Source organism: Polynucleobacter sp. 15G-AUS-farblos, from assembly GCF_018882445.1.
Taxonomy (GTDB): domain Bacteria; phylum Pseudomonadota; class Gammaproteobacteria; order Burkholderiales; family Burkholderiaceae; genus Polynucleobacter.
Map to the genome: position 1 here is coordinate 1 of NZ_JACVOM010000003.1, position 57671 is coordinate 57671.

The window sequence follows — 57671 nt, forward strand, 5'->3', positions numbered from 1 at the left end:
ATGGAGTCTTCGCGGGTACAAGCCCTAGAAAATCCATTTGGTCCCAAAGTATTGGGGATGTGATTGGTAAAGGTGAAAACCATGTGGTCGGTACCGGACGTAAAGCATGTGTCCGGTACGTACCTTGCTTTTCTGGTGGGCCCACCAGGACTTGAACCTGGGACCAAAGGATTATGAGTCCTCTGCTCTAACCAACTGAGCTATAGGCCCGTTAGTCTTTGGTTTAATCTTCCTCGAGGAAGGTCTTAAGCTTGTCACTACGGCTTGGATGACGCATTTTGCGAAGCGCCTTAGCTTCAATCTGACGAATACGCTCACGCGTTACATCAAACTGCTTACCAACTTCTTCAAGCGTATGGTCAGTACTCATCTCAACACCAAAACGCATACGCAATACTTTTGCTTCACGCGGTGTTAATGAATCCAGAACATCTTTAACCACGTCACGCATAGAGTCATGCAACGCCGCTTCGGCTGGAGCCAATGTATTTCCATCTTCAATGAAGTCGCCCAAATGAGAGTCTTCATCGTCACCAATTGGTGTTTCCATGGAGATAGGCTCTTTAGCAATCTTCATAATCTTGCGAATCTTGTCCTCAGGAATTTCCATCTTGAGTGCCAAGGTTGCAGCATCTGGCTCATGACCAGTTTCTTGCAAGATCTGACGGCTGATACGGTTCATCTTATTGATCGTCTCAATCATATGAACAGGGATACGGATCGTACGGGCCTGGTCAGCGATAGAACGCGTAATAGCCTGACGAATCCACCATGTTGCATAAGTAGAGAACTTATAACCACGACGGTATTCAAACTTATCTACCGCCTTCATCAAACCGATATTGCCTTCTTGAATCAGATCCAAGAACTGCAAGCCACGGTTGGTGTATTTCTTAGCAATAGAGATCACCAAACGTAAGTTGGCTACTGTCATCTCACGCTTCGCTTCACGAGCACGCTTCTCGCCCGCAATCATTTGCTTATTGACTTCTTTTAACTCCGGCAATGGAATAACGACATTCTTCTGAATATCAATTAACTTTTGTTGAAGCTCTTGAATTGCTGGAACGTTGCGTTGCAAAAGTGCACCGTAAGGCTTGTTCTCTTTAAGCAACTTTTCAGTCCAAGTTAAATTCATAGACATCTTAGGGAAATCTTTTAATACTTCACCACGATTGACGCCGACTTTATCTACCAACAAACTCACAATACCGCGCTCGAGCTTCCATACTTGGTCTACTTGTGAGCGCATGGTGTCGCATAACTTCTCAACACTCTTGGCTGTAAGACGGAATCCAAGCAATTCTGCACGAATAGCATCTTGTGCCTTGATCCAAGCTGGGCAGTTATAACCATCCTTATCAAATGCACGACGCATTTTGTCAGCTTGAGTACGAACAATTGCAAACTTCTCCAAGGAAATTTGTTTTAGTTCTTCTAATTGCTTAGCATTTGCTGTTGCAGCACCACCGCCGCCACCGCCTTCGTCATCACCCTCTTCATCACTCTCTTCAGCATCAGGATCGATCTCTGGCTCTTCTGGTCCAAGCTTAATGTCTTCAGCATTTGGATCAACCAAACCATCCACAAACTGATCGATTTCCATTTCACCAGAAGCAATCTTGTCTACGTTACTCAAGATTTCACCAATGGTGACAGGGCAAGCAGCCAAAGCCATCACCATATCTTTAAGGCCGGCTTCGATTTTCTTCGCAATGACGATCTCGCCTTCGCGCGTCAACAAATCAACCGTACCCATTTCACGCATATACATACGGACTGGATCAGTGGTACGACCAAACTCTGAATCTACGGTAGACAAAGCAGCTTCCGCTTCTTCTTCCGCCTCTTCTTCTGATGCAGCTGCTGCTGTATTGTCAGAAAGAATTAATGTTTCAGCATCAGGCGCCTGCTCGTAAACAGTAATACCAATGTCATTTAACAAGCTAATCAAAGTTTCTAATGCATCCGCATCAGACAACTCATCAGACATCACGTCATTCATCTCGCCATGAGTTAAGTAACCCTTGGACATACCCATCTTGATCAAGGTCTTCAAGCGAGCACGACGTAACTCTTGCTGTTCTTCTGTACCTAATTGCTGGGCAGCAAATTCTTTCAAGAGCGCCTTTTCTTTTGCCTTACGCTCACGTGCTTTTTGACGATCTGTTAATACTGGCTCTGCATTATCTGCAGGTGCATCTGCTTTTGCTTTGCGACCGCGTTTCTTTTCTTCCTCAACTACTGGTGCCTCAACTTCAGGTGCCTTTACTTTTTTGGCAGGCACGACTTTAACCTCTGCCTTAACCGCTTTAGCTGGAACTTTTACAGCCGCCTTCACTGGCTTAGCTGGAGTCTTGGCTGCTACTTTAGTTTTGAGTGCTGGTTTAGCAACTACTTTAGATTTAGGTACCGGCTTAGTAGGAGTCTTGGCTGCTACTTTAGTTTTGAGTGCAGGTTTAGCTGGAGCCTTTGCTTTTAGAGCTGGCTTTGCTACTACCTTGGCTTTTGGAGCTGGTTTAGCTGGAGCCTTTGCTTTTAGAGCTGGCTTTGCTACTACCTTGGCTTTTGGAGCTGGTTTAGCTGGGGCCTTTGCTTTTAGAGCTGGCTTTGCTACTACCTTGGCTTTTGGAGCTGGTTTAGCTGGGGCCTTTGCTTTTGGGGCTGGTTTAGCAGGCGCCTTAGCTTTAGGTGCTACTTTTACTGGTTTGGCTGGTTTTTTGGTCTTGGTATTAGGCATTTATTAGCACTTACTCACATTACTGTTATTGATATCGACTGATTAAGTACAGCCCCGTGGTCCACTTACCCCAAATTTCTTGAAAATAAAGCGCAAGTGGCTGAATTAATTCGTTTTTTTCTTGGGAACAGAGGATTATAGTCGATTGCGACTTTTTTGCCCTCTGTTCTCCTATAAATATGGGGGAATTTAGGAGGATTTCTAGGGGTATTTCAGAAAATTCTTAGGAGAATTTCAGTTTTTCGCCCAACTCACGATAGCGAGCTCGATCTTGGTCATCAGCCGTATTACCGGCGATTTTTTGGGCAATTTCGGTCATTTCTTGTTTGAGGTGGCTTAATTCTAGCTTTTTGAAGGCGCCGCCCAAATCAGCAACCGCCCCATCGAGCTCCAAATCTGAATCCATCACCCGTTTTCTCAGCACTTCATAAAGTGGCGCCATTGGACTGCGAGAAAGTTGATCCTGGAACATGGCGAAAGCACCCGCCCCCACAACTGCAGGTTTGCCATCATCACCAGCAATGAATTCCACTTGATCACATTGAGCCAATAAATCACTCATTAATTCGAGCGCCTTAGCCGATCTTTGCTCTGCCGCTTTTAATGCCAATGCACGTTGATTGCTATCGAGTGCTTTACCCAAATGGGGAAACTGAATCAAAACACGTAACATTTGCTCAGCTAAATCCATGGGCGCTTTAGGTGGTTCAATATTTTGAGTAGCCACTCTTTTTGCTGACCCCTTGGAGGCCTGCCAAGGAGCGCCCTGCCTATTACCCGCATTAGTGAATGTACTTTGGGTTCGTGCTTGTGCAGGCTGATAGCTATTTTGTTGCATCGGCACCGGCACCACAGTCAAACCACAAAATGCTTCAAGCTCAGCAGGAGTGGTGTTGGTGCGAATAGCTAACTCACGCAGAATTTGCGTACGCAGTGCAATCGGTGGCATCGAGAGTAGCAAAGGCTTAGCGGCGTGATGTGTATGTGCTCTACCCTCTGGCGTTGTTAGCTCGTGGCCTTCACTCACTATCTTGAAAAAGAAGCTGGAGATCGACATCGCTTCTTTAATAACTTTCTCAAATGCCGGCGCCCCATAAGCACGCACATAACTATCGGGATCATGCTCAGTTGGCAAGAATAAGAAACGAATTTCTTTATCATCAGACATCAATGGCAAACAAGCCTCTAATGCACGTTGTGCAGCTCGCTGCCCTGCTGAGTCGCCATCAAATGAGAAGACGACTTTATCGGTTTGACGCAATAACATACGTACATGGTTTGCTGTGCAGGCTGTACCTAAGGTAGCCACTGCATTGGGGAAGCCCAATTGTGCAAGTGCCACGACGTCCATATATCCCTCGCACACCAAGACATACTCTTGCGCTCGAATCGCCTGCCTTGCTTCAAACAAACCGTAGAGCGTATTGCCTTTTGAAAATAATGGTGTCTCTGGAGAATTTAAATATTTAGGCTCACCCTGATCGAGGATGCGACCACCAAAGCCGATCGTTTGACCCTTGGGATTACGAATTGGGAACATGACGCGATCGCGGAAACGGTCGTAGCGCTTCACAGGCTGGTTGCCTTCTGTCTGCTCACCCTGAATTAATAAGCCGCCTTCAAGTAATGTCTTAGCAACCTCTTCGTTGGCATACGTTCCGAAGACTGCTTCCAAGCCCTGCCAACCATCAGGCGCATAGCCCAGGGCGTAACGCTTTGCAATCTCGCCTGTTAGTCCACGTCCTTTGAGGTACTCCACTGCTCGCGTATTTCCTTTGAGTTGTTGACGATACCAATCGGCTGCCGCACTCATCACTTCGCTCAAGGCCATCGCCTGCTGTTGGCGTGCCACATCATTTGCAGTACGCTCTTCGCGCGGAACATCTAAACCAGCGGAGCGAGCTAAATCTTCAATCGCATCGACATAACCCAGACCGGAGTATTCCATTAAAAAACTAATTGCAGAGCCATGCGCTCCACAACCGAAGCAGTGATAAAACTGCTTAGTAGGAGATACGGAAAATGATGGTGACTTCTCAGAATGGAAGGGGCACAAACCTTGAAAGTTCGCGCCCGCTTTTTTGAGCTTCACGTGCTGCCCAACCACATCCACGATGTCAACCCGATTTAAAAGATCGGCGATGAAGGATTGAGGAATGAGTGCCATGAGGCCAGTATGAAAGGATTCTGCTTACTTGGCTAATTTACTTCGCAAGCGCCGCTTTTACCAAACCAGAAACCTTACCCATATCTGCTTTGCCAGCTAATTGAGTCTTGAGCGCACCTATGACCTTGCCCATATCTTGTGGACCAGCAGCACCTGTGGAAGCGACTGCTGCAGCAACCGCTGCCTCTACTTCAGCATCTGATAACTGGGCTGGTAGATACGCTTGCAGAATCGCCATCTCTCCTGCCTCGATTGCCACCAAATCATCTCGCCCTGCTTTCTCAAACTGGAAGATAGAGTCTTTGCGCTGCTTCATCATTTTTTCAACAGTAGCAATGACGCCTGCATCATCGACCACAATGCGCTCATCCACTTCGCGCTGCTTGATTGCCGCCAATAAAAGACGGATAGCACCTAAGCGCGCAGTTTCTTTTGCACGCATGGCGGATTTCATATCTTCAGTGATTTGATCTTTAAGACTCATGACCTAGTTCCCGATTATTAAATATTGAAAGATGTTGAACGATTAAAAAGCAAAAACCCGCTGCGTTTCACCGTCAGCGGGTTTCAAAGCTTCTCGGTGAAGAGAGCTTTTAAATTCTATTAGTAAAGCTTCTTGGGCAACATTTGGCTGCGAATACGCTTGTAATGGCGTTTTGCAGCAGCAGCCTTTTTACGCTTACGCTCAGCCGTTGGCTTCTCGTAAAACTCGCGGGCACGCAAGTCTGTCAAAAGACCATTTTTTTCAATGGTGCGCTTGAAACGGCGCAATGCCACTTCAAATGGTTCGTTTTCGCGGAGGCGGACTGTAGTCATACTTATTTAACTCGTATATGCTCGATAGATATCGAAAAATTAACTGAATTGCGATTCTAGCACGACCAAGCCAAAAAATGATTGTTTTAGGAATAGAAACTTCTTGTGACGAGACCGGGGTGGCTTTATACAACACCACCCCCTGGGAAGAGGGTAAATCGGCCTTTTTAGGCATTCTAGGCCAGGGTTTGCACTCACAGGTCGCCATGCACCGGGATTATGGGGGCGTAGTACCAGAGCTTGCCTCTAGGGATCACATTCGTCGGGTTTTACCTCTTTTAGACCAATCTTTAGTCCAATCCGGTCTCAAATTGACCGATATTGACGCTGTAGCCTTCACCCAGGGCCCTGGATTGGCTGGCGCCCTCTTGGTTGGCAGCGCCTTTGCCAAAGGTCTGGCCCAAAGCCTGGGTCTGCCTTCCATTGGGGTACATCACCTTGAAGGTCATCTCCTCTCCCCCCTTTTGGGTGAGTCAGCTCCACAATTTCCATTTATTGCCCTACTAGTTTCCGGTGGACATACCCAGCTCATGAAAGTCTCTGGCATTGGCCAATATGAACTTTTAGGCGAAACATTAGATGATGCTGCCGGCGAGGCTTTTGACAAAACAGCCAAACTGCTGGGATTAGATTACCCGGGTGGTGCCGCTATATCCAAATTAGCTGAACATGGGCGCCCAGGAATTTTTGACTTACCAAAACCGATGCTGCACTCAGGCGACTTGGATTTTTCTTTTTCTGGTTTAAAGACTGCGGTTCTCAATCAAGTCAAAAAACATTCGACACAAAATATGTCCGAAGCTGACATAGCGCAATTTCATGCAGACCTTGCAAGAAGTTTTGTAGATTCAATTGTGGCCGTTCTGGTCAGCAAATCTGAGAAGGCGCTTCAACAAACTGGGTGTAATCATTTAGTTCTTGCCGGTGGAGTGGGAGCAAATTCACAATTACGCTCTGCTCTAAATGCCGCGGGCCTAAAAAAAGGCTTTGCAGTACATTATCCGCCTTTAGATTTGTGTACTGATAATGGCGTGATGATTGCATTTGCAGGCGCACTGAGAATGCTCACTGAAAATAATGGTTCCACCACTTCGGGAGCATTTGACATTAAACCCCGTTGGGATTTAGCAAGTAATAATTTGAAGTAAGGCTGACGCGCTTATTTAGATAAGCTAATACGGGCAAAGGCGCTGTGGTTGTGAATGGACTCAAAGTTCTCTGCCTCCACCACCAAAGAGTGAATACGCTCATCTGCCTTAAGACGCCCAGCCACATCACGTACCAAGTCCTCTACAAACTTCGGATTGCTATAGGAGTGCTCAGTGACCCACTTTTCATCAGGGCGCTTTAATAAACCCCAAAGCTCACTCGAAGCTTCGCTTTCAGCAGCGGCAACCAAATCTTCAACAGTCATCTTGGTTTGCGAATCCAGCACAACCGACATCGTTACATGCGAGCGCTGATTATGAGCACCGAATTCTGAAATCTCTTTAGAGCAAGGACACAAACTCATCACCGGCACTTGAGCGCGCAAACCTAACTCCACATCAAACTGACCAGCAGTATTTTGTTTTGCAGTTGCCATCCAAGTGACTTCGTAATCCATCAAGCTTTCTACACCAGAGACAGGCGCTGCTTTTTTAACGAAGTGAGTGTAAGTAAATTGCACATGGCCTTCTTTTGCATCAAGCAAAGGCAACATATTGCTCACCATCGCAACTAAGGTTGTGCTGTCAACAGGCTCATCTTGCTTTTGTAAGAGCGCCATGAAACGCGACATATGCGTTCCCTTGACATGGGCAGGCAATGCCACATCCATCTCGAACTGCCCCACCGATGGGAAGTTTCCTGTCTTACTGCGAATAGTCAGCGGATGACGCACACCCCGAATACCAACTTGCTCGATCGGCAAGGCGCGCTCATCCAAAGTGGATTGCACATCAGGCATAGCGCTGGCTTTCAGAAAGGCGGGGTTCATGTCATTCATAACGCTATTTTCAAGCAAAACAGGCTTATTTGCCTACAAGCGCAGAATTTATAGCAATTTCAGTCGGAAAACGCTGTTTGATGGAATTGGCAATCCCTTCTACATCCAGGCCACACTTGGTCATTAGCAAGTTGTAGTCACCATGCTCAATAAACTGATCCGGTAGACCTAATTGCAAAAGGGGCTTATGGATTCCCATGCTTGCTAGAGCCTCCAAACAAGCACTACCAGCACCGCCTTGAATTGCGCCATCTTCAATGGTCACAAAATAATCATGGTCTGCGGCCAAGGATTTAATCAGATCCGCATCTAAGGGTTTTACAAAGCGCATGTTGACTACCGTGGCGTCAATCCCTTCTGCAACTTCTAAGGCCGCATAAAGCAAAGTACCAAAAGCCAAGATAGCCCCTCGCTTACCAGCGGGTGCATTTGATTTACGACGAATCTCACCTTTGCCTAGTGGCAGGCTACGCAATTCTTTCGAGGGAACTGTACCGACACCGGCGCCGCGTGGGTAGCGCACGGCGCTAGGATGCGGTTGATGAAAAGCAGTAGTTAACAAGTCGCGGCACTCTGCCTCATCAGCAGGAGTCATGACTAACATGTTCGGAATGCAACGCAAGAACGGAATATCGTAAGCACCTGCATGAGTTGCGCCATCTGCACCAACTAGTCCCGCACGATCTAATGCAAAGAGGACGGGTAAGTCTTGAAGGGCGACATCGTGGATCAATTGATCATAAGCACGCTGCAAGAAGGTGGAATAAATTGCGACAACCGGTTTCATTCCCTCGCATGCCATACCAGCAGCAAAAGTAACAGCGTGTTGCTCAGCAATGCCAACGTCGTAATACCGCTTCGGAAAATTTTGCTCAAACTCAACTAAACCAGAACCTTCGCGCATCGCTGGCGTAATACCAATTAAGAGTGGATCGGCATGTGCCATATCGCATAGCCACTCACCAAATACTTGGGTGAAGGTTTTTTTAGTAGGTGCAGATTTTTTAACGCCCTCTTCGGGATTAAATTTACTGGGTCCGTGATACAAAACAGGGTCTGCTTCAGCCAACTCATAACCCTGGCCTTTGCGAGTCACCACATGTAAGAACTGAGGGCCATCCCCTTCTAGGGCAAGGCGGCGAACGTTCTGCAACATCGGAATCAAAGCATCTAAATCATGGCCGTCAATCGGGCCAAAGTAATTAAAGCCAAACTCTTGAAAAATCGTAGAAGGTGAGACCATGCCTTTAGCATGATCCTCAAGGCGTTTAGCAAACTCACGTAAGGGAGGCGCTATAGATAGCACGCTATCTATACCCTTTTTTGTAGCTGAATAAATATTACCGCTCAGTAAGCGAGCCAGATGGCGGTTAAGCGCGCCTACTGCAGGTGAGATCGACATATCGTTATCGTTCAAAATCACCACCAGTGGCAGATCGTCATACACGCCAGCATTATTCATCGCCTCAAAAGCCATACCACCGGTCATCGCACTGTCACCAATGACTGCCACAGCGACGTGACGCTCACCCTTAGTTTGGAATGCGCGTGCCATTCCCATCGCAGCAGAAATACTGGTAGAAGAGTGCCCAGTACCAAAGGCATCAAAATCACTTTCAGTCCGATTCGGAAAACCAGAAATGCCATTGAACTGACGCAAAGTACTCATGCGCTCACGACGACCAGTCAAAATTTTATGTGGGTAGCTTTGATGTCCGACATCCCAAACGATTCGATCATCCGGAGTATCAAAGACATAGTGCAAAGCGATCGACAGCTCCACCGTACCTAAGTTGGACGAGAGATGACCGCCTGTTTTAGATACTGACTCCAAAATAAATTGACGCAATTCATCCGCAAGAGGCGAAAGCTCTTCGCGAGAAAGTTTTCTTAAATCAGCAGGGGAGTTGATGGAAGTTAAAGTCATTCAATCGGATCAATATCTACTTACTTGCCTCTGTTTACAACCAAGAAGGCCAAATCTTTTAGGGCTTGAGCTTTGCTACCAAAGCTATCTAAGCTTTGAATGGCTTTTTCTTGAAGCTCTTTAGCCGTTTTCTGTGCATAGTCTAAACCCATCAAGGTCACATAGGTCGGCTTGTCGTTGATAGCATCTTTACCGGCTGTTTTTCCTAGGGTTTGGCTATCAGCCGTCGCATCCAAGACATCATCCACAATCTGAAATGCCAACCCCAGGGCCCGGGAATAATCCTGCAGATGTGCCATCTGAACCGAGTTGAGTTGTGCAGCAATACCGCCCAACTCGACAGCGCAAGATAAGAGGGCCCCCGTCTTCATGGCATGCATTTGCTGCAAACCACTCAAATCTAATTTTTTACCAACGCTTTCCAAATCAATCGCCTGACCTCCAGCCATACCACGCGATCCGGATGCCGCAGCCAAGCTAGCAATCATCGACAAGCGGACATCTGCCGCACATGGTGCATTGGCCAAAATCTCAAAGGCGCGCGTTTGCAATGCATCACCCACCAAGAGTGCAGTAGCTTCATCAAATGCCTTATGTACTGTTGGACGTCCACGCCGCAAATCATCGTCATCCATGCAGGGCAAATCGTCGTGCACCAAGGAATAAGCATGAATACATTCGATTGCAACTGCAGCCGCATCTAGAGCAGCTTCTGTTTTTGCATCTGAATCATTGCCTAATTGACCAGCGGCATATACCAATAAGGGACGTATGCGCTTACCGCCACCTTGAGCCGCATAACGCATTGCCTCATGCAAACGAGCTGGATTGGTTTGCGCAGAATCTAACAGCGCATCTAAAGCTGCCTCAGTTCGCTGCGAGCGAGAAGTTACCCACTCCTGAAATAGATCTACTGAATTCATTAGGCCTCAAATACCCGAACCTGTTGCTCAACCTGCGCCAGTACGCCTTGGCAATGCTTGAGCAAAGCTGCGCCGCGTTGATACGCTAAAAGGGTTTCTTCTAAAGAAAATTTTCCAGATTCCATGTCAGAGATCAGCTTTTCTAATTCCTTAACTGCCTGTTCGTAACGCAAATCAGGGTCAATTTGGACCTCAAGGCCGGGTTTTTGGCTTTCAGACTTCTTGGCGGGCATAGGGCGATTTCCTTGATATTTCTGATTCAGTTAGTCCTACATATTAAAGGGAGATGCGGTCCAAATGGGTATAATCCCTCCCTTCCTTTCCAATATCGATCCGTCGATGGTTGGATTGGTTATTCCGCTTAGCTTCGGCTGACGTTTTCGGGGGTGGGGAGAATGACTAATCTGGCTACCGCGCAGCAGCTTGCGCCGTCCAATTTACAACTGCCGGTTTCGGCATATTTTGACGCTGACCTTTATCAGCGGGAAATTGAACTGCTTTTTAAGCAGGGGCCAGGCTATGTTGGCCACGAACTGATGGTGCCAGAAATTGGCTCCTATCAAACTTTGACCTCAGAAAATGAGGGCCGTTTATTGGTCCGCAATGCTGGAGGCATCGAACTGCTATCCAACGTCTGCCGTCATCGCCAAGCACTCATGCTCAATGGTCGTGGTGTTGCAGAAAATATTGTTTGCCCACTCCATCGTTGGACCTATGACTTAGCGGGCAACTTATTAGGCGCGCCGCACTTTGAAGACAAGCCTTGTCTCAACCTAGGCAAATCCCCTTTGCAAAATTGGCAAGGACTGTTATTTGAAGGTCCGCGCGATGTGCGCACTGATTTAGCCAATCTGGGTGTTGCAGAAGATCTGCGATTTGAAGCTTACTTACTTGACCACGTAGAAGTGCACGATTGCAACTACAACTGGAAAACCTTTATCGAGGTTTACCTTGAGGATTACCACGTGGTCCCTTTTCATCCAGGATTAGGTAAATTTGTTTCTTGCGAAGATCTCCATTGGGAGTTTGGCGATTGGCATAGCGTACAAACTGTTGGAATTCATAAGAATCTAGAAACACCTGGCTCAGCTACTTATCGCAAATGGCATGAAGCAGTACTAAGACACCATGAAGGCAAAACCCCAAGACATGGGGCGATCTGGCTGACCTACTACCCCAATGTGATGGTGGAGTGGTACCCCGGCGTACTTTGTGTGTCCACTTTGCATCCATTGGGCCCTAATAAGACACGCAATATCGTCGAGTTCTATTACCCTGAAGAAATTGCGCTGTTTGAGCGTGAATTTGTTGAGGCAGAACGTGCCGCCTATATGGAAACATGTATTGAGGATGATGAAATTGCAGAGCGTATGGATGCAGGACGTGCTGCACTCCTCGCCCGTGGGATTAATGAAGTAGGGCCTTATCAAAGCCCCATGGAAGATGGCATGCAGCACTTTCATGAGTGGTACCGTCGTGTCATGAACTTCCATGGCGCATAATGGAATTACTAGGAAATTGCCTTAAATAACTCTCAATCCAATTTGACCAACTAGGAAGATTTATGACTCCTCTAATTACCGCAAACCAGTTAGAAGAAATCATCAATAGTGGCCAGAATGTGTTGTTATGTGATTGCCGTTTTGATTTAGTAGATCCTCAGGCTGGTAGAAAAGCCTACGAAGAAAGTCATATGTTGGGAGCGATCTATGTCGATCTTGATCATGATTTATCGGGCCCTAAAAATGGAACTAACGGCAGACATCCCCTACCTAGCCCAGAAGTGTGGGCTCAGACCAAAACCCGTTTAGGAATTAATCCGCACACACTAGTAGTAGCCTACGACAAACAAGGTTCGGTTTACGCCAGCCGTTTATGGTGGATGCTCAAAGCAACTGGTCACGCAAATGTACGCGTACTCGATGGCGGTCTAGACGCTTGGAATGGGCCTATGGGTAATGTGCCCCGCACGCCTACCCCGGCAAGTCACCCAGCCTCACCAATGCCTTATTTTGGCTTGGTCTTGGTAGATGAAGTCGCGGGTAATTTGCAGTCTCAGAAATATAAAGTCATCGATGCCAGATCGAATGATCGCTACCATGGTCAAAATGAAACGCTCGATCCAGTTGGGGGTCATATTCCTGGAGCGATCAGTCACTTCTTCAAAAATAATCTTTCATCAACCGCTTTCAAAACCCCTGAGCAGCTTTATAAAGATTTCCAAGAAGTTTTAGGTGGCACTAAAGCAGCAGAAGTCATTCATTCATGTGGCTCCGGTGTCACTGCTTGCCATAACCTGCTAGCAATGGAAGTTGCTGGTCTTAAGGGATCTCGTCTCTACGCTGGCAGTTGGAGTGAGTGGTCCTCAAACCCAGATCGACCGATAGAACTCTAGATTGGTTGGCAGCCTTTTAATGCAAGAGAGACAGTAGGATGACAAATCCGACGCCACAGGCAATCAGTACCGTTTGGCGTAAAGATTCTGCCCAGTGTGGCCGACGGTGCATTTGCGGAATGAGATCACTTACTGCTATATAGATAAAGCTACTGGAAGCAATCACCAATAAATAGGGCATCGCTGCGTGAGCGCGCTCCAAGAAGAAGTAAGCCAAGACACCACCGACTACCGCTGATAAACCCGATATAAAGTTGTAAATCAGGGCGCGCGTTTTAGTAAACCCAGCATTGAGCAAGACAATGAAATCGCCGACCTCTTGTGGAATTTCATGGGCAATGATGGCAATCGCCGTAAAAATGCCCACTTGATAGTCGGCCATAAAAGCGGCTGCGATCAATATGCCATCCACAAAATTATGAATGCCATCACCGACTAAGATCATCCAGCCACTGCGGCCAGCATTTTCTGCGTCATGCCCATGATGGTGGTGGTGACCATCCCCTTCATGGTGATGGTCATGGCGCAATAGAGCGATTTTCTCGAGCAGAAAAAATCCCAATAGACCGGCCAGCAAAGTAGCAAAGAGGAGTTGTGGACTTGTATCCTCCATGCTAAATGCCTCTGGCAATGAATGTAAAAAAGCAGTGGCCAGCAAAATGCCTACTGACAAACTCACCATGTTATTGACCATCTTGGACAATAAGGCCAAAGAAAAGCTAGCAGCCACCACGACACTGGCTGCCCCAGCTAAGGCAGTGACCAAGATAATGGTTTGTAAAACTGGCATGTGAATTAAGCTACTCCATTTTTCTTAAACCAAGCGATACATTTTTCCCAGCCGTCTTTTGCAGGACCTTCACGGTAGGTTGCGCGATAGTCTGCATGAAACGCATGCGGAGCATCTGGATACACCTCAATCATCGATGCTTTGGCAGCGGGATTCTTAGGTGCAGCTTGCGCCAAAGCAGTACGCATTTGCTCCACGCTCTCCAAAGAAATGCCTGTATCCGCAGCGCCATACAAGCCAAGTACCGGCGCTTTTAAGTCAGCAGCAATATCCACTGGATGACGTGGATTACCTTCAGTCTTCTCGCCAATCAAGCGGCCATACCAGGCAACACCAGCACGGACCTGCGGCAAGGTTGCAGAAAGCCAAGTAATGCGACCACCCCAACAGAAACCAGTCACACCAACCCGCTTGAGATCACCACCATTTTTACCGGCCCAAACTAAAGCAGCCTGTAAATCGGTAATCACTTGTGCATCCGTTGTCTTGGCAACAATATTCTTTTGAATCTCTGCCACTGTTCCATATGAATTAGGATCGCCAGCACGAACGAACTTCTCAGGGGCAATCGCGAGATAGCCCAGCTTGGCAAAACGTCGTGTGATATCTGCAATATATTCATGAACACCAAAGATTTCACTAATTACAATCACAACAGGTAAAGAGCCTTTAGCGGCCTCAGGTCGAGATACATAAGCTGGCATCTGAAAACTGCCAACGGGAATCATTTGCTCACCAGCTTTAATGCCTTTGAAATCCGTCTCAATTGCAGCGGCCATGACTGGCTCTGAAGCAGCCACTAATCCGATACCAATTCCGGTAGCGCCGATTGCGGATGCCTTCATAAAAGACCTTCTACTGTTTTGTGTTTTGTCATTCATTATTTGTCTCCCTATTAATGAGCTTCTTCCCAATTATCGCCAATGCCGATACTAACCACCAAAGGCACCTTCAGCGTAGCTACATTGCACATTAAATCCGGCAACTTCGCTTGCAAGAGCGCTATTTCATCCAATGGCACATCAAATACCAATTCATCATGTACTTGAAGCAACATTTTGGTCTTTAATTGCTCCTTTTCCAGCCACTCCTGGCAAGCAATCATAGCCAGCTTAATCAAATCAGCTGCAGTTCCTTGCATTGGAGCATTAATTGCGGCACGCTCAGCACCTTGGCGGCGAGGACCGTTGGAACCCTTAATTTCTGGCAACCAAAGACGTCTACCAAAAACGGTTTCTACATAGCCGTTTTCACGCGCCTCTAAACGCGTGCGTTCCATATATTGGGCAACCCCAGGATAGCGATCGAAATACTTTGCAATGTAGTTTTGTGCTGCAGAGCGCTCAATACCTAAATTGCCTGCCAAGCCAAAAGCACTCATGCCATAAATTAATCCGAAGTTAATGACCTTCGCGTATCGACGTTGCTCCGAATTCACATCATTTAAGGGAACTCCAAAGATCTCGGCAGCAGTGGCTTGGTGAACATCTTTACCAGCCCGAAACGCTTCCAGTAAATTCTCATCCTCGGCGATATGCGCCATGATGCGCAATTCAATTTGAGAGTAGTCTGCGGAGAGAAGCTTGCAACCTTCGGCAGGAATAAAAGCCTCCCGAATACGACGCCCCTCTTCTGTGCGAACAGGAATATTTTGCAGATTGGGATCGCTAGAAGCCAAACGCCCAGTGACAGCGGTCGCCTGAGAAAAATTGGTATGCACTCGTCCCGTCTTGGGGTCAGCCATACGTGGCAATTTTTCAATATAAGTCGACATCAACTTGGCCAAGCTACGGTAATCCAAAATACGTGCTGGCAAGGGATAGTCTTCCGCCAACTTTTGCAGCACCTCTTCATCGGTAGAGGGGGCGCCTGAAGGCGTTTTCTTAATTACCGGCAATTCAAGTTGGCCAAACAAGATTTCTGCAATTTGTTTGGGTGATTGAATATTAAAAGGTTGACCTGCTAATTGATGAATCTCGCCCTCCAACTCCAAGAGGCGCTTACCTACCTGCTGCCCTTGCTTAGCCAATAAGGCAGAGTCAATCCGAATGCCATTGCGCTCCATCACACCCAAGACGCGCATGGCAGGCATTTCAACCTGCTCATAGATATAGAGTAAGCCAGGGCTTTCCTGAATCTGGGGCCATAACTCGTGGTGCAAGCGCAGGGTAATGTCCGCATCTTCAGCAGCATAATTTGTCGCAATTTGAAGATCGACTTGATCAAAGCCTATCTGATGAACGCCTTTGCCGCAGACCTCTTCATAACGAATCGTTTTTAAACCGAGATGGCGCTCAGCTAGGCTATCCATATTGTGCGGCATATGCGATTCAAGTACATAGGATTCGAGCAAAGTATCAAATGCAACACCTTGGAGTGTGATGCCATAGTTGGCAAAAATATGCATGTCGTACTTTAAGTTTTGCCCAACCTTGAGGTGACTTGCACTCTCTAGCCATGGTTTCAGACGTGACAGAACAAAATCTCGATCTAATTGCGACTCACCATTACGGTGTGCAACTGGAATGTAACAAGCCTCACCCGGCTTAACCGATAAAGAAATCCCAACCAGCTCAGCAGCTAGAGCATCAAGACTCGTAGTCTCTGTATCGACTGCCGTTAACGATGAGGTTTCAATTTTTTTCAACCACTTATCCAGACTAGCTTCATCGACTACACATTCATATTGACGTTCGATGGCATCTTGTAAATCCGTTGTGTCTTGCGATAGAGCCTTGGTTGGAGCAGATGCAATCGTGCGCGATTTTTTAGCATCCTCCTCCTGATGAGAATTGCTGGCAATCGGGGAGCCTGCCAAATCAAAGCCAGCTCCAGCCCCAGACTCAGACTCAGAAGCCTTATTTTCATTACCTTCCAGGCGCTTTTCAACATCTCGCAACCACGATTTAAACGCATAGCGCTCAAACAATTCTCGTAATAAAGGTGCGTCTTCTGGCTTAGCGTGCAAATCATCTAAGCCAGGTAAATGGGGCGAGAGATCGCAATCCGTTTTCACTGTGATGAGTTGACGGGCTTGCGGCAACCAATCCAAAGATGCACGCAGATTTTCACCAACAACGCCTTTCACTTGATCAGCGTTTGCCATTAAGTTATCAAGATTTCCAAATTCGGCTAACCATTTATTTGCCGTTTTGGGACCCGCTTTAGGAACACCAGGAACGTTATCTACTGCATCACCAATAATGGATAAATAATCAACGATGAGATTTGGTGGCACACCAAATTTAGAAACAACGCCATCGATGTCTAATTTCTCATCTGTCATGGTATTGATCAATGTCACTGATGAATTTACTAATTGCGCTAAATCTTTATCGCCAGTCGAGATAATGGTTTCCCAACCCGCTTGTGTAGCTTGAAATGACAAAGTAGCAATCACATCATCCGCCTCGACACCTGACACCATGAGTACTGGCCAACCCATTGCCTTCACCATGGCATGAATGGGTTCGATTTGCTTCACTAAATCTTCCGGCATGGGTGAACGATGCGCCTTGTATTCGGGATACATTTCATCGCGAAACGTCTTTCCCTTGGCATCAAATACACAGGCTATATGGTCAGCCTGAATCTCAGAACGGGCGCGGCGCATCATATTGACCATGCCATAGATGGCCCCCGTAGGGTCTCCAGCCCCGTTTCTGAGGTCTGGCATGGCGTGGAAGGCACGATAGAGGTAACTTGAACCGTCTACCAACAAGAGTCTATGTTTAGTCATACCGCAATCGTACAATCTAGTTGTGAATTGCCTAAAGGACCGGTTAAGTAACCGCCCATCAATAGGCTTAAAAAGGTGAAAAATGATGCATGCACTTACTAACTTAATTGGCCATTTTTTAAGCCAAAACCTTGCTCTAATGAGCTTCATCGTCTTTTTTGGACTATTTGGAACTAATCTGGCTCATGCCCAGAATAACAGCCAAGCCTTGAGCCCAGCAGAGCTCAACCGCATCAATAATCAACCTTTGGCACCAGCTGTAAGCGCATCAGGGGCTGTAACCACCCCAGAAACACGCAAGCCAAGCTACCAATATAGAGCGCGTAACGGTACTGAAATAACCGAATACAAGGACGCCAATTCACCTACCCAAGTAGATGTCAAAACGCCCTACACCAGTTACGAGATGGCTCCTCCCACTTCAGTCATGCCTGGAGTTCCCCGAGAGACTGATCTGCTGAGCGTGCCAAGTATTAGCATCCCCTTCTAGTCTTTAAGCATCCAAGCAATTTATGGCCGTATTTACTCCGATCGAACTGGACGATATATCCAACTGGATCTCCCAAGACTTCGATATCGGGCAGGCCACTGAGATTCGGGGCATTCATGGTGGAATTGAAAATTCCAACTTCTTTCTTGATACGCATCTCAATGGCAAAAAACAAGAATTCGTTCTCACTATTTTTGAGCGACTATCTGCAGAGCAACTTCCCTACTACCTAGAATTAATGCGTCACCTAGCCAATCAAGGCATCCCTGTTCCCAAACCGATTGAAAACAAACAAGGGCAGATTTTGTTTTCTCTGAAGGGCAAGCCAGCGGCCATCGTTACTAAGTTGCCTGGCTTATCTCGCCTTGAACCAGAAGCCGCACATTGCGCGCTAGTAGGTGAGATGTTGGCGAAGATGCATTTAGCTGGAAAAGATTTTTCTAAGACTCAAGAAAATCTTCGTAGCCTAGGATGGTGGCAAAAGACGGTTCCCCTGGTTTTACCGCATCTAGATCCAGCCCAAAAAGAACTACTGACCAGTGAGCTGAAAAGCCAAGAACAATTTTTTACCTCTTCCGAGTACGCCTCGCTACCCCAAGGCGCTAGCCACTGTGATTTATTCAGAGATAACGTGCTCTTTGACCCCAAGAGCGCAACTGATGCTAGCAATGATCAGTTAGGCGGCTTCTTTGATTTTTATTTTGCTGGTACCGATAAGTGGCTCTTTGACTTAGCGGTGACTGTGAATGATTGGTGTCTGGCAGACAACAAACAAGATTTAGATCCTGCCCGTCTCAATGCCCTTCTTAGCGCCTACCAATCTGTTCGCCCATTGACTGAAAATGAACTAGCCAGTTGGCCTATGATGCTTCGCGCAGCAGCCCTACGTTTCTGGATTTCTCGCTTGTGGGATTTCCATCTTCCACGTGATGCCCAAATGTTGACACCGCATGATCCTAAGCACTTTGAACGTATTCTTTTAAGTCGTCACTCTCTATGAAACTAAACACTGTTGCCCCCAAAGAAGGCTATACCTGGATTCGTCAAGGTATCTGGCTCTTCAAACAAAATCCTTTAGGATTTTTGATGCTGGTCTTCATGTACGTATTCGCCGCACAACTTGCTGTGATGGTGCCAGTCATCGGAGTATTTGCTGTCTTGCTATTAACACCCACTTTGTCGGTTGGTTTTTTAACAGCCTGTCGCCAAGCAATTCAGAAAGAGCGCATCCGTCCGATGGTCTACATCATTGCCTTGCAATCCACCCCACTGATTCGTAAACGGATTCTGCAATTAGGCTTGATTTACGCCGCCATGATCCTGGTCATGAGCTTTATGTTGAGCCTAGCAGTGGATTTTGAATTACTCCTGCCCTTGCTCACTAGTGACAAGCCGATTTCACAGGAAGCCATACGACAAATTTACTTAGTCTTATTTTTTGGCGCCCTTCTCTATATCCCCATTGCAATGTTGATGTGGTTCTCACCCATCTTGATTGCGTGGGCAGATATGTCAGTTCCTCAAGCGCTATTTTCTAGTTGCTTAGCTTGCTGGTCCAATCGCGGTGCATTCTTTTTGTATCTTGCTATTTGGAGCGCTGTGTTGATTGCCATACCGCTGATGGTGGGCATGATATTTGATGCGCTCAATTTTGGTCAAGCCGCCTCATACATCATTGCGCCCATCTCAATGGCAGGTCTTACCATCATGCATTGCTCTTTCTTTGCCACTTGGAAAGCCTGCTTTGCAGAGGATGAAGTGCTGCCTGTATAGCCAGAGCGAGTCTTCAGTCGATTGCAGCTAACTTAGCAATACTGAGCTGTAACCACTTAACGCCGTGACGCTTGAAGCTCACCTGAGCTCTTGCATCGGCGTCCTTACCTTCCAAGCCGGTCACCTTGCCTTCACCAAACTTGGTATGAAAGACATTTTGACCAATCTTAAATGGGTAATCTCCACGAGGTGGTGCAGCCATTCTTCTCACCTCAGTGGATGCCGAACCAATTCGCTTAGTTGGTCGCGAGCGATCACTACCTGAGTCAAAAAAATCATTGGATTCATATTCGCGTTGGCGAGTGTAGCCATCTTGCCAAGTAGAGCCCGAGCGAGATTGACCACCCCATCTGGCATCTTTAGCCTTAGGCGTTAACCACTTCAAGGATTCTTCAGGCAATTCTTCTAAGAAACGAGATGGCATGTTGTAACGTACCTGCCCATGCAACATTCTGGACTGAGTATGGGAGAGATAGAGACGCTCTTTTGCACGAGTGATTGCTACGTACATCAGGCGTCGCTCTTCCTCTAAGCCATTTTGCTCATTCACACTATTCTCATGAGGAAATAATCCCTCTTCTAAGCCGGTAATAAAGACCGAGGTGAACTCCAAGCCTTTGGCTGAATGAACTGTCATTAATTGCACCGCATCTTGCCCAGCTTGCGCTTGGTTATCACCAGCCTCTAAGGAGGCGTGAGATAGGAATGCCGCTAGCGGAGAAATCTCAATACCAGGATCATTTTCGCCAGGTAGCATGGCCGCTGCTGCATCTTGACCATAGCCTTCTTCGGCAATGAATGCAGTAGCAGCGTTGATTAATTCTTGTAAGTTTTCTACGCGGTCTTGACCTTCACGCTCAGTCAAGTAATGCTGAATCAAACCGCTGTGCTGAATCACAAACTCTACCGTCTCGGGCAAGGTGTTGTGACGAGTTGCTTCACGCATATGATCAACCAAGCGGACAAATCCACCCAAGGAAGCACCTGCCTTACCCTCTAAAGAAGAGGCTGCTAAATATAAAGAGCATTGTTGAGCTCTGGCAGCATCTTGTAAGGCTTCGATTGATCGCGCACCAATTCCGCGCGTTGGAAAATTCACCACACGTGAGAATGAGGTGTCATCATTTGGATTTTCAAGCAGGCGCAAATAAGCCAAAGCATGCTTAATCTCAGCGCGCTCGAAGAATCGCAAGCCACCGTAGACACGATAAGGGATACCAGCTGAGAACAAAGCATGCTCGATGATGCGGGACTGAGCGTTACTGCGATAAAGCAGCGCAATTTCAGTGCGCTTAGTGCCGCTACTCACCAAAGCTTTGATCTCATCAACCAGCCATGCTGCTTCAGCATGATCGCTCGGCGCATCGTAGATTCGAACTGGCTCGCCATGCCCAGCATCAGTTCGCAAGTTCTTGCCTAAGCGCTCAGAGTTATTTGCAATCAAATGATTGGCGGTATCCAGAATATGACCATGCGAGCGATAGTTCTGCTCTAGCTTCACCATCATGGGGTGATACTGCTTTTCATACAAACGCATATTTTCAACGTCGGCACCACGGAAAGCATAAATACTTTGATCGTCATCGCCGACAGCAAACACGGAGCTACTGCCCATACCACTGACATTGACTCGACTTGCATCATGTCCAGAAAGTAATTTCAGCCAGGCGTATTGCAATGCATTAGTGTCTTGGAACTCATCAATCAGAATATGGCGAAATCGTTCTTGATAATGTGTCCGAATGGGCTCACTGTGTTTTAACAACTCATAACTACGCAAGAGTAGTTCGGCAAAATCAACTACCCCTTCTCGCTGACACTGCTCATCGTAGGCCGCATACAGTTGAGCCATCTTTGCCTGAAAGTCATCGCCAACCGAAAGATCCTTGGCGCGCTGCCCACGCTCTTTGGCGTGAGCAATAAAGTATTGCAATTGCTTCGGTGGATATTTTTCGTCATCCACCTTCAAACCCTTTAGGAGCCGCTTGATGGCCGATAGCTGATCTTGGGTATCCAAAATCTGAAAAGTGGATGGCAGACCCGCCTCTTTGTGGTGGGCTCGCAATAAGCGATTGCAAAGACCATGGAAAGTGCCGATCCACATACCCCGGGTATTGATGGGCAGCATCGCGCTTAGACGCAACATCATCTCCTTGGCGGCCTTATTGGTAAAGGTCACCGCCAAGACCCCAATTGGGGAAACTTGTCCGGTTTGGATGAGCCAAGCAATGCGGGTGGTGAGGACGCGCGTCTTTCCGCTACCAGCCCCAGCCAAAATTAAGGCGGATTGGGCTTGGCCATTTTCATTGACGGGCGGGAGGGTTACTGCCTCGCGCTGTTCTGGATTGAGGTTCGCGAGCAAGTCTGAGTACATCGTCCCAATTATAATTTGCCTCTTATGCCAAATGCCTCAAATACCCCTAATTCTCCAGCGACCAGCTCGGTAGACGAACTCGCCAAATCCTACGAACCAGCCCCCATTGAAGCCTACTGGGGCCCTGAGTGGGAGCGCAGAGGAATTGCTGATGCCAGTATGGATGAGGGCAAAGGTGATTTTTCGATTCAACTGCCTCCGCCCAATGTCACCGGCACCCTCCACATGGGTCATGCATTTAATCAAACCATCATGGATGGCTTGGTACGTCATGCCAGGATGTTGGGTAAAAATACCTTATGGGTACCAGGTACTGATCATGCCGGTATTGCAACTCAAATTGTGGTGGAGCGCCAGCTTGATGCTCAAAAGATTTCTCGTCATGACTTAGGTCGTGAAAAGTTCCTAGAAAAAGTCTGGGAGTGGAAAGAAACTTCTGGCAACACGATCACGCGCCAAATTCGTCGTCTAGGTGCATCGATTGATTGGGGCAAAGAGTATTTCACGATGGACAGCAAAATGTCCAAAGCGGTGGTGGAAGTATTTGTGCGCCTTCACGAACAAGGCTTGATTTATCGCGGCAAGCGTTTAGTGAACTGGGATCCCGTATTGGGCACTGCCGTTTCTGATCTCGAAGTAGTGAGTGAAGAAGAAGACGGATCGATGTGGCATATCCGTTACCCATTAACCGATGGCTCAGGCTCCTTAACTGTGGCCACTACCCGCCCTGAAACCCTGCTGGGTGACGTTGCCGTTATGGTGAACCCAGAAGATGAACGCTATAAGCATCTCATTGGCAAATCGGTAAACCTACCTTTATGCAATCGAGAAATTCCGATCATTTCCGATGACTATGTTGACTTAAACTTTGGAACTGGCGTTGTCAAAGTAACGCCTGCACATGACTTTAATGACTATGCAGTGGGTCAACGTCATCAGCTTCCTTTGATCAATATCCTCACACTAGATGCCAAAATTAATGAAAATGCTCCGGCCGCTTATCAAGGCATGGAGCGTTTTGCTGCGCGCAAACAAGTAGTTGCCGATCTTGAATCTGCTGGCTTGCTAGAAAAAGTACAGCCTCATAAGTTGATGGTGCCGCGCGGCGATCGCACGCAAACGATCATTGAACCGATGCTTACAGACCAGTGGTTTGTGGCGATGTCTAAGCCAAGTCCAGATAATCAATATCAACCTGGCTCATCCATTGCTGGCGCAGCTCTAGACGCTGTTACCAAAGGTGATATCAAACTGGTCCCAGAAAACTGGATCAATACCTATACCCAGTGGCTAGCAAATATTCAAGACTGGTGCATCTCACGCCAACTGTGGTGGGGCCATCAGATTCCAGCTTGGTACGGAGATGATGGACAAATCTTTGTAGCACGTTCGGAAGAGGATGCGAAAGCTCAGGCTGTTAAAGCAGGGTACACCGGCCAACTTAATCGCGATCCAGATGTATTAGATACCTGGTTCAGCTCTGCATTGGTACCTTTTAGCTCTCTGGGTTGGCCTGAGAAAACGCCTGCGCTGGAACACTTCTTGCCATCATCGGTCTTGGTGACTGGTTTTGACATCATCTTCTTCTGGGTAGCTCGTATGGTCATGATGACCTGCCACTTCACCGGCAAGGTGCCCTTTCATACGGTCTACGTTCACGGTTTAGTGCGAGACGCCGAGGGTCAAAAGATGAGCAAGTCCAAAGGCAATACCTTGGACCCAATCGATCTGATTGATGGCATTCAAATTGAAGAATTGGTAGCTAAGAGAACCTCTGGATTGATGAATCCAAAGCAAGCAGAAAGTATTGGCAAGAAAACCAAGAAGGAGTTTCCAGACGGCATTCCAGCTTTTGGTACAGACGCCCTACGCTTTACCTTTGCCTCTTTGGCATCGCTAGGTCGTAACATTAATTTTGATCAAAAACGCTGCGAAGGTTATCGTAATTTCTGCAATAAGTTATGGAATGCCACTCGCTTTGTTCTGATGAATTGCTCTGGCAGCGATGAAGAGAATGGATTTGCTCCTTGTGACAATCAATGTGGTCCGGATGGCTATTTGGACTTCTCTCCAGCAGATAAATGGATTGTGTCGATCTTGCAAAAGACGGAAGCCGATGTTGCTAAAGGCTTTGAAAACTATCGCTTCGACAATATTGCTGGCAGCATCTATCAATTTGTCTGGGATGAATACTGCGACTGGTATTTGGAGTTAGCAAAGGTGCAACTGCAAACCGGCACCCCAGCACAGCAACGCGCAACTCGCCGCACCCTGTTGCGCGTGCTTGAAACCATTCTGCGCATGGCGCATCCTTTGATTCCATTTATTACCGAGACCCTTTGGCAAACTGTTGCTCCTAAAACCGGTAAAGATGTCTCTGCACAACTCAAGCAAACAATTGCGCTTCAACCCTATCCAATCGCCCAGCTTGAAAAAGTTGATGAACAAAGTGAAGCTTGGGTGGCTCAAATTAAATCGATTGTCGATGCCTGCAGAAACTTGCGGGGAGAGATGCAAGTGCCCCCTGGTCAAAAAGTACCGCTATGGATTAGCGGACCGGAGGCTTTCTTGCAAAAGGCTACGCCTTATCTCCTAGCCTTAGCTAAATTATCTGAAGTCAAAATCTATAGCGACGAGTCTGCCCTGGAAAAAGATGCGCCTGGCGCCCCCATTGCCCTTATAGGCGATCTAAAGCTCCTCCTCAAAATTGAGGTGGATGTAGCAGCTGAACGCATTCGCCTAGGAAAAGAAATTGAGCGTTTGGCTAATGAAATTCAGAAAGCCAGGGTTAAACTGACCAACGAAAGCTTTGTGGCTAGGGCCCCGGCTGAGGTTGTAGCCCAAGAAAAACAACGCCTTGCAGGCTTTGAGCAAAACCACCAGAAGCTTGTTGCACAATTAGAGCGAATTAAATAAGAATTGGATCCTAAATGCCTTTAAGCACCAAAGCCATTACGAAAGCCGTATTTCCTGTTGCCGGTTTAGGCACACGCTTTTTGCCAGCCACTAAGGCTAGCCCTAAAGAGATGCTCAACGTGGTTGATAAACCTTTAATCCAGTACGCGGTTGAAGAAGCTATTGCTGCTGGCATTACCGAAATGATTTTCGTAACAGGCCGCAGCAAACGTGCAATTGAAGACCATTTTGATAAGGCATATGAACTCGAAGCCGAGCTCGAGGCAAAAAACAAGCATGCCTTACTCGAAATCGTGCGAAGCGTTAAACCCAGTCATGTTGACTGCGTATATGTAAGACAAGCAGAGGCCCTGGGTCTAGGTCACGCTGTTTTATGTGCCGAAAAATTAGTGCGTGATGAGCCATTTGCCATCATCTTGGCCGATGATTTATTAGACGGTCAGCCGCCCGTGCTCAAGCAAATGCTCAAGGTATTTGAAGAACAAAATGGCTCTGTTATTGCAGTAGAGAAAATTGATCCGTCCAAAAGCAGCTCATATGGCATCGTCGATGGCAGCGAAGTGGCTAAAGGCATCTATCGCCTCAATGGCATCGTCGAAAAACCACAACCCCAGGATGCGCCATCAAACCTGGCAGTGGTTGGACGTTATGTTTTGTCATCAGATATTTTTGCCCACATTCGGAATCTCAAGCCTGGTGCTGGTGGCGAGATCCAACTGACCGATGCGATTGCTTCCTTGCTAAAAGTTGAGCCTGTCTTTGCTTATGAATACGATGGCGTGCGTTTTGACTGTGGAAGCAAATTGGGTTATCTTAAGGCTTCTGTGGAATTTGCATTGCGCCACCCTGAAGTGGCAAATGATTTTGCGGCTTACCTAAAAAGTCGCTCTCTCACTTGAAGCTATTTAGCGTCTTTTCATGTAGAAGACCAGCACTTCACCTTCGGTGGTGCTGGCAATCAATTCATTTCCAGTCTGCTTAGCAAAAGCTGGAAAGTCGTGAGCAGCGCCAGCATCTGTCGCTTTAATCCTCAAAACTTCACCCGATTGCATAGTTGCTAAAGCTTTTTTGGTCCGCAAAATGGGAAGTGGGCAGTTCATGCCAACCGCATCTACTTCTGCATTGAATGCAATTTCCTGGCTCACTTGCTTGCCACCCAATCTTTTACGCCGGCCAATGCTGCACCAACCTTACTGGGGTCATTACCACCAGCCATGGCCATTTCTGGCTTGCCACCGCCTTTGCCGCCAACCTGTTGAGCAACAAAATTGACTAGGTCACCTGCTTTGACCTTAGCAATCGAATCGGCAGTCACACCCGCAATCAAACTCACCTTATCGCCTTGCACTGAAGCCAATACGATTGCAGCAGTTTTCAATTTAGCCTTTAGAGCATCCATCGTCTCACGCAATACCTGTGCATCTGCGCCATCTAAGCGAGCCGCCAAGACCTTCAGACCGTTGACATCGACTGCCTGATTGGCTAACTCATCGCCTTGGCTAGCGGCCAGTTTTGAATTTGCTTTTTCTAATTCACGCTCTGCTTGACGTAAGGCATCTTGGAGTTGTGCAACGCGATTGACTACATCGCCAGGATGCGTCTTCAAGATGGCTGCAGCCTCATTGATTTTGTCTTCCAAGCCTTGCAAGAACTGCAGTGCGTTACTACCAGTGACTGCCTCTACCCTACGAATACCGGCAGCGACACCACTCTCAGAAACAATCTTCAGACTACCAATATCTCCAGTACGCGCTACGTGCGTACCACCGCACAATTCTTTTGAGCTACCAATCTCTAGGACACGAACTTCATCACCATACTTCTCACCGAAGAGCATCATGGCACCGGTCTTTTGTGCGTCCTCCAAAGACATCACCTTGCCAGAGGTAGCGCTGTTATCCAAAATCTCGCGATTTACGATATCTTCAATACGGCGAATTTGCTCAGCCGTCATCGGAGCATTATGAGTAAAGTCAAAACGGGTCTTAGTAGCATCTACCAAGGAACCTTTTTGTTGTACATGATCGCCAAGTACCTCACGTAGTGCTTTGTGCAAGATATGGGTTGCACTGTGATTGCGCATGATGTCAGTACGCTGAGAAACGTCTACCAAGGCATTTAAGGTATCGCCTACTTTGATCTCGCCTTCTAAGACTTCACCCTGATGCCCAAAGACATCCGCCTGAATCTTAAAAGTATCAGCTACATCAAAACGCACGGTTTCATTACGCAGCTCGCCCTTATCACCCACTTGTCCACCGGACTCAGCGTAGAAAGGGGTGTTATCTAAAACAATCACAGCAGCATCACCTGCTTTAACTACCTGAACTGCTGAACCATCAACATATAAGGCAGTGACTTTCGCGCCTTCATGCTTCAGCGTGTCGTAACCATGAAACTGAGTTGGCTTACCTTTGTATTCCAATCCTTGGGCCACTTTAAATTTACCTGCAGCTCGGGCTTGATCACGCTGCTTTTGCATGGCTACTTCAAAGCCTTCTGCATCGACAGTGACATCACGCTCACGACATACGTCTGCAGTCAAATCCAAAGGGAAGCCAAAAGTGTCATGCAAACGGAATGCCGTTTCGCCATCAACTACTTTTGCACCACTAGCTAAGGCACCTTCCAAGATTTCCATTCCATTGGAAATGGTTTGGAAAAAACGCTCTTCCTCTTGCTTCAGAACTTCGCTAACTTTGTCTTGTGCAGCACGTAACTCTGGATATGCCTCACCCATTTCTTTTACAAGAGCGGGCACTAGCTGATAGAAAAATGGTTTGCGTGCGCCCAACTTGTAACCATGACGAATCGCTCGACGCGCAATACGGCGCAATACATAACCACGACCCGCATTGCCTGGAATAACGCCGTCCACCACAATGAAACTACATGCGCGAATATGGTCGGCAATTACTTTCAGTGATGGGCTTTGGGCATCACAGTTCTCACCACCGGCAGCATCCACTGCTTCCTTGGCAGCCTGCAATAAATTGACGAAGAGGTCGATCTCATAATTGGAATGTACGTTTTGCAAAACAGCAGCAATCCGTTCAAGACCCATTCCAGTGTCCACACTTGGCTTAGGCAAAGGATGCATATTGCCGGCTTCGTCGCGATTGAACTGCATAAAAACGTTATTCCAGATTTCGATAAAACGATCGCCATCTTCTTCTGGACTTCCGGGTGGGCCGCCTGCAATGTGCTCGCCATGATCATAAAAAATCTCAGTGCATGGACCACATGGACCAGTGTCGCCCATCATCCAGAAATTATCAGAAGCGTAGCGCGCGCCTTTGTTATCCCCAATCCGAATAATGCGGTCAGCTGGCACGCCGATTTGTTTATTCCAAATCTCGTAAGCCTCATCATCTTCTGCATAGACTGTGACCAACAGTTTTTCTTTTGGTAGCTTTAAAGTTTGGGTCAACAAATCCCAAGCAAATTGAATAGCGTCTTTTTTGAAATAATCTCCAAAAGAGAAATTACCCAACATTTCAAAAAAGGTGTGATGGCGAGCGGTATAACCCACGTTATCCAGATCGTTATGCTTTCCGCCTGCACGGATGCATTTTTGAGCAGTCGTGGCTCGGCTATAAGGGCGCTTGTCAAAGCCTAAAAATACGTCTTTAAATTGATTCATCCCGGCATTCGTAAATAGCAGGGTTGGATCATCTCCAGGCACTACCGGGCTGGAGGGGACGATTTGGTGGCCCTTTTGGGCAAAGAAATCCAGGTATGCCTGGCGAATTTGGGAGACTTTCATGGCAATAATTATCGCATTGGCACCCGTCTAGGGCAAACCCTAGACAAGAACCCCCCAAGGTGCTCTACAATCGCTCAACATTAATAAATAGATCGGCAATTAAGTCGATATACAAGGAGCGCAACTTGAAAATTCGCAATCAACGGGATTTTGGGGCTGGAATCATGTACATGGTTGTCGGTCTCTTTTTCGCCATCGTCGCTAGACAATATCAATATGGCACTGCGGCCAAAATGGGGCCTGGCTATTTCCCATTCTGGCTCGGCATTTTGATGGCCCTGATCGGTCTATTAGTTTTAGTGAAGTCTTTCGGTGCTAAAGCTGCGATTGAATCTATTCCTAAGTTCAACTGGCGCATCATTGCCCAGATTACAGGTGCTGTAGTTCTTTATGGACTCCTTTTACCTAGAATGGGTTTTTTAGTTGCTGTAGTGGTCTTGGTATTTGTAGCAGCAAGTGCGAGTAAGGAATTTACTTGGAAAGGTACTGCAATTAATGCCGCCTTCCTCGTGACCTTTACCTATTCCGTGTTTGTACTGGGCTTAAAGCTCCAGTTCCCACTGCTGCCAGTTTTCTTACAACAATAACGAACCGGGACTCTACAAAATGGATTTATTTACTAATTTAGCCCTCGGTTTTGAAACCGCATTTACTTTACAAAACCTGATGTATTGCCTGATTGGCTGCGTCTTGGGCACCTTGATTGGCGTATTACCTGGCCTAGGCCCGATCGCAACCATTGCCATGCTCTTGCCTGCCACTTATGCTTTGCCTCCAATTGCTGCCTTGATTATGTTGGCTGGTATTTACTACGGCTCCCAATATGGTGGCTCCACAACCGCAATTTTGCTGAATATTCCGGGGGAGACGTCCTCGGTGGTCACGGCAATTGATGGATACCAAATGGCTCGTAATGGCCGTGCTGGTGTTGCCTTGTTCACTGCCGGTATGGGTTCATTCTTTGCAGGTTGCGTAGCAACTTTGATCTTGGCTGCTTTCGCTGCCCCTCTCTCACAGCTTGCATTTAAATTTGGTCCCGCTGAGTATTTCTCACTCATGGTCTTGGGCTTAATTGGTGCTGTGGTTTTGGCATCAGGCTCCTTGATTAAGGCGATTGGCATGATCATCTTGGGTCTACTTATGGGCCTCATCGGTACTGACGTGAATTCTGGTGTATCTCGTTACGCTTTCGACGTTCCAGAGTTAAGTGACGGTATTGGATTCGTTGCTGTTGCAATGGGCGTATTTGGTTTCGCTGAAATCATGGGTAACCTGGAAAAGACTGGTGATGACGAGGGCTTCCTCAATAAGCTCACCACCATGGTTCCTACCAAGAACGATATCAAGCGCATGATTCCTTCAATTCTGCGTGGTACGACGATTGGTTCTGTCCTCGGCATCCTGCCTGGTGGTGGTGCTGCATTGGCTGCTTTCGGTGCTTACTCAGTTGAGAAAAAATCCTCTAAGTACAGCCATGAATTTGGTAAAGGTGCGATTGAAGGCGTTGCAGGTCCAGAGGCAGCAAACAATGCTGCTGCACAAACCTCATTCATTCCATTGCTCACATTGGGCATCCCGCCAAATGCCGTGATGGCTTTGATGGTTGGTGCAATGACCATTCATAACATCCAGCCAGGCCCACAAGTGATGACCAGCAACCCTGCTTTGTTCTGGGGTCTGATTGCATCCATGTGGATTGGTAACGTCATGTTGATTCTCTTGAACTTGCCACTGATCGGTATCTGGGTAAAGCTCTTGAAGATTCCTTATCGCTTCCTCTATCCAGCCATCTTGGTGTTCTGCTGTATCGGTGTTTACACCGTGAACAACACCGTGTTTGATGTTTATGTGACCGCTGGCTTTGGCTTGATTGGTTACCTGTTCTTCAAACTGGGTTGCGAACCTCCTCCATTGCTTTTGGGCTTTGTACTTGGACCGATGATGGAAGAGAACTTCCGCCGCGCCCTGCTCTTGTCGCGCGGTGATTTCTCTACCTTTGTTACGCGTCCACTGTCCTTAGGATTGCTCATTGCAGCAGCCCTCTTGGTGGTCATCGTGGCATTACCAGCGGTTAAGAAAACCCGAGAAGAAGCTTTCGTAGAGGAATAATCTTCTTCCTACACCAGAATGAGCCCGCAGCAGTTTGCGGGCTTTTTCTTTATGGCTTGGGGCTTTTCTCTACAATGTCACTATGTCCCAAGATAGCAAACCATCCAAAGCGGTAGCGCCCATTGCCGAGCCGTCAAATTTTTTACGTCAAATCATCGATCATGACTTAGCGAGTGGTGCCTTTAAGCAGCGCACTGATTTGGCTGGACAATCGATTCCGTCGATCATTACCCGCTTTCCACCCGAGCCTAATGGCTATCTTCATATTGGTCATGCTAAGAGTATTTGCTTGAACTTCGGCTTAGCAGCCGATTACAACCAACAAGCTGGCGGTGCTCGTTGCAATATGCGACTTGATGACACCAATCCGGTTAAAGAGGATGTTGAGTACGCCGATAGTATTTTGGATGCGGTGAAATGGCTGGGCTTTGATTGGGGAACGCATCTCTATCACGCCAGTGATTACTTTGACCAGCTCTATGCTTTTGCCGAAGTGTTGATTGAACACGGCAAGGCCTATGTCGACAGTCAAAGTGCGGATGATATTCATACTAATCGCGGTAACTTTGGGCAAGCAGGCAAAAATAGTCCCTACCGCGATCGCAGCCCTGCAGAAAATTTACAACTATTTCGCGATATGCGCGATGGTAAATTCAAAGACGGTGAGCATGTGCTCCGCCTCAAGATTGATATGGCGCACCCCAATATTGTGATGCGCGATCCTGTGGTTTATCGCATTCGCCACACAGACCATCACCGCACTGGAAGCAAGTGGTGCATCTATCCGCTTTATGATTTCACACACTGTATTTCAGATGCTTTGGAAAATGTTTCTCACTCCATTTGCACGCTCGAGTTTGAAAATAATCGCCCACTCTACGACTGGATCGTCAATTCCCTCAAGGAATTAGGCGTCTTTAAAGACCCAGTCCCCCATCAGTATGAATTTGCTCGCTTAAATCTCACTTACACCATCACTAGCAAACGCAAACTACTGCAATTGGTAGAAGAGAAACATGTTGATGGCTGGGATGATCCGCGCATGCCGACGATTGTGGGTATTCGTCGTCGTGGATACACTCCAGAAAGTATTCGCCTGTTCTGCGAGCGCATCGGTGTATCCAAAGCGGATAGCTGGATTGATATGAGCACGCTTGATCAAGCACTGCGTGACGACCTTGAAGTGAGGGCTCCACGCGCAACTGCAGTGCTAAAACCACTGAAACTAGTAGTTGAGAACTTTGATGCTGCGGCTAGCGAACCCTGTTCAGCCCCGCGTCACCCACAACACCCTGAGTGGGGTAATCGTGAGTTTCATTTCACTAAAGAACTCTGGATCGAAGCAGATGACTTCATGCAGGAGCCTGTTAAAGGCTTCTTTCGCCTTTACCCGCCAATCGGTGATCAGCCAGGCAGTCGAGTGCGTTTGCGCCATGGCTTTGTAGTGGAGTGCACCGGTTTTGAGACGGATGCAAAAGGCAATGTGACCCAAGTCAATGTGACCCATTTCCCGGACAGCAAGAGCGGTACGCCTGGTTCAAATAATTACAAGGTCAAAGGGAATATCCATTGGATTAGCGCAGCTGAAGCGATCCCCGCACAGGTACGCCTCTACGATCACCTCTTTACTGATCCACATCCAGATAGTGGTGATAAAAATTTCTTAGATGCAATTAACCCCCACTCCAAGCAAACGATCTCTGCTTACTTAGAGCCTTGCATGAAAGATGCTAAAGCGGAAGATCGCTTTCAGTTTGAGCGCCATGGTTATTTTGTTGCCGATCAAGTCGAATCCAAACCAGGCAAACCTGTATTTAATCGAACCGTTGGTCTTAAGGATTCTTGGAAATAGTTTTCAAGAAGTGGCTTACGCTGGGATAGCGTAATGGGGTCTTTAATTCTGGCAGTCGTGTATTAGTGACCCTTCTCGACTCACGCATAAACGACCACAGCATCGGACTCACTATTTTCTGCACCTCACTTGCAGACATTCGGGGTGGTCTTTCTAGGCCAAAGGCATCAGCCACCTCATCAAAGTAATCGCCCATTTTGGTTTGACCACCGTCACAGGTATTAATCACTCTTTGCGGTTTGCCGTGATAAACCGCCGCACAAATCAAACTTGCTAAATCATCGCTCTGGATATGATTCGAGTAAGCATCTTCTTCTCGCAATAAAGCGGGTGTTTTTGAATGTAAGCGCTCAAGTGGCAAACGATCAGCCGCATAAATACCAGGTACCCTCAAAATAGTGAGACTGACTCCATGGGTTGGCGCCCATAAACGTAACGCACGCTCAGCATCAACCCTTCTCTGGGCACGCTCGCTCTGAGGCTGAATTGGAGTAGTCTCGCTCACCTCAGCGCCACCATGGTCTCCATAAACCCCGGTAGTACTGATATAAATCAGGCGCCTGACGACATTAGGGGCTTGGGATAAAATTCGAATAAGGTTGCGGGTTCGGCAATCACGATTTCCTTGATTTTGGGGTGGGGCCAAATGAATGACTGTTTGCGCCAAACCGGACAGTCTCCACAAAGATTCTGGCTGATCTAAATTTCCCAAAATTGGAGTCGCGCCAACCTCCCTCAACTCCTGAAAACGATTTGGCGAAGATGTTAAAGCAAAGACTCGATAACTGCGAGCAAGCTGTCTGGCAACACGCAGACCAATATCGCCGCAGCCAATAATCAGGATTCGAGGTTTACCAAAAGATTGCATAGCTAACATCGTAACGATTTATTGAAAGGAATGAGAGTGTCTTTCCAGGTCACGCTCAAAACGAGCGGCAAACAATTTACTGTAAGCGAGGATGAAACACTCCTGGAGGCCGCCCTGCGTCAAGGTATTAACTTACCCTATGGCTGTAAAAATGGCGCCTGCGGCTCATGTAAGGGCAAGGTACTGGAAGGCCAAGTGAGCCATGGTCAGCATAGTCAAAGCGCCCTCAGCTCAGCAGATGAAACTGCTGGCGGGACTTTATTTTGTTGCGCCCATCCAGAATCAGATCTCCTCATTGAAGCCCGTGAGGTCCAAGGCGCTGGCGATCTCGCCATACGCAAGGTTCCTTGCCGCGTTAACACCATTACCAAACCTAGCGCTGATGTTGCTATTTTGCAGCTGCAACTTCCCGCCGCAGAACGCTTTCAATTTTTAGCTGGGCAATATTTGGAATTTCTTCTCAAGGATGGGCAACGTCGCGCCTATTCCATTGCTAATGCCCCTGATCAAGAAGGCCCCCTCGAGTTACATATTCGTCACTTACCAGGCGGCCTGTTTACTGATTTCGTATTTGGAGCCGTTAGCCCTGCATTAAAAGAAAAAGATATTTTGCGCTTTGAAGGCCCGCTAGGAAGCTTCTTCTTGCGGGAGGATTCTAAAAAACCGATTATTTTTGTAGCAGCTGGAACAGGCTTTGCACCAATTAAGTCGATCATCGAGCAGATGCAGGCCAAAAAAATGAAGCGGCCGATTCAGTTGTATTGGGGTGGCCGCCGCCCAGGAGACCTCTATCTCAATGATTTATGCCAGACCTGGGAAAAAGAGATGTCCAACTTCAAATACATTCCCGTGATCTCAGATGCCCTAGCGGAAGATGTCTGGCAAGGCCGTACCGGCTTTGTTCACCAAGCCGTCATGGCAGATCACCCTAGCCTCAAAGAGTTCCAGGTATACGCTTGTGGTGCTCCAGTGATGGTCAATGCCGCACGAGAGGACTTTTCATCCCAGTGTCATCTCCCGGAAGAAGAATTCTTTGCTGATTCTTTTACTAGCGCCGCAGATTTGGCCACAAACTAAATCGCATTAAGCGAGATAATAGAATCACTTATTGCCCTTATTACTTTTGATCAAAAACTAACATGAACAAGCCAACCCAAGCCCTCGATACCAATTCAGTCATGTTTATTACCCAACGCCCTGAGGTCATTATGGTCGAAGGTCGTGGCTCATGGATAGTGGATAACAATGGCAAACGTTATTTAGACTTCTTGCAAGGCTGGGCTGTGAATTGTCTCGGCCATAGCAATACAGGCATGATTGAAGCGCTCAATGCTCAAGCAAAAAAACTGATCAATCCAAGTCCTGCGTTCTATAACGAGCCCATGATTGGACTATCCAATCTACTGACAGCAAACAGTTGCTTTAATAAAGTCTTTTTTGCTAATAGTGGCGCAGAAGCAAACGAAGGCGCTATTAAGTTGGCGCGTAAATGGGGTCAGCTAAACAAGAATGGCGCCTTTGAAATCATTACCTTTGACCACAGCTTTCATGGGCGCACACTAGCGACGATGAGCGCCTCTGGGAAGCCAGGTTGGGACACGATGTTTGCCCCTCAAGTTGCTGGCTTTCCTAAGGCAGATCTCAATGACATCGATTCAGTTAAAAAATTGGTAAACGATAAAACTGTTGCCGTCATGATTGAACCGGTTCAAGGTGAAGGTGGCGTTATTCCAGCGACAGCTGAATTTATGCGTGAGTTGCGCCAATTCACTAAAGAGAACAACGTTTTATTAATCGTTGATGAAGTCCAAGCGGGCTGTGGTCGTACTGGCACACTATTTGCTTATCAGCATTTCGGTATTGAGCCTGACATCATGACTTTAGGAAAAGGTATTGGTGGTGGCGTTCCTCTCGCAGCACTCCTTGCTACTGATGCTGTAGCCTGCTTTGTACCTGGCGATCAAGGTGGGACTTACAACGGCAATCCACTCATGACTGCAGTTGGAATCAGTGTGATTGAACAACTCCTTGCTCCTGGTTTTTTGAGTGAAGTCAAAAGAAAAGGTGAGCTACTTAAAACCGAGTTACTAGACCTATCTTCAGAATTTCATTTAGAAGGTGAACGCGGCGAAGGTTTATTGCGCGCCCTCATGCTGGGTAAGGATATTGGTGGCAAGTTGGTGGAGCTAGCGCGTGATCGCGCTCCAGAGGGCCTACTGATTAATTCCCCGAGACCCAATCTCTTGCGTTTTATGCCTGCACTCAACATCAGCGATGATGAGATTCGTCAGATGTGCGCCATATTGCGCGAGCTACTCAAGCAAGTAGACTAAAAAATCAGTCAATTAGGTTTTTTGGCAAGGAAAAAGTGACATCTTCAACTACTCCGGGCAATGCTCTGACTTGGCGTAGGCCAAATTCCTGAATGCGCTTAACGATGGATTGCGCTAGAGACTCTGGCGCAGAAGCACCTGCAGTCAAACCTACCCGCTTTTTACCAAGAAACCATTCCGCCTTGAGTTGATCTGGTGCATCCACCATGTAGGAAGGCACTCCCAACTTTTCAGACAACTCTCGCAGGCGATTAGAGTTCGAGCTCGCTGCACTACCAACCACAATCACAACATCAACTTGAGGCGCCATAAATTTCACAGCATCTTGGCGATTCTGAGTGGCATAGCAAATATCTTGTTTGCGAGGTTGAACAATATTGGGGAATTTTTTAGTGAGCGCATCAACAATTTCTTTGGTCTCATCTACAGACAAAGTAGTCTGCGTCACAAAAGCAATCTTTTCATCTACAGAAAAGGGCAGGCTTTCTATATCTTCTACTTTTTCAATCAAATACACGCCCTCTTTCACTTGCCCCATGGTTCCCTCAACCTCTGGATGTCCGGCATGGCCAATCATCAAAACGGTAAATCCATCTTTACACATTTTGACCACTTCTAAATGGACCTTGGTAACCAAAGGACAGGTGGCGTCATATACCTGTAATCCCCTCTCCTGCGCATCCTTGCGAACCTCTTGAGAAACACCATGGGCACTAAACACCACGATGCCGCCTTTGGGTACTTCATGCAAACCTTCGACAAAGACTGCACCCTTGTCACGCAATTCATTCACAACATAGGCGTTATGCACAATCTCATGTCTGACATAAATTGGCGCACCAAATCGATTCAGGGCTTCATTCACAATATTGATTGCACGATCCACGCCAGCACAAAAGCCGCGTGGCTGCGCCATCAAAATTTCAGCGCTATCAGGAATAGATGGATTAGTCATAACTTACAAAATGGCCACAATTTCAGCTTCAAAGGTTACGGGCCTACCCGCCAAAGGGTGATTGAAATCAAACCATGCACCCTCTTCATTAATTGATTGCAATACGCCAGCATATTGAGCACCACCAGGCGCATTAAATTCAATCACATCACCCGGATTAAATTCCACATCATCATCACGACCTTCTTTGAGCGCTTTTAGAGAAACCCATTGCACCAAATCTTCTTTACGTTCACCAAAACTTTCCTCTGGCGATAGCACTGCGCTTCGCTTTTCACCAACACCCAATCCCAGCAACACCTTTTCAAAACAAGGAGCAAATTGACCAGAGCCCATCAAAACCGTCGCAGGACGATCAACAAAAGTATTGATGTAGTCATCCCCACTAGGCAAGGTGAGTCGATAGTTGAGCGTCAAATAGGAATTAGGCAAAACAGTAATCTTGGTCATAAGGAGATTGTATCTAGGCCAGCGAGCGATGTGCACTCCCCGATTACAGAATGGCCAAAACATGAGCAGCCTCGAGAAAAACTTCGTCTTTACGGCGCAAAAGCACTGACTGATGCAGAGCTATTGGCAATCTTCTTGCGCGTAGGGGTAAAGGGCAAAAGTGCTGTCTCCTTGGCCCATGATTTATTGCATCAATTTGGCAATCTCCCCCGCTTAATGACCTGCAAACCCACTGAATTTATCCAAGTGCACGGTATGGGCCTATCCAAATGGTCCCAAATTCAGGCAGCCTACGAACTTGTGAAGCGAAGTCTAGAAGAGCAATTAGGTCAAGAATCAGTTTTTTCATCCCCCAGCCAGGTTAAAGAGTTCCTTCAAGCCAAAATTGGGGCCCTACCGCACGAGGTCTTCCTCTGCCTGTACCTCGACTCCCGATTGCACCTGATTGAGTGCCAGGAGCTTTTTAGAGGTTCCATTACCCAAACTGCCGTTTACCCTCGAGAAATCCTAAAAGAAGCTTTATCCCGGAATGCCAGCGCGCTGATCGTTGCCCATAATCACCCCAGTGGCAATCCATTACCAAGCGAAGCTGACCAAGAGCTCACTAAAATCCTATTTAAAGCCCTTCAATTGGTCGATATTCCGCTTCTAGATCATTGCATTGTGAGCGGTAGTGGTTTTTTCTCATTCTCCGACTCTGGTCTTATGAAAATTGAGCCAAAATGATAGTAAATACTAACTTATATAAGTTATTGATCAATTCCTAGGACTTTTTGGGGAGCGGATTGGACTTTTGCTGACAGCAAAGTGATTTAAGGCTAGCCCAAAACAGGCTAGGGCTGATACAATCTTCTTTATTCGCAATTAATGGAGTTATGTCATGGCAAAAGTTTGCCAAGTCACTGGGAAGAAGCCGATGGTTGGCAACAATGTTTCCCATGCAAACAATAAAACGAAGCGTCGCTTTTTGCCTAATCTGCAAAACCGTCGTTTCTGGGTTGAATCTGAAAACCGTTGGATTAGCTTGCGCTTAACCAATGCTGGTTTGCGCGTTATCGACAAGAACGGCATCGATGCTGTGTTGTCTGATCTTCGTGCACGTGGCGAAATTTAAGGAGCGCACAAATGGCTAAAGGCGGCAGAGAAAAAATCAAGTTAGAGTCATCAGCTGGTACTGGTCACTTCTATACAACTTCAAAAAACAAGCGCACTAAGCCTGAGAAAATGGAGATCATGAAGTTTGATCCCACTATTCGCAAGCATGTTGCTTATAAAGAAACAAAGCTGAAGTAAGTTCATTCTTGCTTCAAGCAAATAAAAAACCCGCTACATCAGCGGGTTTTTTATTGCCTCAAAATTACTAGAGGCAACAGAGACAAATATAATTTAAAAAAGATTTATGCGTAGCGACGCAGTCTTAAAGAAAATTCACGTAAGCTGGTGAGGCCACTATCTTCAGCACGTTGACACCATGCATGCAACTGAGATACCAACTGCTCTCGACTCGAATTGGAGCGACTCCAGATAGCCTGCAAATCACGACGCATCTCAATCATCTTGCGTAGCTGCGCATTACCTGCCATCAATTCTTCAAGCTTGAGCTTCTCTTCATCGGTCAAGCGTGACTCATCTTTGGCCAACCAAGTGCGAGCATCCTTAAGATGCACTGCTAGTACTTGCATATGCTGTACTTCATTACTAAAGAAGCGACGCAATGTTTTGCTGTAACGAGCCATGATTTCATAACGATTGGCAATGATGGCTTCCAGAGTATTGTGATCAGCAGGACGTAAGTCGCTCAGTTGGGGCTTGGGCGGGGTCTTCTTCACTGTTGCCAATCCGACTGCACTCATGATCTGAATATACATCCAGCCAATATCAAATTCATACCATTTGTTTGAGAGCTTCGCACTCGTTGCGAAAGTGTGATGATTGTTGTGCAACTCTTCACCGCCAATCAAAATTCCCCAGGGAACAATATTTCTAGAGGCATCTTCACAATCAAAATTGCGATAACCCCAGAAGTGCCCAATGCCATTAATCACACCAGCCGCAGTAATCGGAATCCACAGCATTTGAACTGCCCACACTGTTAATCCAATACCACCGAATAAAAATACGTCGATGATGAGCATCAGACCAACGCCTTGCCAAGAAAACTTGGAATACACATTGCGCTCAATCCAATCGTCTGGCGTGCCGTGACCAAACTTATCTAAGGTCTCTTGATTGGCCGCTTCTTTTTTATAGAGCTCTGCACCACGAGTCAATACGGTATGGATGCCCAAGACCTGTGGACTATGGGGATCATCTACCGTCTCACATTTAGCGTGATGTTTGCGATGAATAGATGCCCACTCCTTGGTCACCATCCCCGTCGTGAGCCAAAGCCAAAAACGAAAGAAATGAGCAACGATGGGGTGTAACTCTAAGGCACGGTGCGCTTGGCAACGATGCAAGAAAATAGTCACAGCTGCAATGGTGATATGGGTGAGCACCAGAGTGAAGATGGTAATTTGCCACCAAGACCAATCCAAATAACCATTAGCAAGCCAATGGAGGAACAAATCAAAACCTGAAGCTGTATTCAAAAGGGCATCCCTGAAGAGATCGAAAACCCTATTTTAGTCTTTAGCGGGCTTCTTGGTTTTGACCTTGATCTCTTTTTCTGCGATCTTTTCAGCGGTGGCAGATGGAGATACTGCTTTCTTTTGAAAAATGGCCCCAAAGAAACCATCGGTTCCATGAATATGAGGCCACAATTGCCACCAAGGATTGTCTGCACTACAACCAAGAGGTAATTTTTCCTTTGGAAACAATGGCTTAAGAACTTCCGCTGCTGGTACAACCTCAAATTCTGGGTGTTTAGCCAGAAAATCCTCTGCAATCCCTTGATTTTCCTGAGGTAAAAGACTGCAAGTGGCATAAACCAGGCGACCACCCGGCTTTAATAGGCGGGCGGCAGATCCTAAGATATTCATTTGCTTTTGATTGAGCTCTAAGACCCCATCTGGGGTTTGACGCCATTTGAGATCGGGATTACGACGCAATGTACCCATTCCACTGCAAGGGGCATCAACCAGCACTCGGTCAATCTTGCCAGCCAAGCGCTTGATCTTGGAGTCATTCTCACTATCGATCCATACGGGATGGACATTGGAGAGGCCACTACGTGCCTGTCTTGGCTTCAGGTTAGCTAAACGACGCTCTGATGTATCAAGCGCATATAAACGTCCTGTAGAACGCATTAAGGCGCCTATTGCTAAGGTCTTACCGCCTGCGCCTGCACAAAAGTCCACTACCATTTCGCCACGCTTGGGAGCTAGCAAGTAGGCCAAGAGTTGGCTACCTTCATCTTGCACTTCAAACATGCCTGATTTGAATGCAGCCGTGTTTTGTAATGCAGGCTTACCCATGATGCGCACACCATCAGGTGCATAGGGAGTTGGGATTGCTTGATAGCGACCACCTAAGGCATTCATCTGCGCAAGTAATTCTTCGCGATTGATCTTCATGGTGTTCGCACGTAAATCTAACAGTGCTGAATGCATTAAAGATTTAGCCAACTCTTCACGCGATTCTTCACCAGGATATTTTCCCAATGCATCCCACAACCATTCAGGCAAATTATTTCGTACCAATGGATTTAATGAAGCAGGATCAACTTTAGAAAAACGCTGCAACCAGTCATACTCACCAGCTTTGAGGACGTGCGCCAAATCAGCAATGGCGCTCTCAGCTCGATTAGCAGAACCCAATCCGCCCTCAGAGAGAGCGGACAGCAAACCCAATAGGGCTAAGCGTCTGGCCTGTGAACCCTCACCGCTAGATGCAAATTGTGAGAACTCATTTTTACGACGCAGGATGGCGAATGCACTCTCTGCAATCAAAGCGCGATCCCGATTACCTAACTGAGGTTCAGCACGAAAATATCGACTCACTACGCGATCGGCCGGTTGCTCAAAACTGAGTAACTCAGGCAACAATCTTTCTAAATGAATTGCATGCTGAGGTAATGCCTTGGCATTAGAGAAATTCTTCTGACCTTCTGGTGCGATTAAATTTCCACTCGCATTACGCCTCTCAGGACGACGCAAAGGATCTTTTGATTTTGTTGCGTAACTTTTATGAGGCGCTAAGCGGGATCCAGCTCTTGAACCGCTGGCAGATTTTCGGGGTGGACGTTCGGTACTCATAATTTAAAAAATTGCGACTCTGGGGGTTGTAACTTCACTTGATTACCTTCTATTCGCAATCGTCCATCAAGGAACCATTTTACGGCCCGCGGGTAAATCTGATGTTCTGCAGCCAAAACTCGAGCCGCTAGGGTGTCAGCATCGTCCCCATTTAGCACTGGAACGGAGGCCTGACAAATGATTGGTCCTTCATCAACCCCCTCAGTGACAAAATGAACCGTGGCACCATGCTCTTTGACGCCCGCCTCTAAAGCACGCTCATGAGTATGCAAACCTGGGAATGCTGGCAATAGTGCTGGGTGAATATTGATGAGTCTACCCTCAAAATGTCGAATAAAACCAGGAGTCAGAATTCTCATGAAACCAGCTAAAACCACCAAATCAGCCCCTAACTGGTCTATTTGCTGAATTAAGGCCGCATCAAAGGATTCTCTGGAGGCGTGCCCCTTATGCTCTATCGCGTACGCCGGAATACCCTGGGAGCGAGCAAATTCAAGGCCCTTAGCCGCTGAATGGTTTGCTATGACCCCGGCAAATTTGACTGGCCAATGCTCTTTTTGAGCTGTTTTGACAATGGCCTCGAAATTAGATCCGCGGCCTGAGATTAAGGTAACGATAGAAAGCATGCCCACAATATAATTGATGGCTACCCTGAAAGCGATTTTGTGAACGTATTCCGTGGCCCCACCCCGTTTTCTGCAGGACCCGCTTGTGCCTTAAGCATCGGAAATTTCGATGGCGTGCACAGGGGTCATCGCGCCCTACTCAAGCAGTTAGTTGAAGGCGCCAAGGAACGAGGGCTTGTGAGCTGCGTGATGACTTTCGAGCCACACCCTAAAGAATTCTTCTCACCGGAACAAGCACCACCCCGGATCATGAATCTGCGTGACAAATTAGCCGCACTTTCTAATCTCGGTATTGATCGAGTGGTCGTAGAGCATTTCAACTCCGCGTTCGCTCGCCTTAGTCCTGAAGAATTTGTATCTGAAATTATTGTGAAGCGTCTGAATGCCAAATGGATTTTGATTGGCGATGATTTTTGCTATGGAGCAAAACGTGCTGGCAACTTTGCAAGTCTAAAAGCAGCCGGCCAACAATATGGTTTTGAAGTGTCCAGCATCCAAACCATCCTAGAGGATGGCGAACGTATTTCGAGCTCTGCACTCAGAGCAGCCCTTGCTCATGGCGACATGAAGCAAGCTGAAAAATTATTGGGTCGACCTTATGGTATTTCAGGCCATGTTATTCATGGACAAAAATTAGGTCGTACTCTCGGTTTCCCTACTTTGAATTTAGCAGTGGCCAATCACTTGCATCATCGTAAGCCAGCAACGACTGGTATTTTCACTGCGCAAGTTTTAGGTCTCTCTGAGAAACCTTTGCCTGCGGTAGCGAGCTTAGGAGTAAGGCCCACCGTAGAAGATCAGGGTCGTGTATTGCTAGAGACTCACATATTCGATTACCAGCAAGATGTGTATGGAAAAATTATTACCGTTGAACTATTAGAAAAAATTCGGGACGAGGCAAAGTATGACGACCTCGATACCCTCACCAATGCCATTGCAGCTGATGCAGCACATGCCAGAAATTATTTCCAGAAAAAAGCTTATGTCTGAAAAAGAAAACACTTATCCCGTCAATCTACTAGATACCTCATTCCCTATGCGGGGTGATCTAGCTAAGCGCGAACCTCAATGGGTTGCTCAATGGCAAAAAAATAAGCTCTACGAAAAGATTCGTGCAGCGCATGCTAATGAACCTAAATTTATTTTGCATGATGGTCCTCCTTACGCCAATGGTGATATTCATATTGGTCACGCGGTCAACAAAATCCTCAAAGATATGATCGTAAAGTCACGTTGGTTGATGGGATTTGATGCAGTCTATGTACCAGGCTGGGATTGCCACGGCATGCCAATTGAAATCCAAATTGAAAAAGAATTTGGTAAGAATCTTCCAACCGCAGAAGTACAAGCTAAGGCACGTGCTTATGCCTTGGTACAAGTAGAGAAGCAAAAGAAAGATTTTGAGCGCTTAGGGGTACTGGGCGATTGGAATAATCCCTACCTCACCATGAGTTATCGCAATGAGGCAGACGAAATTCGTGCACTCGGCAAGATTTGGGAGAAGGGTTATGTCTTCCGTGGATTAAAGCCAGTGAACTGGTGTTTTGATTGCGGCTCGGCATTGGCTGAGGCCGAAGTGGAATACCAAGACAAAACTGATCCCACTGTGGATGTGGGTTTTGCATTTGATGATGCCCAACGCCCAGCCTTAGCGAAAGCATTTGGAATGGCTGAGCTTCCAAATAAACCAGGTCAAATTGTGATTTGGACTACAACACCGTGGACCATTCCTGCAAACCAAGCCATGAATGTTCATCCAGAGCTCACCTATGCACTGGTAGATGTGGGCGACAAGTTATTGATCCTTGCTCAAGATCGAGTTGAAACCTGTTTGCAGGACTACGGCCTAGAAGGCAATGTTATTGCAACTTGCCAAGGCAATCAGCTAGCGAATATTTCTTTCTGGCACCCACTTGCTCCATTGCATGAAGGATATAAGCGTCTATCACCAATCTATCTAGCAGAATATGTCACCTTGGATACCGGTACCGGCATTGTTCATTCTGCACCCGCCTACGGAGAGGAGGACTTTAAGTCTTGCAAGGCAAATCACTTGGATGACAAAGACATTCTGAATCCAGTGATGGGCAATGGAGTGTACGCATCCTGGCTGCCCCTCTTTGCCAATGAATACATCTGGAAAGCAAACCCCAAGATTGTGGAAGCGATGCGCGAAGCAGGTAGTTTGTTGCGCGATAAAACCTATACCCACTCTTACATGCATTGCTGGCGTCATAAATCACCCATCATCTACCGTGCTACATCCCAATGGTTTGCAAGCATGGATAAAAAACCTTCAGATGGCAAAGGTAGTCTGCGAGAGACTGCATTAGCAGGGATCGAAAATACAGAGTTTTTCCCTGCATGGGGCAAGCAGCGACTGCATAGTATGATCGCCAATCGACCAGATTGGACTTTATCTCGCCAGCGCCAATGGGGCGTACCAATGGCTTTCTTTGTTCATAAGGAAAGTGGTGAGCCACACCCACGCACCGAAGAACTGCTTGAAGAAGTTGCTAAGCGTGTTGAGAAAGATGGGATTGAAGCTTGGCAAAAATTAGAAGTTGCGGAACTTCTTGGAGATGAGGCAGCCCAATACGAGAAGAACCGTGACACATTGGATGTTTGGTTTGACTCAGGCACGACTCACTGGCATGTGATTCGTGGCTCACATCGTGATGAGTTACTGACAGCCGAAGCTGAAACACCAAATGGTCGTTTGGCAGACTTATACCTTGAGGGCTCTGACCAGCATCGCGGTTGGTTCCACTCTTCCTTGCTAACTGGCGCCATGCTCGATGGCAAGCCGCCTTATAAAGCCTTATTGACTCACGGCTTCACAGTCGATGGTCAAGGCCGCAAGATGAGTAAGTCTGTGGGTAATGTGATCGCGCCTCAGCAGGTAGCTGACAAGCTTGGTGCTGAAATCATTCGTCTGTGGGTCGCTTCAACCGATTACTCCGGTGAAATGACCATCTCAGATGAGATTCTTAAACGAGTTACTGAAAGCTATCGTCGTATTCGGAATACCTTGCGCTTTCTGTTGGCCAATCTTTCTGACTTCGATCCTAGCAAGCACGCAATGCCAGCTGATCAATGGTTAGAAATTGACCGTTATGCAATGGCACTAGCCAATCAATTGCAAACAGATGTGCAAGCACACTACCAAGCATATGAGTTCCAACCAGCTGTAGCCCGCATGCTGACCTTCTGTTCGGAAGATTTAGGTGGCTTCTATTTGGATATTCTGAAAGATCGTCTCTACACGAGCGCACCTGACTCAGCTGATCGTCGTGCTGCACAGAATGCGCTCTTTCACATTACACGCAATCTATTGAAGTGGTTATCGCCCTTCCTCTCCTTTACCGCAGAAGAGGCATGGCATTCCTTCCCACATGGTTCAAATGAGAAAGCCAAGGATTCCATCTTCATGGAAGAGTTTGGACAGTTCCCAGCCGTTGCTAACTCAGATGAATTACTAGCCAAATGGAATCGTATTCGTGAGATCCGCTCTGAAGTTACCAAAGCCATTGAAATTGAACGTGAAGCTGGTCACGTTGGCTCATCCTTGCAGGCTGAGCTCACGATTAAAGTGGGGGATATTGACTTTGCCATTCTGCACTCACTAGAAAATGATTTGCGTTTTGTCACGATCACCTCAAGCGCCAATATTGAGTTAAGCAGCGCAGGACTTGAAGTCTTAGTTCGCGGCAGCCAATATAAAAAATGTGGCCGTTGCTGGCATCACACTGCAGATGTAGGCAGCAATGCAGAGCATGCTGATTTATGTGGGCGCTGTATCAGCAACTTGTTTGGCAACGGCGATCACCGCCTATTTGCTTAAGACCAATAAATGAGCCTGTCATTTCTCCGCTATCTTGCAATCGCACTCATAGTGCTATTGCTCGATCAACTGAGCAAATGGTCTGCTCTCAGTAATTTGCAGATGGGGGTGCCTGAGCCGGTGCTCCCATTCTTAAATTGGTTGCTTCTCTTTAATCCAGGCGCTGCTTTCTCATTTTTAGCGGATGGCTCAGGTTGGCAACGTTGGTTCTTTACCGTCCTTGGTCTCGGTGCTGCAATCTATATCGTCTATTTACTTTATAAAAGCCAAAGTGAAAAAATGCTGTGCTTGGCACTGAGCTTCATTTTGGGTGGAGCGCTGGGCAATGTCTTGGACCGAGTAATGTTCGGTGCCGTGGTCGACTTTATTGATTTACATTACGCCAATTGGCACTGGCCGGCCTTTAATATTGCCGATAGCGCGATATGCATTGGGGCTGCCCTCATTATTTGGGGTGAAATTCGTAAGTCATTTGGCAAATCCCCTCAATCCCATTAAGCTGGCGCCATGCAATCACTTTTAAATAAAAAAATTGTTCTTGGGATATCGGGTGGCATTGCCGCCTATAAGACTCCCGAACTTGCACGCCAGTTAATGCAAGAGGGTGCTTCGGTTCAAGTGGTAATGACAGAAGCTGCAGGGCAGTTTGTGACAGCCGTCACTATGCAGGCTCTCACTGGCAACCCTGTCTACACCAGTCAATGGGATAGCAGCATCCCGAACAATATGGCGCATATCGAACTATCAAGAGCAGCTGATGCTATTCTGATTGCACCCACTAGCGCAGATCTCATGGCCAAACTATCTTTAGGTTTAGCAGATGATTTGCTCAGTACCTTATGCCTCGCTAGAGATTGCCCTCTACTTTTAGCGCCTGCTATGAATAAGCAAATGTGGGAACATGCGGCCACACAAAGAAGCGCTCAGCGATTAATCAATGATGGCGTTACCTTATTAGGCCCCGCGAGCGGCTTTCAAGCTTGCGGTGAAGTGGGCATGGGCAGAATGCTGGAGCCCGCAGAAATTAGTGAGCAAGTTGTATCCTTCTTTCAGAAAAAATCACTGGCTGGTAAAAAAGTATTAATCACAGCAGGTCCTACTTTCGAAGCCATTGATCCCGTTCGTGGCATTACCAATCACAGCTCCGGCAAGATGGGCTTTGCAATTGCCCGTGCCGCTGTTGAAGCAGGTGCTCAGGTTCATCTCATTGCAGGCCCCTGCGATCTTGAGACCCCTCTTGCAGCCACAGGCAATATTATTCGTACCGATGTAGTCAGCGCCAAAGAAATGCATGCTGCAACACTTCAAACGAACGATAGCGATATTTTCTTTGCCGTTGCTGCTGTAGCAGACTGGGGTGTTGCAAAACCTGCTAAAGAAAAGATTAAACGCCAGGGCCAAAAAGCGCCTGACCTAGAGTTTGTGGCTAATCCAGACATTTTGTTGGATATGGCCAAAACCGTCAAAACTAAAGCGGGTAAACCTTATCCCTATTGCGTTGGCTTTGCCGCCGAATCTACCAATCTAGAGGCGCATGCTAAAGAGAAACTCCAGCGCAAAGGCATTCCCATGATGGTTGGCAATATTGGTCCAGACACCTTTGGTAGTGACCTTAATCAATTACTTGTCATTGATGCTCAGGGCAGCAAAAAACTCGCCAAAGCTGAAAAGTTGCAACTCGCACGGCAACTGATTCAACTCATTGCCAAAAAAATATAAATTCTTCTCTCTCATCTCAGCCTTAACCTTTACTTGCTTTAGGAAATTTTATGCAATCTCTACAAGTCAAAATTCTTGATGAACGTATGCGCGATCAGTTGCCTGCTTATGGCACACCAGGCAGTGCTGGTTTAGATCTTAGGGCATGTATTGATGAAACGATTGAAATTGCACCAGGCCAGACTGTCTTAGTTCCAACGGGATTGGCAATCTATGTTGAAGATCCTCGTTATGCAGCGTTTATTCTGCCGCGCTCTGGGCTTGGCCATAAGCACGGCATTGTGCTTGGCAACCTCGTAGGCCTGATTGATTCCGATTACCAGGGCCAGCTCATGGTGAGCACTTGGAATCGTGGATCAGCCCCTTTCAAGCTAGAGCCGATGGAGCGCTTAGCGCAACTTGTCGTCATGCCGGTTCAGCAAGTAGAACTCAAAGTAGTTGAAGAATTTACTGAGAGTAGTCGCGGCGCTGGTGGTTTTGGAAGTACTGGGCGAGCCTAAGAGCGATGCCCATGTTCGTCTAACTCCCCTTCCCACTTAGAGATCACCGCCGTAGCCAAACCATTACCCAGAACATTGGTGGCAGAACGGGCCATATCTAAGAAGTGATCGATTCCCAAGATCAGTAATACGCCCGCTTCGGGCAAATTAAATTGGGAAAGGGTTGCAGCAATGACTACCAGTGAAGCGCGTGGAACGCCAGCAATACCTTTGGAAGTAATCATTAAGACCAGCAACATCAAAAGCTGTTGCGATAAAGGCATATCAATTCCATAAACCTGTGCAATAAAGATGGCGGCAAATGAGCAATACATCATAGAGCCATCTAAGTTAAAGGAATAGCCAACCGGCAACACAAAAGAGGCGATCTTGTTCTTGCAACCAAAGCGCTCAACCTGCTCTAGCGTCATCGGATAAGCAGCTTCAGAGCTCGCAGTAGTGAAGGCCAACAAAATCGGCTGGCGCAACATCGAAACCAAATGAAATGCGCGTCTTTTGAGTACGAGCGAGCTAAGCAAAATAATGACTACCCAGAGCATCAAAATGGATGCGTAGAAGCTAGCCATAAACTTGCCGTAGGTAAATAAAATATCCAAACCGTTTTCTGCAATCACCGAAGATACCGCAGCAAAAACTGCTACTGGTGCGAACTTCATCACCGCGGTAGTGATCTTGAGCATGATGTGAGAGAGCATGTCTAAGTTACGAATGAACTCCTCTGCTCGCTGACCAAAACTACCTGCAGCAACCCCAAAGAAGATGGCGAAGACCACGATTTGTAAAATCTCGTTCTTACCCATCGCCTCGAAGATGCTGCTTGGGAAGATATGCTGGAAAAAATCTCGAATATTAAAGCCACCCTTAGCTAGCCCTGTACTGGCGGTCACCTCTGGGATTGGCAAGTTAACACCGACTCCTGGATCAAGCAGGTTCACCATCAATAAACCCAGCAATAAAGACACTAGGGACATAGAGATAAACCAACTGAATGTTTTTAAGCCTACGCGGCCAATAGCAGAGGCATCTCCCATACGCGAAATACCCACTACCAAAGTACTAAAGACTAATGGCGCAATGATCATCTTAATCAGGCGCAAAAAGATATCCGTTAATACAGAGATGTATTCGACATATTGAACCGAAAACCCAGAAGCTGAACCGAAGTGATGAACGAGATAGCCGCTGACGATCCCCAGGATCATGGCGCCAAGAATAAAGTGGGTAAGTTTTTTAGACGACATGAATATCCTTGATTATTTTGACTGAATGCCAGGAGATGTCAGCACGGCTGGACTCAGGATCTTATCCAGTGTTTCTTTATCCATGAGGCCAAGCTCTAATACCAGATCAGCGACCGAGCAATTTTCTTGAAGGGCTCTTTTAGCAATCATGGTGGCATTCTCATATCCGAGATAGGGATTTAATGCAGTGGCAAGACCCGCAGAAGTGCGCACGCGCTCGGCCAATACTTCACGATTGGCGGTAATACCAACAACACAATGTGTTTTTAAAGTATTACAACCAGCACTGAGATGCTCAATACTCTTAAAAAGACTATGGGCAATAATCGGCTCAAAGGCGTTGAGCTGTAATTGTCCTCCCTCAGCAGCCATAGTGATAGTGACATCGTTACCAATCACTTCAAAAGCAATTTGATTCACCACTTCCGGAATTACAGGATTGACTTTGCCAGGCATGATAGAAGAACCGGCAGCCCGCGGTGGCAAGCGAATTTCATTTAAGCCTGCCTGTGGTCCACTAGATAGCAAACGGAGATCATTGCAAATTTTAGATAACTTGACTGCAATACGTTTGAGTACTCCAGATAGCTGAACAAAAGCACCACAGTCCTGGGTTGCTTCAATCAGATTGGGAGAAATGACCACATCTACTCCAGAGATCTTTTTCAGATTCGCAATTGCTAACTTGGCATAGCCGACATCGGTATTGATCCCAGTTCCAATAGCGGTTGCGCCCAAATTAATCTCCGCTATCAATGAAATCGCCTCCTTCAGTCGATCTTCATCCTCCCGAATCATGACGGCATAAGTGGAAAACTCTTGACCTAAAGTCATTGGAACCGCGTCTTGTAATTGCGTTCTACCAATCTTCAGAATATCTTTGAACTCCTCAGCCTTATCAGCAAAGGCTTGGCTCAAAGAAGCCATCGCCTTGAGCAAGCCAGGTATTGCTAGGCATGTAGCTAGGCGCAAAGACGTGGGGTAAACATCATTCGTACTCTGAGACATATTGACATCATTAATGGGGTGCAATTTGGAATAATCACCTTTTGTGTAACCCAAGATTTCTAGCGCCCGATTTGCAATCACTTCATTGGCATTCATATTGGTAGAGGTACCTGCACCTCCTTGAATGACATCGACAACAAACTGATCATGCAGCTTGCCAGACTCAATCTCATGACACGCCTTGATGATAGCTTCGGCTTTCTTGGGGTCTAAGTGGCCTAGCTCTAAATTGGCTTTTGCGGCAGCCTCTTTGACATAGGCTAAGGACTTGATGAGGTCAGAGTATTCGCCAATCACTTTGCCGGTGATGGGGTAGTTCTCAATCGCTCTTAAAGTATGAATTCCCCAATATGCATCCGCAGGAACTTGGGCATCCCCCAGAAGATCGTGCTCTGGGCGGGTGGAATTTGTCATGTCATTCTCCATCAAAGATAGCTTCAATGTATCACCAAATACTTAAATCACTACTTTCAGGAAAAGAAAGGCCGCCCTGAGGCGGCCCTTCTGGGAAACATGATTCTACTTACTTACGAATATGCGCTTTACGAGCAGCATCTTGTGACATACCTGCTCCAGCACCTTCACGAGACTCTTTTTCAGCGGTAATTTCTTTGCGGCGCTCTTTACAAGAGCCTGCAATTTCTTGCAGCGCTTTGCGAGCACGTGCAGCAGAAGCTTTCACTCCCTTACCTTGAAACTTTTCATTTTCAGCTTTATAGGTTTCGAAAGCTTCTAGTAATTTATCGTGATGAGACATGTTTTCCTTTTTTAGTGGTTATTAGTACTTCAGATTTCTTCAGCGGGTGCTACATCTGCTTTGGGTGCCTTTCTTGGAGTGACAGGGGCATCAAACTCTAACTGCACTTTACCATCCGCATCAATATCAACTGCGACATGACCGCCTTGCGCCAATTTACCAAATAGAAGCTCATCAGCAAGCGCCTTGCGAACCGTATCCTGAATGATTCGCTGCATTGGACGAGCACCCATGAGTGGATCAAAGCCATGCTTGGCCAAATGAGCGCGCAAAGCTGAGCTGAAAGTTGCATCCACTTTCTTCTCATGCAATTGCTCTTCTAGCTGCATCAAGAACTTATCAACTACACGCATGATGATTGTTTCATCCAGAGCCTTGAATGAAACAATCGCATCTAAACGATTGCGGAACTCAGGCGTGAAGAATTTCTTAATATCGGCCATTTCATCGCCAGATTCACGTGCATTGGTAAAGCCGATGGTAGATTTCTGCATCGCCTCAGCACCAGCATTCGTGGTCATGATAATGATGACATTGCGGAAGTCAGTCTTACGGCCATTGTTATCAGTTAATGTGCCGTGATCCATAACCTGTAAGAGGATATTGAAAATATCCGGATGGGCTTTTTCAATCTCATCTAACAAGAGGACGCAATGTGGCTTTTTATTGACAGCTTCCGTCAGCAAGCCACCTTGATCAAAGCCTACATAACCTGGGGGCGCACCAATCAAGCGACTGACCGCATGACGCTCCATGTACTCGGACATATCAAAACGCAGGAGCTCGATCCCTAAAATATAGGCCAGCTGCTTAGCAACTTCAGTTTTACCCACACCTGTTGGACCCGAGAATAAGAAGGAGCCAATGGGTCGATCGACTTTACCCAAACCAGCACGGGTCATTTTGATTGCACTAGCCAAGGCCTCAATCGCAGGATCCTGACCAAAAACCACACTCTTAATATCGCGATCCAAGGTCTGTAACTTACTGCGGTCGTCCACAGTAACGGATTGGGGCGGTATGCGAGCAATCTTGGCAACAATCTCCTCAATCTCAGGACGGCCAATCGTTTTCTTTTGCTTTGATTTAGGCAAAATACGCTGCGCAGCACCAGCCTCATCAATCACATCAATTGCTTTATCAGGCAAGTGACGATCATTAATGTAACGAGAAGAGAGTTCTGCCGCAGCAACCAAAGCCGCTGATGCATATTTCACGCTGTGATGCTCCTCAAAGCGAGACTTGAGACCTCGCAGAATTTGCACAGTCTGATCTACTGTTGGCTCGACTACATCGACTTTCTGGAAGCGACGCGATAGCGCTGCATCTTTTTCAAAAATGCCACGATATTCGGTAAAGGTGGTTGCACCAATACATTTGAGCTGACCATTCGATAGTGCTGGCTTTAACAAGTTACTAGCATCTAGCGTTCCACCTGATGCAGCACCAGCACCAATGAGAGTATGAATTTCATCGATGAACAAAACGCCATGCGCATGATCTTTCAATGATTTCAGCACGCTCTTTAAGCGCTGCTCAAAGTCGCCGCGATATTTAGTGCCCGCTAAAAGAGCACCCATATCTAGTGAGTACACAGTAGCATTAGCCAAAATCTCGGGAACGTCACCCTTCACAATGCGCCATGCCAATCCTTCGGCAATCGCAGTCTTACCAACTCCAGCCTCACCTACCAAGAGGGGGTTATTCTTGCGGCGACGGCATAAAACCTGAATCACGCGCTCGACTTCGCTATCTCGCCCAATCAATGGATCAATCTTGCCCTGGCGAGCCAGTACATTCAAGTTCTGCGTATATTGATCGAGAGGACTTTCCTTACCAGAAGATGCTGACTCCTCAGTCTCTTGTGCAGCATCAGCAGGCTTGACCTGCTCCGCCTGATCTTTGCGTACACCATGGCTAATAAAGTTCACAACATCTAAACGAGTGACGCCTTGCTGCTGTAAGAAATACACTGCGTGAGAATCTTTTTCACCAAAAATAGCTACCAATACATTAGCGCCAGTGACTTCTTTCTTGCCATTGGATGTGGATTGCACATGCATGATGGCGCGCTGAATCACACGCTGAAATCCTAAAGTAGGTTGGGTATCAACCTCATCGGTACCCGGTACCACTGGCGTGTTGTCATTGATAAAATTCTTTAGCTGTGCACGGAGCTCTGCAATATTCACCGCACAGGCCTTAAGCACTTCAACCGCAGTAGCATTGTCGAGCAAGGCTGCTAATAAATGTTCCACCGTAATAAATTCGTGACGCGAAGCTCTAGCGTCAACAAATGCCATGTGCAAACTCACTTCCAATTCCTGGGCAATCATGCTTCCTCCATAGTGCACTGTAGTGGGTGGCCCGCTTCACGGGATAATTCGACAACTTGATGCACTTTGGTGGCAGCAACGTCACGGGTAAAGATTCCGCAAACGCCTTTGCCAACTAAATGTACCTGCAACATAATGCGTGTAGCTGTTTCATGGTCTTTATTGAAATACTCTTGAATCACCATCACCACAAATTCCATTGGTGTGTAATCGTCATTCAATAACAATACTTTAAACATCGATGGTGCTTTGACTTTTTCTGCCTGCTTTTCGAGCAGGATAGTGTCCTCGACGTAAGGATTAACTGGGTTACCAGTAGTGGGATTTTTAGGTGTGCGACTCATGAGAAACATTCTAAACACAGATATCAAAACTTTTTATTACCGGGGTCTTGTTGCAAAAACCCCGCAAAAACCCCTATTTAGTCCATATTGGGGCATTTTTCGATAAAAAAAGGGGTATTTACTAGGGGATATACACATTTAACTCCTTGACACCCCTACAAAAAGGGCAAACAATCGGGGTGTAGGCCTTAATTAAGGTTCTATTTAGGCGTGTTGTGGAGCGAGACTGATTAAAAAGTATTTACCCTCATCACGGTTGTTTTAAGTTTATGTAATGGAGTTCGCATGGCGACCGGAATTGTTAAGTGGTTCAATGATGCAAAAGGTTTTGGCTTTATCAAACCTGATGATGGTGAAGAAGAGTTGTTCGCGCATTTCAGCGCAATTACTATGCCTGGGTTCAAAACCCTTAAGGAAAACCAAAAGGTAACGTTTGACATTACCCAAGGTCCTAAAGGCAAGCAAGCTACCAATATCCAAGCGGCTTAATCGTCTCTTAGATCATTATCGAAAACCCAGGACTTGTTCCTGGGTTTTTTTTCGTCCGTAATTTGCCTCACATAAAATACCCAACATGCTCATATTCAAAAAACAACTACGCTGCTTGCTGACAATCATCTCCCTTTTTGCCCCGGGCCTTGCCTTGGCCCAAGTCAATGTCGGCTTACCCACAATTGAATTAAAAGCAGGGATGTATCGCATTCAGGCCGAATTAGCTGACAACCCAAAAGCAAGACAAGTGGGATTGATGAATCGCACCAGCATGCCAACCAACTCAGGAATGCTCTTTGTCTTTGACCAAAAGGCAGCGCACTGCTTTTGGATGAACAATACCAAGATCCCACTATCGATCGCTTTTATTGAAGATGATGGAAAGATTGTGAATATCGAAGAGATGCAAGCGGATACTACCAACAATCACTGCCCTAAGGCTGTAGTGCGTTATGCCCTGGAGATGAATAAGCAATGGTTCGCAGAGCGTGTCATCGTGCCGGGCACTGTGATTACAGGGCTGCCCAAGAGGTAAGTAGCAAATCTCTAGAGAATAAAAAACGCAGACCGAGGTCTGCGTTTTGCTTAATACGCATTTGCTTTATTCAAAGTGGCAAACATAATGCACTGGTTGTTCAGCACGAATAATGAAATAACCGCCCTTCTCTACTTCCCAACTTTGGCCAGCCTTGAACTCCTGTTCAGGTGCGCCATTAATGCTAACAAAAGCATTGCCATCTACCACTTCCATTATTTCTTTAGTGCCCAAGTCAAAACGTAAAGTACTAGGAAGCACAACGCCTACTGACTTACGAACACCATTAGGCAAGGTGACAGTGTGAGATACACACTTGCCATCAAAAAATACATTGGCTTTTTTGCCTACTGAAACTTGATCAAATTGCATCTGAATTTCCTCTAATCTGAATATGGGTTTAATTATTTTTGAGCGCGCTTGCGTTTCGCAATTTCTGCAATGCGCATACGCAAGGCATTGAGCTTGATGAAGCCACCAGCATCGGCTTGGTTATACGCACCGCCATCATCATCAAAAGTCGCGATATTTTGATCAAACAAAGTATTGGCTGAATCACGTGAGATCACAGATACGGATCCTTTGTAAAGCTTCAAACGAACCACACCATTGACCATCTGCTGGGTATGATCGATCAGGGTTTGTAAAGCAATCCGCTCTGGCGACCACCAGAGGCCGTTATAGATCAAGCTAGCGTAACGCGGCATGAGATCGTCTTTAAGGTGGGCCACTTCGCGATCAAGGGTAATACTCTCAATACCTCGGTGTGCCTTCAAGAGGATCGTACCGCCTGGGGTTTCGTAACAACCACGGCTCTTCATGCCGACAAAACGGTTTTCCACCAAATCAAGACGGCCGATGCCATGCATTCCGCCAATACGGTTTAGTTCAGCCAATAGCTCATGTGGTTTATAGGCTTTTCCATTAATCGCAACTGGATCACCTGATTTAAATTCAATTTCAATAATTTCTGGGGCGTCAGGCGCCTTCTCAGGAGAGACAGTCCAACGCCACATTGACTCTTCAGCTTCAGCATTTGGATTTTCCAAATGACGGCCTTCGTAACTAATGTGCAATAAGTTGGCGTCCATTGAATAAGGTGATCCGCCCTGCTTATGCTTCATCTCAACAGGAATGCCATGTTTTTCAGCGTAGGCCATCAACTTTTCACGTGAAAGCAAGTCCCACTCACGCCATGGGGCGATGACTTTAATTCCTGGCTCTAATGCGTAGTAACCCAACTCAAAGCGAACCTGATCATTACCTTTACCAGTAGCGCCATGAGAAACAGCATCTGCACCTGTCAGGCGAGCAATCTCTATTTGACGCTTCGCAATCAATGGGCGGGCAATTGATGTACCTAGTAAATATTCGCCCTCATAAATCGTATTGGCACGAAACATGGGGAAAACAAAGTCTCGGACAAACTCTTCACGCAAATCATCGATAAAAATATTCTCTGGCTTGATACCAAACTGCAAGGCCTTAGCGCGGGCTGGCTCCAACTCTTCACCCTGACCCAAGTCAGCTGTAAATGTCACGATCTCACAACCATAAGTGTCTTGAAGCCACTTCAAGATCACGCTAGTGTCTAGACCACCTGAATACGCCAATACTGCTTTTTTAATATCAGACATGATTTCTATTCAATCAAAAAATAATCAAAACAAATTACAAAACTAAATAAATTCTTCACTTTTAGTCCAGGCGCCCACAGAGCAAATACTCCATTAGCGCTTTTTGAATATGCAAACGATTTTCCGCCTCTTCCCAGACAATACTTTGAGGCCCATCAATTACACCTGCAGATACTTCTTCTCCGCGATGCGCTGGTAAGCAATGCATAAACAAGGCATCCGGCTTTGCAGCAGCCATAAGCTCCTCATCAACCATCCAATCTTGGAAGGCCTTCATGCGGGAAGCGTTTTCATCTTCATACCCCATGCTAGTCCACACATCTGTTGTGACCAAGTCAGCGCCCTTGCAAGCATCCATCGGGTCAGCACACACTGTTAAATGTTTTGCCGCTTCCTCAGTCAAACGAGAAGTGTCTAGTTGATAACCTTCTGGAGCTGAAAAACGAAACTGAAAATCTAAACACTCAGCTGCCTGAATCCAGGTGTAGGCCATATTATTGGCATCACCCACCCAAGCTACTGTTTTCCCCTGAATAGGCCCCCTTGCTTCCACGAAAGTAAAGATATCGGCTAAGACTTGGCAAGGATGAAACTCATTGGTTAAACCATTAATCACTGGCACACGAGAATTAGCAGCAAAGCGCTCAATGATCTCCTGCCCAAAGGTACGGATCATGATGATATCCGTCATTCTGGATATCACCTGCGCAGCATCCTCTACAGGCTCACCACGCCCTAATTGAGTATCGCGAGTATTCAGGTATACAGCGTGTCCACCAAGCTGATGGATGCCTGCTTCAAAGGATAGGCGCGTCCGTGTAGAGTGCTTCTCAAAAATCATGGCTAAGGTACGGTCATGCAAAGGATGCCAAGTTTCGTAACTTTTAAATTTTGACTTGAGCCATGCCGCTCTTTTGAGCAAATAGTCATACTCTTCGCGCGTGAGGTCAGAAAACTGCAGGTAGTGCTTCACCTGACCAGGCACTTGAGGCTTTGCCAGAGATGTCATAGTTGAGCTTTCTACTAAAGTTTTAGCTTGCATTTTTTTCTCAAAGCATTCGACTGC

Annotated in this window: 52 protein-coding genes and 1 tRNA gene; 24 read left to right on the forward strand and 29 right to left on the reverse strand. The window is 46.9% G+C overall.

What is annotated here, in order from left to right; genetic code table 11:
* Positions 1–133: 133 nt before the first annotated feature.
* Both ICN41_RS05125 and rpoD read right to left on the reverse strand, forming a co-directional pair.
* A tRNA-Ile gene (locus tag ICN41_RS05125) sits at positions 134–210 on the reverse strand.
* A 13-nt stretch (positions 211–223) separates the two neighbouring features.
* Positions 224–2287 carry an RNA polymerase sigma factor RpoD gene (rpoD, locus tag ICN41_RS05130; RefSeq protein WP_370629097.1) on the reverse strand — a complete coding sequence of 688 codons (2064 nt, stop codon included), beginning with the start codon at positions 2285–2287 and terminating at the stop codon, positions 224–226.
* On the opposite strand from rpoD, the gene ICN41_RS11460 reads away from it, so the two are divergent.
* Positions 2277–2747, forward strand: coding sequence for a hypothetical protein (locus ICN41_RS11460; RefSeq protein WP_370629098.1), 471 nt, complete (start codon positions 2277–2279; stop codon positions 2745–2747). The two genes, rpoD and ICN41_RS11460, sit on opposite strands and share 11 nt — an antisense overlap.
* Positions 2748–2963: 216 nt before the next feature.
* Here the strand turns inward: ICN41_RS11460 and dnaG are convergent, their stop codons facing one another.
* From dnaG to rpsU, 3 genes are all read right to left on the reverse strand, one after another.
* Positions 2964–4907 (reverse strand): DNA primase, encoded by a 1944-nt coding sequence (dnaG, locus tag ICN41_RS05135; RefSeq protein WP_216291759.1) that lies wholly within the window; start codon positions 4905–4907, stop codon positions 2964–2966.
* 37 nt (positions 4908–4944) lie between these two features.
* On the reverse strand, positions 4945–5391 hold the full coding sequence (locus ICN41_RS05140) for a GatB/YqeY domain-containing protein (RefSeq protein ID WP_216291760.1): 447 nt from the start codon (positions 5389–5391) through the stop codon (positions 4945–4947).
* 119 nt (positions 5392–5510) lie between these two features.
* Complete coding sequence (gene rpsU / locus ICN41_RS05145) at positions 5511–5723, reverse strand: 30S ribosomal protein S21 (protein WP_011903537.1); 213 nt, start codon at positions 5721–5723, stop codon at positions 5511–5513.
* Between the two features lie 77 nt (positions 5724–5800).
* Here rpsU and tsaD point away from each other — a divergent pair, with 77 nt between their 5' ends.
* Positions 5801–6871, forward strand: a complete 1071-nt coding sequence (gene tsaD, locus ICN41_RS05150; protein ID WP_216291761.1) for a tRNA (adenosine(37)-N6)-threonylcarbamoyltransferase complex transferase subunit TsaD — start codon at positions 5801–5803, stop codon at positions 6869–6871.
* 11 nt (positions 6872–6882) lie between these two features.
* On the opposite strand, the gene folE2 is transcribed toward tsaD, so the two are convergent.
* From folE2 to xseB, 4 genes are read right to left on the reverse strand one after another with little or no spacing between them, the layout of a single operon-like run.
* On the reverse strand, positions 6883–7710 hold the full coding sequence (gene folE2, locus ICN41_RS05155) for a GTP cyclohydrolase FolE2 (protein WP_216291762.1): 828 nt from the start codon (positions 7708–7710) through the stop codon (positions 6883–6885).
* Positions 7711–7735: 25 nt separating this feature from the next.
* A complete protein-coding gene (dxs, locus tag ICN41_RS05160; protein WP_216291763.1) occupies positions 7736–9637 on the reverse strand; it encodes a 1-deoxy-D-xylulose-5-phosphate synthase in 1902 nt (633 codons plus the stop codon).
* 20 nt (positions 9638–9657) lie between these two features.
* Positions 9658–10560, reverse strand: a complete 903-nt coding sequence (locus ICN41_RS05165; RefSeq protein WP_216291764.1) for a polyprenyl synthetase family protein — start codon at positions 10558–10560, stop codon at positions 9658–9660.
* Positions 10560–10793, reverse strand: coding sequence for an exodeoxyribonuclease VII small subunit (xseB, locus tag ICN41_RS05170; protein ID WP_215365543.1), 234 nt, complete (start codon positions 10791–10793; stop codon positions 10560–10562). Before xseB ends, ICN41_RS05165 begins: the two co-directional genes overlap by 1 nt.
* 162 nt (positions 10794–10955) lie before the next feature.
* Between xseB and ICN41_RS05175 the strand changes: the two genes are divergently transcribed.
* Together ICN41_RS05175 and ICN41_RS05180 are read left to right on the forward strand one after the other, a co-directional pair.
* Complete coding sequence (locus ICN41_RS05175; RefSeq protein ID WP_216291765.1) at positions 10956–12062, forward strand: aromatic ring-hydroxylating dioxygenase subunit alpha; 1107 nt, start codon at positions 10956–10958, stop codon at positions 12060–12062.
* 62 nt (positions 12063–12124) lie between these two features.
* Positions 12125–12955, forward strand: coding sequence for a sulfurtransferase (locus tag ICN41_RS05180; RefSeq protein WP_216291766.1), 831 nt, complete (start codon positions 12125–12127; stop codon positions 12953–12955).
* 16 nt (positions 12956–12971) lie between these two features.
* On the opposite strand, the gene ICN41_RS05185 is transcribed toward ICN41_RS05180, so the two are convergent.
* The 3 genes from ICN41_RS05185 to polA are packed head-to-tail and all read right to left on the reverse strand — an operon-like array spanning position 12972 to position 17484.
* The gene (locus ICN41_RS05185) at positions 12972–13745 is read right to left on the reverse strand and encodes a ZIP family metal transporter (protein ID WP_216291767.1); all 774 of its coding nucleotides are present in this window, start codon (positions 13743–13745) and stop codon (positions 12972–12974) included.
* A 5-nt stretch (positions 13746–13750) separates the two neighbouring features.
* A complete protein-coding gene (locus ICN41_RS05190) occupies positions 13751–14626 on the reverse strand; it encodes a dienelactone hydrolase family protein (protein ID WP_216291768.1) in 876 nt (291 codons plus the stop codon).
* Between the two features lie 14 nt (positions 14627–14640).
* Entirely contained in the window at positions 14641–17484 is a 2844-nt protein-coding gene (gene polA, locus ICN41_RS05195) for a DNA polymerase I (protein ID WP_216291769.1), read from the reverse strand.
* 85 nt (positions 17485–17569) lie between these two features.
* On the opposite strand from polA, the gene ICN41_RS05200 reads away from it, so the two are divergent.
* From ICN41_RS05200 to ICN41_RS05210, 3 genes are read left to right on the forward strand one after another with little or no spacing between them, the layout of a single operon-like run.
* Entirely contained in the window at positions 17570–17974 is a 405-nt protein-coding gene (locus ICN41_RS05200; protein WP_216291770.1) for a hypothetical protein, read from the forward strand.
* 22 nt (positions 17975–17996) lie between these two features.
* Entirely contained in the window at positions 17997–18974 is a 978-nt protein-coding gene (locus ICN41_RS05205; protein WP_216291771.1) for a homoserine kinase, read from the forward strand.
* Entirely contained in the window at positions 18971–19747 is a 777-nt protein-coding gene (locus ICN41_RS05210) for a BPSS1780 family membrane protein (RefSeq protein WP_216291772.1), read from the forward strand. The genes ICN41_RS05205 and ICN41_RS05210 overlap by 4 nt, the downstream gene beginning before the upstream one ends.
* 13 nt (positions 19748–19760) lie before the next feature.
* Here ICN41_RS05210 and ICN41_RS05215 read toward each other — a convergent pair whose 3' ends face one another.
* Positions 19761–22121, reverse strand: coding sequence for a UvrD-helicase domain-containing protein (locus ICN41_RS05215; RefSeq protein WP_216291773.1), 2361 nt, complete (start codon positions 22119–22121; stop codon positions 19761–19763).
* A 24-nt stretch (positions 22122–22145) separates the two neighbouring features.
* On the opposite strand from ICN41_RS05215, the gene ICN41_RS05220 reads away from it, so the two are divergent.
* Both ICN41_RS05220 and galU read left to right on the forward strand, forming a co-directional pair.
* A complete protein-coding gene (locus ICN41_RS05220) occupies positions 22146–25037 on the forward strand; it encodes a valine--tRNA ligase (RefSeq protein WP_216291774.1) in 2892 nt (963 codons plus the stop codon).
* 14 nt (positions 25038–25051) lie between these two features.
* A complete protein-coding gene (gene galU / locus ICN41_RS05225) occupies positions 25052–25936 on the forward strand; it encodes a UTP--glucose-1-phosphate uridylyltransferase GalU (protein ID WP_216291775.1) in 885 nt (294 codons plus the stop codon).
* A 6-nt stretch (positions 25937–25942) separates the two neighbouring features.
* On the opposite strand, the gene ICN41_RS05230 is transcribed toward galU, so the two are convergent.
* Positions 25943–26170 carry a sulfurtransferase TusA family protein gene (locus ICN41_RS05230; protein WP_216292209.1) on the reverse strand — a complete coding sequence of 76 codons (228 nt, stop codon included), beginning with the start codon at positions 26168–26170 and terminating at the stop codon, positions 25943–25945.
* An 8-nt stretch (positions 26171–26178) separates the two neighbouring features.
* On the reverse strand, positions 26179–28803 hold the full coding sequence (gene alaS / locus ICN41_RS05235) for an alanine--tRNA ligase (protein WP_216291776.1): 2625 nt from the start codon (positions 28801–28803) through the stop codon (positions 26179–26181).
* 125 nt (positions 28804–28928) lie between these two features.
* Between alaS and ICN41_RS05240 the strand changes: the two genes are divergently transcribed.
* From ICN41_RS05240 to ICN41_RS05250, 3 genes are all read left to right on the forward strand, one after another.
* Positions 28929–29390 carry a tripartite tricarboxylate transporter TctB family protein gene (locus tag ICN41_RS05240; protein WP_216291777.1) on the forward strand — a complete coding sequence of 154 codons (462 nt, stop codon included), beginning with the start codon at positions 28929–28931 and terminating at the stop codon, positions 29388–29390.
* 19 nt (positions 29391–29409) lie between these two features.
* Positions 29410–30912, forward strand: coding sequence for a tripartite tricarboxylate transporter permease (locus ICN41_RS05245; RefSeq protein ID WP_216291778.1), 1503 nt, complete (start codon positions 29410–29412; stop codon positions 30910–30912).
* 82 nt (positions 30913–30994) lie between these two features.
* A complete protein-coding gene (locus ICN41_RS05250; RefSeq protein ID WP_216291779.1) occupies positions 30995–32764 on the forward strand; it encodes a glutamine--tRNA ligase/YqeY domain fusion protein in 1770 nt (589 codons plus the stop codon).
* Here ICN41_RS05250 and ICN41_RS05255 read toward each other — a convergent pair.
* The gene (locus ICN41_RS05255) at positions 32745–33632 is read right to left on the reverse strand and encodes an SDR family oxidoreductase (RefSeq protein WP_216292210.1); all 888 of its coding nucleotides are present in this window, start codon (positions 33630–33632) and stop codon (positions 32745–32747) included. The genes ICN41_RS05250 and ICN41_RS05255 overlap by 20 nt on opposite strands.
* Before the next feature lie 36 nt (positions 33633–33668).
* On the opposite strand from ICN41_RS05255, the gene ICN41_RS05260 reads away from it, so the two are divergent.
* Entirely contained in the window at positions 33669–34709 is a 1041-nt protein-coding gene (locus ICN41_RS05260; RefSeq protein ID WP_216291780.1) for a 2Fe-2S iron-sulfur cluster-binding protein, read from the forward strand.
* A gap of 62 nt (positions 34710–34771) precedes the next feature.
* Positions 34772–35965 carry an acetylornithine transaminase gene (locus ICN41_RS05265; protein ID WP_216291781.1) on the forward strand — a complete coding sequence of 398 codons (1194 nt, stop codon included), beginning with the start codon at positions 34772–34774 and terminating at the stop codon, positions 35963–35965.
* A gap of 4 nt (positions 35966–35969) precedes the next feature.
* Here the strand turns inward: ICN41_RS05265 and ispH are convergent, their stop codons facing one another.
* A complete protein-coding gene (gene ispH / locus ICN41_RS05270; RefSeq protein WP_216291782.1) occupies positions 35970–36920 on the reverse strand; it encodes a 4-hydroxy-3-methylbut-2-enyl diphosphate reductase in 951 nt (316 codons plus the stop codon).
* A 3-nt stretch (positions 36921–36923) separates the two neighbouring features.
* A complete protein-coding gene (locus tag ICN41_RS05275; protein WP_216291783.1) occupies positions 36924–37370 on the reverse strand; it encodes a peptidylprolyl isomerase in 447 nt (148 codons plus the stop codon).
* A 30-nt stretch (positions 37371–37400) separates the two neighbouring features.
* Here ICN41_RS05275 and radC point away from each other — a divergent pair, with 30 nt between their 5' ends.
* The 3 genes from radC (at position 37401) to rpmG (ending at position 38663) form a co-directional block, all read left to right on the forward strand.
* Positions 37401–38096 carry a DNA repair protein RadC gene (radC, locus tag ICN41_RS05280; protein WP_370629099.1) on the forward strand — a complete coding sequence of 232 codons (696 nt, stop codon included), beginning with the start codon at positions 37401–37403 and terminating at the stop codon, positions 38094–38096.
* 154 nt (positions 38097–38250) lie between these two features.
* Positions 38251–38484, forward strand: coding sequence for a 50S ribosomal protein L28 (rpmB, locus tag ICN41_RS05285; protein ID WP_011903570.1), 234 nt, complete (start codon positions 38251–38253; stop codon positions 38482–38484).
* Positions 38485–38495: 11 nt separating this feature from the next.
* Entirely contained in the window at positions 38496–38663 is a 168-nt protein-coding gene (gene rpmG, locus ICN41_RS05290) for a 50S ribosomal protein L33 (protein WP_015421876.1), read from the forward strand.
* A gap of 104 nt (positions 38664–38767) precedes the next feature.
* Here rpmG and ICN41_RS05295 read toward each other — a convergent pair whose 3' ends face one another.
* The 3 genes from ICN41_RS05295 to purN are packed head-to-tail and all read right to left on the reverse strand — an operon-like array spanning position 38768 to position 42192.
* Entirely contained in the window at positions 38768–39961 is a 1194-nt protein-coding gene (locus ICN41_RS05295; RefSeq protein WP_216291784.1) for an acyl-CoA desaturase, read from the reverse strand.
* Positions 39962–39994: 33 nt separating this feature from the next.
* Positions 39995–41566: an RsmB/NOP family class I SAM-dependent RNA methyltransferase gene (locus tag ICN41_RS05300; protein WP_216291785.1), complete on the reverse strand. Its 1572-nt coding sequence runs from the start codon at positions 41564–41566 to the stop codon at positions 39995–39997.
* Positions 41563–42192 carry a phosphoribosylglycinamide formyltransferase gene (gene purN / locus ICN41_RS05305; RefSeq protein WP_216291786.1) on the reverse strand — a complete coding sequence of 210 codons (630 nt, stop codon included), beginning with the start codon at positions 42190–42192 and terminating at the stop codon, positions 41563–41565. Before purN ends, ICN41_RS05300 begins: the two co-directional genes overlap by 4 nt.
* A gap of 39 nt (positions 42193–42231) precedes the next feature.
* Between purN and ICN41_RS05310 the strand changes: the two genes are divergently transcribed.
* From ICN41_RS05310 to dut, 5 genes are read left to right on the forward strand one after another with little or no spacing between them, the layout of a single operon-like run.
* A complete protein-coding gene (locus ICN41_RS05310) occupies positions 42232–43182 on the forward strand; it encodes a bifunctional riboflavin kinase/FAD synthetase (protein WP_216291787.1) in 951 nt (316 codons plus the stop codon).
* Positions 43157–46036 (forward strand): isoleucine--tRNA ligase, encoded by a 2880-nt coding sequence (gene ileS, locus ICN41_RS05315; protein WP_370629108.1) that lies wholly within the window; start codon positions 43157–43159, stop codon positions 46034–46036. Before ICN41_RS05310 ends, ileS begins: the two co-directional genes overlap by 26 nt.
* A gap of 9 nt (positions 46037–46045) precedes the next feature.
* Positions 46046–46534, forward strand: a complete 489-nt coding sequence (gene lspA, locus ICN41_RS05320) for a signal peptidase II (protein ID WP_216291788.1) — start codon at positions 46046–46048, stop codon at positions 46532–46534.
* A gap of 9 nt (positions 46535–46543) precedes the next feature.
* A complete protein-coding gene (coaBC, locus tag ICN41_RS05325; protein ID WP_216291789.1) occupies positions 46544–47755 on the forward strand; it encodes a bifunctional phosphopantothenoylcysteine decarboxylase/phosphopantothenate--cysteine ligase CoaBC in 1212 nt (403 codons plus the stop codon).
* Positions 47756–47805: 50 nt separating this feature from the next.
* Positions 47806–48255 carry a dUTP diphosphatase gene (gene dut, locus ICN41_RS05330; RefSeq protein WP_216291790.1) on the forward strand — a complete coding sequence of 150 codons (450 nt, stop codon included), beginning with the start codon at positions 47806–47808 and terminating at the stop codon, positions 48253–48255.
* On the opposite strand, the gene ICN41_RS05335 is transcribed toward dut, so the two are convergent.
* From ICN41_RS05335 to clpS, 5 genes are all read right to left on the reverse strand, one after another.
* Positions 48252–49496 (reverse strand): dicarboxylate/amino acid:cation symporter, encoded by a 1245-nt coding sequence (locus tag ICN41_RS05335; RefSeq protein WP_216291791.1) that lies wholly within the window; start codon positions 49494–49496, stop codon positions 48252–48254. The genes dut and ICN41_RS05335 overlap by 4 nt on opposite strands.
* A 12-nt stretch (positions 49497–49508) precedes the next feature.
* On the reverse strand, positions 49509–50918 hold the full coding sequence (locus ICN41_RS05340) for an aspartate ammonia-lyase (protein WP_216291792.1): 1410 nt from the start codon (positions 50916–50918) through the stop codon (positions 49509–49511).
* A 109-nt stretch (positions 50919–51027) separates the two neighbouring features.
* Entirely contained in the window at positions 51028–51261 is a 234-nt protein-coding gene (locus ICN41_RS05345) for a hypothetical protein (protein WP_216237966.1), read from the reverse strand.
* A gap of 29 nt (positions 51262–51290) precedes the next feature.
* Entirely contained in the window at positions 51291–53597 is a 2307-nt protein-coding gene (clpA, locus tag ICN41_RS05350; RefSeq protein ID WP_216291793.1) for an ATP-dependent Clp protease ATP-binding subunit ClpA, read from the reverse strand.
* Positions 53594–53950, reverse strand: coding sequence for an ATP-dependent Clp protease adapter ClpS (clpS, locus tag ICN41_RS05355; protein ID WP_216292213.1), 357 nt, complete (start codon positions 53948–53950; stop codon positions 53594–53596). Before clpS ends, clpA begins: the two co-directional genes overlap by 4 nt.
* A gap of 276 nt (positions 53951–54226) precedes the next feature.
* On the opposite strand from clpS, the gene ICN41_RS05360 reads away from it, so the two are divergent.
* Entirely contained in the window at positions 54227–54430 is a 204-nt protein-coding gene (locus ICN41_RS05360; protein ID WP_011903586.1) for a cold-shock protein, read from the forward strand.
* Positions 54431–54515: 85 nt separating this feature from the next.
* Positions 54516–54968, forward strand: a complete 453-nt coding sequence (locus ICN41_RS05365) for a DUF192 domain-containing protein (protein WP_216291794.1) — start codon at positions 54516–54518, stop codon at positions 54966–54968.
* A gap of 66 nt (positions 54969–55034) precedes the next feature.
* Here the strand turns inward: ICN41_RS05365 and ICN41_RS05370 are convergent, their stop codons facing one another.
* From ICN41_RS05370 to argF, 3 genes are all read right to left on the reverse strand, one after another.
* Positions 55035–55340 (reverse strand): pyrimidine/purine nucleoside phosphorylase, encoded by a 306-nt coding sequence (locus ICN41_RS05370; RefSeq protein ID WP_216291795.1) that lies wholly within the window; start codon positions 55338–55340, stop codon positions 55035–55037.
* A gap of 32 nt (positions 55341–55372) precedes the next feature.
* On the reverse strand, positions 55373–56605 hold the full coding sequence (locus ICN41_RS05375; RefSeq protein ID WP_216291796.1) for an argininosuccinate synthase: 1233 nt from the start codon (positions 56603–56605) through the stop codon (positions 55373–55375).
* 61 nt (positions 56606–56666) lie between these two features.
* The gene (gene argF, locus ICN41_RS05380; RefSeq protein WP_216292214.1) at positions 56667–57614 is read right to left on the reverse strand and encodes an ornithine carbamoyltransferase; all 948 of its coding nucleotides are present in this window, start codon (positions 57612–57614) and stop codon (positions 56667–56669) included.
* Positions 57615–57671: the final 57 nt, after the last annotated feature.

Excerpts from the sequence above, each read along its gene's own strand:
- dnaG (WP_216291759.1), bottom strand. The coding sequence starts at position 4,907 with ATGGCACTCATTCCTCAATCCTTCATCGCCGATCTTTTAAATCGGGTT.
- ICN41_RS05140 (WP_216291760.1), bottom strand. The coding sequence starts at position 5,391 with ATGAGTCTTAAAGATCAAATCACTGAAGATATGAAATCCGCCATGCGT.
- rpsU (WP_011903537.1), bottom strand. The coding sequence starts at position 5,723 with ATGACTACAGTCCGCCTCCGCGAAAACGAACCATTTGAAGTGGCATTG.
- tsaD (WP_216291761.1), top strand. The coding sequence starts at position 5,801 with ATGATTGTTTTAGGAATAGAAACTTCTTGTGACGAGACCGGGGTGGCT.
- folE2 (WP_216291762.1), bottom strand. The coding sequence starts at position 7,710 with ATGAATGACATGAACCCCGCCTTTCTGAAAGCCAGCGCTATGCCTGAT.
- dxs (WP_216291763.1), bottom strand. The coding sequence starts at position 9,637 with ATGACTTTAACTTCCATCAACTCCCCTGCTGATTTAAGAAAACTTTCT.
- ICN41_RS05165 (WP_216291764.1), bottom strand. The coding sequence starts at position 10,560 with ATGAATTCAGTAGATCTATTTCAGGAGTGGGTAACTTCTCGCTCGCAG.
- xseB (WP_215365543.1), bottom strand. The coding sequence starts at position 10,793 with ATGCCCGCCAAGAAGTCTGAAAGCCAAAAACCCGGCCTTGAGGTCCAA.
- ICN41_RS05175 (WP_216291765.1), top strand. The coding sequence starts at position 10,956 with ATGACTAATCTGGCTACCGCGCAGCAGCTTGCGCCGTCCAATTTACAA.
- ICN41_RS05180 (WP_216291766.1), top strand. The coding sequence starts at position 12,125 with ATGACTCCTCTAATTACCGCAAACCAGTTAGAAGAAATCATCAATAGT.
- ICN41_RS05185 (WP_216291767.1), bottom strand. The coding sequence starts at position 13,745 with ATGCCAGTTTTACAAACCATTATCTTGGTCACTGCCTTAGCTGGGGCA.
- ICN41_RS05190 (WP_216291768.1), bottom strand. The coding sequence starts at position 14,626 with ATGAATGACAAAACACAAAACAGTAGAAGGTCTTTTATGAAGGCATCC.
- polA (WP_216291769.1), bottom strand. The coding sequence starts at position 17,484 with ATGACTAAACATAGACTCTTGTTGGTAGACGGTTCAAGTTACCTCTAT.
- ICN41_RS05200 (WP_216291770.1), top strand. The coding sequence starts at position 17,570 with ATGCATGCACTTACTAACTTAATTGGCCATTTTTTAAGCCAAAACCTT.
- ICN41_RS05205 (WP_216291771.1), top strand. The coding sequence starts at position 17,997 with ATGGCCGTATTTACTCCGATCGAACTGGACGATATATCCAACTGGATC.
- ICN41_RS05210 (WP_216291772.1), top strand. The coding sequence starts at position 18,971 with ATGAAACTAAACACTGTTGCCCCCAAAGAAGGCTATACCTGGATTCGT.
- ICN41_RS05215 (WP_216291773.1), bottom strand. The coding sequence starts at position 22,121 with ATGTACTCAGACTTGCTCGCGAACCTCAATCCAGAACAGCGCGAGGCA.
- ICN41_RS05220 (WP_216291774.1), top strand. The coding sequence starts at position 22,146 with ATGCCAAATGCCTCAAATACCCCTAATTCTCCAGCGACCAGCTCGGTA.
- galU (WP_216291775.1), top strand. The coding sequence starts at position 25,052 with ATGCCTTTAAGCACCAAAGCCATTACGAAAGCCGTATTTCCTGTTGCC.
- alaS (WP_216291776.1), bottom strand. The coding sequence starts at position 28,803 with ATGAAAGTCTCCCAAATTCGCCAGGCATACCTGGATTTCTTTGCCCAA.
- ICN41_RS05245 (WP_216291778.1), top strand. The coding sequence starts at position 29,410 with ATGGATTTATTTACTAATTTAGCCCTCGGTTTTGAAACCGCATTTACT.
- ICN41_RS05250 (WP_216291779.1), top strand. The coding sequence starts at position 30,995 with ATGTCCCAAGATAGCAAACCATCCAAAGCGGTAGCGCCCATTGCCGAG.
- ICN41_RS05255 (WP_216292210.1), bottom strand. The coding sequence starts at position 33,632 with ATGCAATCTTTTGGTAAACCTCGAATCCTGATTATTGGCTGCGGCGAT.
- ICN41_RS05265 (WP_216291781.1), top strand. The coding sequence starts at position 34,772 with ATGAACAAGCCAACCCAAGCCCTCGATACCAATTCAGTCATGTTTATT.
- ispH (WP_216291782.1), bottom strand. The coding sequence starts at position 36,920 with ATGACTAATCCATCTATTCCTGATAGCGCTGAAATTTTGATGGCGCAG.
- ICN41_RS05275 (WP_216291783.1), bottom strand. The coding sequence starts at position 37,370 with ATGACCAAGATTACTGTTTTGCCTAATTCCTATTTGACGCTCAACTAT.
- rpmB (WP_011903570.1), top strand. The coding sequence starts at position 38,251 with ATGGCAAAAGTTTGCCAAGTCACTGGGAAGAAGCCGATGGTTGGCAAC.
- rpmG (WP_015421876.1), top strand. The coding sequence starts at position 38,496 with ATGGCTAAAGGCGGCAGAGAAAAAATCAAGTTAGAGTCATCAGCTGGT.
- ICN41_RS05300 (WP_216291785.1), bottom strand. The coding sequence starts at position 41,566 with ATGAGTACCGAACGTCCACCCCGAAAATCTGCCAGCGGTTCAAGAGCT.
- purN (WP_216291786.1), bottom strand. The coding sequence starts at position 42,192 with ATGCTTTCTATCGTTACCTTAATCTCAGGCCGCGGATCTAATTTCGAG.
- lspA (WP_216291788.1), top strand. The coding sequence starts at position 46,046 with ATGAGCCTGTCATTTCTCCGCTATCTTGCAATCGCACTCATAGTGCTA.
- coaBC (WP_216291789.1), top strand. The coding sequence starts at position 46,544 with ATGCAATCACTTTTAAATAAAAAAATTGTTCTTGGGATATCGGGTGGC.
- dut (WP_216291790.1), top strand. The coding sequence starts at position 47,806 with ATGCAATCTCTACAAGTCAAAATTCTTGATGAACGTATGCGCGATCAG.
- ICN41_RS05335 (WP_216291791.1), bottom strand. The coding sequence starts at position 49,496 with ATGTCGTCTAAAAAACTTACCCACTTTATTCTTGGCGCCATGATCCTG.
- ICN41_RS05340 (WP_216291792.1), bottom strand. The coding sequence starts at position 50,918 with ATGACAAATTCCACCCGCCCAGAGCACGATCTTCTGGGGGATGCCCAA.
- ICN41_RS05345 (WP_216237966.1), bottom strand. The coding sequence starts at position 51,261 with ATGTCTCATCACGATAAATTACTAGAAGCTTTCGAAACCTATAAAGCT.
- clpA (WP_216291793.1), bottom strand. The coding sequence starts at position 53,597 with ATGATTGCCCAGGAATTGGAAGTGAGTTTGCACATGGCATTTGTTGAC.
- clpS (WP_216292213.1), bottom strand. The coding sequence starts at position 53,950 with ATGTTTCTCATGAGTCGCACACCTAAAAATCCCACTACTGGTAACCCA.
- ICN41_RS05360 (WP_011903586.1), top strand. The coding sequence starts at position 54,227 with ATGGCGACCGGAATTGTTAAGTGGTTCAATGATGCAAAAGGTTTTGGC.
- ICN41_RS05365 (WP_216291794.1), top strand. The coding sequence starts at position 54,516 with ATGCTCATATTCAAAAAACAACTACGCTGCTTGCTGACAATCATCTCC.
- ICN41_RS05370 (WP_216291795.1), bottom strand. The coding sequence starts at position 55,340 with ATGCAATTTGATCAAGTTTCAGTAGGCAAAAAAGCCAATGTATTTTTT.
- ICN41_RS05375 (WP_216291796.1), bottom strand. The coding sequence starts at position 56,605 with ATGTCTGATATTAAAAAAGCAGTATTGGCGTATTCAGGTGGTCTAGAC.
- argF (WP_216292214.1), bottom strand. The coding sequence starts at position 57,614 with ATGACATCTCTGGCAAAGCCTCAAGTGCCTGGTCAGGTGAAGCACTAC.